Genomic DNA, 54162 nt, shown 5'->3' with positions numbered 1-54162 from the left:
AACCCCCCTATTATTGTTTGTTGCCAGTATGGGTGCAGAAACATATCCACTTCATCTATCAAGGCAATGCCAGGGGTTTCAAGCGCTGCTCGCTCACCGAGGTGTGGGTTGAGTTTGCATGCACGAAACGCGAGATCGGCAACCATGGCAATTGTGTTGCGCAGTCCATCGCTGAGCATGTCTACGGACAACACTCCATGCTCGGGGTGGTGCATGACCAATTGCTGGTGATGACTCTCACTGTACTCAAGGCTGTGCCAACCAGTCGGCGCCTTTATTAGTAGATCAATGGCATGTTTGATGGCCGTGATGACCCGCTCGAAGCGTTGTCCTGTATCGGACAATTTCGTACTGCGCTCCAGAGCAATTAGTTGTGCCTCACGATAGCTGCGATAGATCCAGCCGTACCAAGCGGTGAAGGTTTTGAAGCTGGACGAATAGGATAGGCAATTCAGGTATCCGGACGTTCGGGAGTACTCGCTTCTGTCGAGAGTGGTTTGGGCCGCAACAGAGGTGAAGCGGCCCTCGAACCAGAGTCGGGAAGTCCCTAAGTAGGTAACCATTGGCAGCGTTACATTGGTATCACCACGCACCTGTTCTTGCAGAGACTTACCATAGGACGTAAGGGCCTTGCTCCCTGTATCGCCGATGGTATTGGTACCCTTTTTCAGTCTCACGCGCTGCTGTAACCAATTGTTCGGCTCATTCATGTCCGCCCATGCTCCATAGGCTTCAATAGTGCTCGGCGTTTGAGGCTCCATGTTGCCAGTACTGAACTGAGTGAGACGCACATCTTCTATCTGAATAGTGGCAGATTTTCCAGTCTGACTGCCCAGGTCGAAGCCTTTGATGAATGGCCATAGTGCGACTCGGGCAGCATCTAGAATGGTAGTTTTACCGCCACCGTTGGAAGCAATTAGGATGGTCAGATGCGGATCGAAGTCGATCTCGAACTGTTCGAAGCAGCGATAGTTTTTTACTCGCAACTTGTCGAGCCTCACAGTATTTTCTCCGATTTCGTTATCTGGCCAAGCATAGGGAGTTCACCTTCGCGTTGCGGTTGGAGCAGCATACTAAAAGCGAGTCGCGAAACGCTAAACAAAGCTAGTGACAAAGGGTTAAGTTACCTTTTCGGCCAACAGCTCCACCTGCTCCTGGCGCTCGGCCTGGCTCAACTTGCCATGGGGATTGAGTGACGACCATTGCGGGTGCGCCCGAGCCTTGCTCAGGGCTTCGGGCAGCTTACCTTCGCGCCAGTCTTTATCCTGCGGCGTATCCACCTTGATGCTGTCCATCGCGGCATGCCCGCGCTGGTCGAGGGCCAGCACCAGTTGGCGCTGGCGCAGTGCCAATAGGCGCAACACGCTGTCATCGACGGTCAATTCGCGTTGTCCCTTGATCTTGCCCAGCAAACGACTGCCATAACTGCGTGCGGTTTGCAGGGCGCCGCCGGCAATGGCGCCGGCCAGCGCGGCTGCGCCGAGGGTCAGGCCGCCCACCAGCAGGTCGACGCCTGCCCCGGCCGCCGCTCCTGCAGCGATCCCGCTACCGACCCGCACACCCAGTTGCTTGAGGGTTTCGGGGTTGAACAAATCATCGCCCCAGCGTCCGTCCAGCAGCGGCAAATCGCTGGCGGCGGCGTCCTGCGGGCGGAAGGCGTAGAGTTTGAGCAGCGCCTCGACGCAGCGCTGTTCGCGCTGGCGTACGGCTTTGCGCAGGTCGCTGATGGCCTGCTGTTCCTGCCCGGCGTCACTGGCCACGCTGCGGCGGCAGGCGGCGCAGTCGATCAGCAGTTCGGCGATCAAGCGGGCGGCGCTTTGCTGGCGCGCCAGGCGTTGCGCCTGCTGGTCGGCGATCAGGCGCTCGAGTTGCCCGCGCGAGTTCTCCAGCATCAGCGCCAGGCTTTCATACAACCGGCGTTCGCCGTCTTCCGGCGGCGCGACACTGTCAAAGCGCACCAGCGCATGCAGCCCCAGGCGCGCCAGGGCTTCACGCCATTCCGGTTCGCGATGGTCGGCGCTGCTGACGAAATTCAGCACCGGCAGCAGCGGCTTGCCGCAGCTGGCCAGCACCTGCAGTTCGTCGCGGTACTTGGCCAGCACCGGTTCGCGGGCATCGATCACATACAGCCCGGCGTCGGATGCCAGCAGTTGGCGCAGCACCTTGGCTTCCTGCTCAAAGCGCTGGCGCGCCTCGCTGCCGTCGAGGAAACGCGCCAGGCGCTCAGGGCCGTCGAGGCGTTCGCCGGGGCGTTCCAGGTGTTCGAGGTAGTCGAGCAGGGCGATCGCGTCTTCCAGGCCTGGCGTGTCGTAGAGCTCCAGCAGGGCCTGGCCATCGACCGACAAACGCGCGCCTTCGACATGCCGGGTGGTGCTGGGGCGATGGGACACTTCGCCAAAGCCGACATCCCGGGTCAGGGTGCGCAACAAGGAGGTTTTGCCGACGTTGGTGTGGCCGACTACGGCGAGCTTCAGCGGTTTTGGTTGAGCATCAGTCATGACCCGACTCCAGCCAGTTCATCGGTGCGCAATCGGCGAAGGGCAAGCCCAATTGCTGCAGGGCGGCATGCCAGTCCCCCAGGCGGTCGGCGTCCAACGCCTGGCCGGGCGGTGCCTGCAGCAGCCAGACACGGGTGGCGCTGGCGCTCTGGGCCAGTTCGGCGATCAGCGCCAGGCTGCCGCGATCCGGAGAGCGCCGGGGGTCGCACGCGATCAGCAGGCGGGCCGGCGGGAAGCGGGTCAGTTGTTCGAGAAGCTTTTGCCGCGACTCGCGGCTGTCGAGGATCCCGGCATCCTTGACGTTCTTCGCCAGGGCCGGCGGCCACGGGCGCTGGTCGTCCAGCTCGATGGCTACCAACAGCGCGCCGTCACTGTGCAGGGCGCTGCTCGCGCTTTCGACCTGATGCAGGCGCTCTGGCGCGGCATCGCTGACACCAAGGCGCTCGCTGCTGGGCATCAGGCGTTCACGCAATTGGGCGTAGCCGGGCAATTTCAGGTCCAGTTGCAAGCCCGCGCGGCCACGGTTCCAGCGCCACAGGCACAGCAGGGTCAGCAGCAGGCGCGGTAATGCACCGTACACCAGCACCACGCCGACCAGCCAGCCGGCCCAGGCTTGGCGGGCGCTTTCAAGGTTCAGGGCGGCGTCACCGCTGGCGCGGATCATTTCTTCGGTAGGCACGCTGAACCCCAGCAGCGCAGGCAGGGCACCGAGGGCCTGGGTCAGGGCGACGAAGGTTTCGCCGCTGAGGATGGTGGTCTCCCAGACAAACCCATAGCGCCGGGTCGCCATCAGCGTCAGGACCATGACCAGCGCACTGAGCATCACCACCAGCCACAGGCCATTGACCAGCAGGCCCAGCAACCAGCGATTGAGTTTGTGCCGTTGTAGCAACAGCAGCAGTGCCGGCGCCAGGTGGGCGGCCTTGGCATCGCGGGCGAGTTTTTCACTGAGCCACAGCCACAGGCGCCCGAGGGTGGCGCCGTAGTCGGCGGCGAGGATCAGCCCCGAGGCCCAACTGAGCAGCAGAATCAGGTTCAGCCCGAGCAGGCTGCCCAGGGCCCAGAACACATTGACCGGAGCCTGGCCATCGCCCAGGGCGGCAAATGCCAGGCCGGCGCCACTGAGGATCGCCAGCACGGCCAGGACCAGCAGTGCCAGGCGCGCGCCTTGTAGCCAATGGCGCAGGGCCGCGGTCAGGCCATCGCGTTCGGCCAGCCAACTGGCACGGGCCTGGATGCGGCTGGGCAGGTCGCCACCGGCATTGCGGGCCAGACGGTTGGCTTGCGAATCCTCCAGGGCGCCGGCGTGTTCCTCGCGCAGACGGATGGTTTCGGTTAGCCAGAGTGTGTGCAGATCAGTCACGCGTCATCCCGTCGCTTAAGTGAGTGCTGAGCATAACCGCTGTGGCGCTTATCGGGGAAAGCGAGGCTCTGGTATCCTCCTCGCCATGAAAAAAACACTCCCCCTCAGCCTGATCGCAGCCCTCGGTGAAAACCGCGTGATCGGCGTCGACAACAGCATGCCCTGGCACTTGCCGGGGGATTTCAAATACTTCAAGGCCACTACCCTGGGCAAGCCGATCATCATGGGTCGCAAGACCTGGGATTCCCTCGGTCGCCCACTGCCGGGGCGGTTGAACATCGTGGTCAGTCGCCAGGCCGACTTGCAGCTGGAGGGTGCCGAGGTCTATCCGTCGCTGGAAGCCGCCGTCGAGCGAGCGCAGGAATGGGCGCTGGAACAAGGTGTCGATGAGCTGATGCTGATTGGCGGTGCGCAACTGTATGCGCAAGGATTGGCCCAGGCCGATCGGCTGTACCTGACCCGCGTGGCGCTGAGCCCCGAGGGTGATGCGTGGTTTCCGGAGTTTGAGTTGAACCAGTGGAAACTGGTGTCGAATGCGCTGAATCCGGCCGAAGGCGACAAACCGGCGTACAGCTTCGAAATCTGGGAGAAAGCCTAAAAGCATCGCGGGCAAGCCCGCTCCCACAGGGATCTGCGGTGAACACATATTTGTGTTCGACCAAGACCCATGTGGGAGCGGGCTTGCCCGCGATGAGGCCCGCTCAGCCGCTCAAAGACTCAAGCGTGCGCCAACTCCTCATGCTCATCAGCCAGCAGCACGTCTTTATCCGTCTGTTGCATGATCTGGCTGGTAATCGCCCCGGCTGTCATCGAACCACTGACGTTCAGCGCCGTGCGGCCCATGTCGATCAGCGGCTCGACGGAAATCAGCAACGCCACCAAAGACACCGGCAAACCCATGGCCGGCAACACGATCAGCGCGGCGAAGGTTGCACCACCGCCGACCCCGGCCACCCCGGCTGAACTCAACGTCACAATCGCCACCAATGTCGCGATCCACAGCGGGTCGAGCGGGTTGATGCCCACGGTCGGGGCGACCATCACCGCCAACATCGCCGGATAGAGACCAGCGCAGCCGTTCTGGCCAATGGTGGCGCCAAACGAAGCGGCGAAGCTGGCGATCGACTGCGGAATCCCCAGGCGGCGGGTTTGCGCTTCGATGCTCAGCGGGATGCTCGCGGCGCTGGAGCGGCTGGTGAAGGCGAAGGTCAGTACCGGCCAGACCTTGCGGAAAAAGCGCAGCGGGTTGATCCCGGCCAGCGCCACCAGCAGGCCGTGGACTACAAACATCAGGCCCAGGCCCAGGTACGACACCACCACAAAACTGCCGAGCTTGATGATGTCCTGCAGGTTGGAACCGGCGACCACTTTGGTCATCAGCGCCAGCACACCGTAGGGGGTCAACTTCATCACCAGGCGTACCAGGCGCATCACCCAGGCTTGCAGGGTGTCGATGGCGTTGATCACTTTCTGACCTTTTTCCACGTCATCCTTGAGCAGTTGCAGGGCTGCAATACCGAGGAAGGCGGCAAAAATCACCACGCTGATGATCGACGTCGGCTTGGCCCGGGCCAGGTCGGCGAACGGGTTCTGCGGGATGAACGACAGCAGCAACTGCGGCACATTCAGGTCGGCAACCTTGCCCGCGTAGTCGCTCTGGATGGTTTGCAGGCGTGCCATTTCCTGGGTGCCGGCCACCAGGCCTTCGGCGGTCAGGCCGAACAGGTTGGTCAGGCCGATGCCGATCAGCGCCGCGATAGCGGTGGTGAACAGCAGGGTGCCGATGGTCAGGAAGCTGATCTTGCCCAGGGAGGACGCGTTGTGCAGCCTGGCAACAGCACTGAGGATCGAAGCAAATACCAGGGGGATCACGATCATTTGCAGCAATTGCACGTAACCGTTACCCACCAGGTCGAACCAGCTGATGGAGGCTTTGAGCACTGGATTGCCGGCACCGTAAATCGTGTGCAAGGCCACGCCAAACGCCACGCCCATGACCAGCGCCAGCAGCACTTTCTTGGCCAGGCTCCAGGTGGTGTGGCGGGTTTGTGCCAGGCCAAACAGCAAGGCCAGGAACACCAGCAGATTGAGGATCAGCGGCAGATTCATCGAGACTCCAAAAAAGACTTGTGCCAATCGCCTCGCGGGGCAATTGCGAACCGGCAAGCCTAACAGCTTGATATCTATAAAATTAATACCAAAAACGCATGGTGACTGTCGTTTTTGGAATAAGGAGCTGACGCTGTCGGTTATGCCGGTGACGGAATCAGCACGCAAGCGGTCGTGCTCAGACGAGGACTGTCATGCAGATTTGTTAGCGTCGATGGCTTTCATTCAGGGAGAAATGCACATGAAAGTCGCTACGCAAGTGTTAGCCGTCGCCATGTGCCTGGGCCTTGCCGGCCAGGTTTTCGCCACCGATCTCAAACATTGGCCCGAGGCACAGGCCAAGCAACTGGACGCGATGATCGCGGCCAACGCCAACAAGGGTAACTACGCGGTGTTCGACATGGACAACACCAGCTACCGCTACGACCTGGAAGAGTCGCTGTTGCCGTTCATGGAAAACAAAGGCCTGATCACCCGCGAGAAGCTGGACCCCTCCCTGAAACTGATTCCGTTCAAGGACACCGCCGAGCACCAGGAAAGCCTGTTCAGTTACTACTACCGGCTGTGCGAGCTCGATGACATGGTCTGCTACCCATGGGTCGCCCAGGTCTTTTCCGGTTTCACCCTCAAGGAACTCAAGGGCTACGTCGACGAGTTGATGGCCTCCGGCAAGCCGGTGCCTAGCACCTATTACGAAGGCGACGTGGTCAAGACCATCGAGGTCAACCCGCCGAAGATCTTCACCGGGCAAGCCGAGCTGTACAACAAGCTGATGGAAAACGGCATCGAGGTCTACGTGATGACCGCCGCCTCGGAAGAGCTGGTACGCATGGTCGCCTCCGATCCCAAGTATGGCTACAACGTCAAACCGCAAAACGTGATCGGCGTGACAATGCTGCTCAAGGACCGCAAAAGCGGCGAGCTGACCACCGCGCGCAAGCAGATCACCGCCGGCAAGTATGACGAGAAGGCCAACCTGGGCCTGGAGCTGACCCCATACCTGTGGACCCCAGCGACCTGGATGGCTGGCAAGCAGGCCGCCATCCTGATCTACATCGACGAGTGGAAAAAACCAGTGCTGGTGGGCGGCGACACTCCGACCAGCGACGGCTACATGCTGTTTCACAGTGTCGACGTGGCCAAGGGCGGCATCCACCTGTGGGTCAACCGCAAGGACAAATACATGGCCCAGATCAACGGCATGATGGCCAAGCACGCTGCGGCCCAGGCCAAAGAAGGGCTGCCGGTGACGGCGGACAAGAACTGGGTGATCGTCAAGCCGGAGGAAATCCAGTAAGGATTTGCTTCACTGTAGGAGCGAGCCTGCTCGCAATGGTCGTCAACGATAACGCTGGAAGCCTGATACCCCGCGGTGCTCTCAGGTTTTTCGCGAGCAGGCTCGCTCCTACAGCTGACCGGATGTTGTCCAAAAAAATACCCCGCACTTGGCGGGGTATTTTTTTGTTCGACGGTTAAGCCTTACAGCCCGTCGAGCATCGCCTTGTTACGCACGGCACCCTTGTCGGCGCTGGTGGCCAGCAGGGCGTAGGCTTTCAGTGCAGTGGTCACTTTGCGTGGGCGCACTTCAACCGGCTTCCAGCCTTTCTTGTCCTGCTCGACGCGGCGTGCCGCCAGTTCTTCATCGCTGACCAACAGGTTGATCGAGCGGTTGGGAATGTCGATCAACACTTTGTCGCCATCCTGCACCAGGCCAATCGCACCGCCGGCAGCGGCTTCTGGCGAAGCGTGGCCGATGGACAGGCCCGAGGTGCCGCCGGAGAAGCGACCGTCGGTGAGCAGGGCGCAGGCTTTGCCCAGGCCCTTGGACTTGAGGTAGGAGGTCGGATAGAGCATTTCCTGCATGCCCGGGCCGCCTTTCGGGCCTTCGTAACGGATGATCACGATGTCGCCTTCTTTGACTTCGTCGGCGAGGATGCCGCGCACCGAGCTGTCCTGGCTTTCGTAGATTTTGGCGCGACCCTCGAACACGTGGATCGACTCGTCGACACCGGCGGTTTTCACCACGCAGCCGTCCAGGGCGATGTTGCCGTACAGCACGGCCAGGCCGCCTTCTTGCGAATAGGCATGCTCGACACTGCGGATGCAGCCGTTTTCACGGTCGTCGTCCAGGGTTTCCCAGCGGGTCGACTGGCTGAATGCGGTCTGGGTCGGGATGCCCGCCGGGCCGGCCTTGAAGAAGTGGTGCACGGCTTCGTCGGTGGTCTGGGTGATGTCCCACTTGGCGATGCCTTCGGCCATGGTCTTGCTGTGCACGGTCGGCAGCTCGGTGTGCAGCAGGCCGCCACGGGCCAGCGAGCCTAAGATCGAGAAGATCCCGCCGGCGCGGTGCACGTCTTCCATGTGGTACTTCTGGATGTTCGGCGCGACCTTGCACAGTTGCGGTACGTGGCGCGACAGGCGGTCGATGTCCTTCAGGTCGAAGTCGATCTCGGCTTCCTGGGCTGCGGCCAGCAAGTGCAGGATGGTGTTGGTGGAACCGCCCATGGCGATGTCCAGCGTCATGGCGTTTTCGAACGCCTTGAAGTTGGCGATATTGCGCGGCAGTACCGAGTCGTCGTTGTCACCGTAGTAGCGTTTGCACAGTTCGACGATGGTGCGCCCGGCTTGCAGGAACAGCTGTTCGCGGTCGCTGTGGGTGGCCAGGGTCGAGCCGTTGCCCGGCAGCGCGAGGCCGAGGGCTTCAACCAGGCAGTTCATCGAGTTGGCGGTGAACATGCCGGAGCACGAGCCGCACGTCGGGCAGGCGCTGCGCTCGTACTCAGCGACTTTCTCGTCAGAAGCGCTGGAGTCGGCGGCGATGACCATGGCGTCAACCAGGTCCAGGCCGTGGGAGGCGAGCTTGGTCTTGCCGGCTTCCATCGGACCGCCGGAAACGAAGATCACCGGGATGTTCAGGCGCAAGGCGGCCATCAGCATGCCGGGGGTTATCTTGTCGCAGTTGGAGATGCAGACGATCGCGTCGGCGCAGTGGGCGTTGACCATGTACTCGACGGAGTCGGCGATGATCTCGCGGCTCGGCAGCGAATAGAGCATGCCGTCGTGACCCATGGCGATGCCGTCATCGACTGCAATGGTGTTGAATTCCTTGGCCACACCGCCAGCGCGCTCGATCTCGCGGGCAACCAGTTGACCCAGGTCCTTGAGGTGCACGTGGCCCGGGACGAATTGGGTAAAGGAGTTGGCAATGGCGATGATCGGCTTTTTGAAGTCGTCATCTTTCATCCCCGTGGCGCGCCACAGAGCGCGAGCACCGGCCATGTTGCGACCGTGGGTGGATGTTTTCGAGCGGTAATCTGGCATGAAGCACTCCGGGCGGCTAATCAGGTATCAAAAGGGAAGTGAGCTTCTATTGACGTCTGGAACACTCAGAAATAGCCGGGTGTCCGGAAGTTGCCGAGAACTTTGCGGGATCGCCGCGCGCTTCAGCTTGAGCTCATAAACCCGCCGGGGGATGACTGGCGATGAATCGTTCGATTCTACACCGCTGGCGGCTGGAGGGAATGGCTGCAAGCATTCACAGGACGTTTGGCGACCACCCCCGTAGGAGCGAGCTCGCTCGCGATGAACCCGAGAACGCCGCGGGGTGTCAGGTTCCCCGCGTTATCGTTGACCACCATCGCGAGCGAGCTCGCTCCTACAGTATTAAATCCACATGGCATCCCACAGGGGGTAGTCTCCAACTCGAGTCACAAGCCCGGCGCGCAAAGGGTTGGCGATGATGTATCGGGCGATGGCTTTCAGGTCTTCCTCGCGACGCAAGGCCCGATCGAAGTAACCCTTTTGCCATAGTGTTTCGTGGCGACCTCTTTGCTGGTTGATGGCGCGAGCACTTCTGGATTTGGCCGCCTGCATCAGTCTCGGCAAATCACCGTTGTGCAATTCAACCAGCCAATGAAAGTGATCCGGCATGATGACCCAGGCTATCGACGTGGCATAGCCGGCTTCCTGAGCCCTTCTGAACTCGTGCACCAAAAAGCGGCCAGTGTGCCAATCCTGGAAGAATGGTTGTCGTTCATGGGTGACAGCGGTCAGGTGATAGATACGACCGGATTGCGAGTGCCGACCTGTGCGTAATCGATGGGCTTTTGGCGTGTTGGACATTCCGTTGTCCTCTTCGGTGATGGGAAGAGAAAACGGTAGGCGTGGGGTGGGAGGTTGTCGCTTCGGTAGTGGATCAGAATGTGTCCTGCACCTGGAGCGAGCCCGCTCGCGATGAGTTCAATGACACCGCGGAGTATCAGGTTCCCCGCGTTATCGTTAACCTCCATCGCGAGCAAGCCGCAAGCGAGCAAGCCGCAAGCGGGCGCCGCAAGCGGGCGCTCGCTCCTACATAGGTTTTGCGTTATCAGCTGTTGGGCAACAGCCGGCAGGTGATGCTCTTGATGTAGCGCGTTTCGGCGATGGCCGGGTGTACCGGGTGGTCCGGGCCCTGGCCGCCGCGTTCCAGCAGCTGGATGTTGCGGTCCAGGTGGCGGGCGCTGGTCAGCAGGATGTTCTGCAGATCATCTTCGGGCAGGTGCATCGAGCACGAGGCGCTGACCAGGATGCCGTCCTTGTTGAGCAGGCGCATGGCTTGCTCGTTCAGGCGACGGTAGGCGCCTTCGCCGTTCTTCATGTCTTTCTTGCGTTTGATGAACGCCGGCGGGTCGGCCACGATCACGTCGAAACGTTCTTCGCTGGCTTTCAACTCTTTCAGGGCTTCGAACACGTCGCCTTCGATGCAGGTCATCTTGTCGGCAAAGCCGTTCAGCGCAGCGTTGCGCTCAACGCCGTCGAGGGCGAAGGCCGAGGCGTCGACGCAGAACACTTCGCTGGCGCCGAATGCGGCAGCCTGCACGCCCCAGCCACCGATGTAGCTGTACAGGTCCAGTACACGCTTGCCTTTGGCGTACGGGGCCAGGCGGGCGCGGTTCATGCGGTGGTCGTAGAACCAGCCGGTTTTCTGGCCCTGAATGACCGGCGCTTCGAATTTCACCCCGTTCTCTTCCAGGGCGACCCACTCCGGCACCAGGCCGAACACGGTGTCGACGTAGCGCTCGAGGCCTTCGGCGTCGCGCGCGGCGGAGTCATTCTTGAACAGAATGCCGCTCGGCTTGAGCACTTGGGTCAACGCGGCGATCACGTCGTCTTTATGGGTTTCCATGGTCGCCGAGGCGATCTGCACCACCAGGATGTCGCCGAAACGGTCGACTACCAAGCCCGGCAGCAGGTCGGAATCGCCGTAGACCAGGCGGTAGAACGGCTTGTCGAACAGGCGCTCGCGCAGCGACAGGGCGACGTTCAGGCGGTGCACCAGCAGCGACTTGTCCAGTGGCAGCTTGATGTCGCGCGACAGCAGGCGGGCGCAGATCAGGTTGTTCGGGCTCATGGCGACGATGCCCAGCGGCTTGCCACCGGCGGCTTCCAGGATCGCCTGGTCGCCGGCCTTGAAGCCGTGCAGCGGGGTGGCGGCTACGTCGATTTCGTTACTGTAGACCCACAGGTGGCCGGCGCGCAGGCGACGGTCGGCATTGGCTTTGAGGCGCAAGCTTGGCAGGGACATGACGTCGCTCCAGAAAAAAGAGCGGGAGTATACCCTGTTGCGCAGCCGTTGGCGGGCTCACCGGATGGACTGCGGGAGCGGTTTGAGGTGTCGGCAACCTGCGCTTAAGGGGTAGAATCGCCGCCTGCCCAGAGTGAGTACTTATGTCCCAAGAGCTATCTTCCGAACAGATTCAGCAGGCCCTGCAAGGCATCAGCGTTCCGCCTCAACCGCAAATCATGGTGGATTTGCAGATGGAACAGTACATGCCGGACCCGGACCTTGAAGTGATCGCGAAGCTGATCTCCCAGGACCCGGGTCTCTCCGGCGCGTTGTTGAAAATCGTCAACTCGCCGTATTTCGGCCTGAGCAACAAGATTGCCTCGATCCAGCGGGCGGTGAACCTGTTGGGCAGCCGCTCGGTGATCAACATGATCAACGCGCAGTCGATCAAGGGTGAGATGAATGACGACACCATCGTCACCCTCAACCGTTTCTGGGACACGGCGCAGGACGTGGCGATGACCAGCCTCAGCCTGGCCAAGCGCATCGGCTCGCAAGCGGTGGACGAAGCCTATGCCCTGGGGCTGTTCCACGACTGTGGCGTGCCGCTGATGCTCAAGCGCTTCCCCAACTATATGGCAGTGCTGGAACAGGCCTATGCCAACGCCGGCGTCGATTGCCGGGTGGTGGACACGGAAAACCATGCGTTCAACACCAACCATGCGGTGGTCGGCTACTACACGGCAAAGTCCTGGCGCCTGCCGGAACATGTCAGCCACGCTATCGCCAATCATCACAATGCCCTGGCGATCTTCAGCGATGAGTCCTCGCGCAACAGTCAGTTGAAGAACCTGCTGGCGATCCTCAAGATGGCGGAACACATCTGTGCCTCGTACCGGGTCCTGGGCAACCAGACCGAAGATCATGAGTGGGACAGCATCGGTCACCTGGTACTCGACTATGTCGGCCTCTCGGACTACGACTTCGAGAACCTCAAACAGACGATCCGTGAACTCGGCGCGCACCATTGAGCGCCGGACCTTTCCTGAGCCGAGTACGCCATGCCTGAATTGCCGGAAGTCGAAACCACCCGCCGCGGGATTGCGCCCTACCTGGAAGGCCAGCGCGTCAGCCGGGTGGTGGTGCGTGAGCGGCGCCTGCGCTGGCCGATCCCCGAGGACCTCGATGTGCGCCTGTCCGGGCAGCGCATTGTGCTGGTGGAGCGGCGTGCCAAGTATTTGCTGATCAACGCCGAGGTCGGCACCTTGATCAGTCACCTGGGCATGTCGGGGAATCTACGCCTGGTGGAAATCGGCCTGCCGGCGGCCAAGCATGAGCATGTGGACATCGAGCTGGAGTCCGGCCTGGCCCTGCGCTACACCGACCCGCGCCGTTTCGGGGCGATGCTCTGGAGCCTTGACCCGCTCAACCACGAACTGCTGCTGCGCCTGGGGCCGGAGCCGCTGACGGACCTGTTCGACGGCGATCGCCTGTTTCAACTGTCACGTGGGCGTTCGATGGCGGTCAAGCCGTTCATCATGGACAACGCGGTGGTGGTGGGGGTCGGCAATATTTACGCGACCGAAGCGCTGTTCGCCGCCGGGATCGACCCGCGCCGCGAGGCCAAGGGCATCTCCCGGGCGCGTTACCTGAAGCTGGCGATCGAGATCAAGCGCATCCTGGCCGCCGCCATCGAGCGCGGCGGCACCACTTTGCGCGACTTTGTCGGCGGCGACGGCCAGCCGGGCTATTTCCAGCAGGAGCTGTTCGTCTATGGCCGCGGCGGCGAGGGCTGCAAGGTCTGCGGGACAGAACTTCGCGAGGTGAAGCTGGGGCAGCGGGCGAGTGTGTTTTGCCCCAGGTGCCAGCGCTGATCCAGATGTGGCGGTGAGGTTGCTTATGGCCTCATCGCGAGCAGGCTCGCGATTCCTTACGCCTTGCCGGTAATGATCCGGTACTTTTCCATCAACTGCTCTTCAGTTTCCGGATGGGCTTCGTCCAGCGGAATGCAATCGACCGGGCAGACCTGCTGGCATTGCGGCTCGTCATAGTGGCCGACGCACTGGGTGCACAGGTTCGGGTCGATCACGTAGATCTCTTCGCCCTGGGAGATGGCGGCGTTCGGGCACTCGGGTTCGCAGACGTCGCAGTTAATGCAATCGTCGGTGATGATCAGGGACATTGGGGACTCCAGCCAGGGTCGTCGGCCCGGGCATCTGAAAACTAATGCGCACAATTGTGCCGCATTGACGCTGTAGGAGCGAGCTTGCTCGCGAAAAACGTCAGGGCGCTGTGTACTTTCTGATAGCACTGCGTAATCGTTGACGTTTTTCGCTGGCAAGCCAGCTCCTACAGTCGGGGTCTATTTCTTGAACCGGAGTGTAAGAGCATCGGCCACGGCCGGGTGGACGAATTTAGTGATATCGCCGCCCAGGGCTGCAATTTCACGGACCAGCGTCGAAGAAATAAACGAATAGCGCTCGGACGGCGTCAGGAACAGGCTTTCCACGTCCGGGGCCAACTGGCGGTTCATATTGGCCAGCTGGAATTCGTACTCGAAATCCGACACCGCACGCAAACCACGCAGGAATACATTGGCATTCTGCTCTTTGGCGAAGTGCGCCAACAGCGTCGAAAAGCCGACGACTTCGACGTTCGGCAGATGTTTGGTGACCTCGCGGGCCAGCTCCACACGCTGTTCCAGGGGGAATAGCGGGTTTTTCTTGGGGCTGGCGGCGACAGCAATGATCACATGATCGAACAGGCGCGCGGCGCGTTCGACCAGATCGCCATGGCCCTTGGTAATAGGGTCGAAGGTACCTGGGTACAACACTCGGTTCATCGCGTCGTCCTGGCGGGAATCCGTTGGGGAGTCGGATGGTATCGCAGCCTTCCCGGTCGGCCAAGTCGCCATTGGGCTAAGAACGCACTATAGACCAGGCGAATATGCAGTTTTTTCATGGATTTCGCAGGCGTTCGGCCAGTGCGCTGGCCAATTGCGCGGTCAGCCCGTAGACCGATAGTTGCGGGTTGGCGCCAATGCTGGTGGGGAACAGCGAGCCGTCATGCACCGACAGATTGCGCAGTTGATGATGTCGTCCGAGGCTGTCGGTCACGGCGTGGGTCGGGTCTTCGCCCATGGCGCAACCGCCCATGACGTGGGCGCTGCCCAGGCGGGTGCGATACAGCTCCAGGCTCAGGCCGTCGATCAACGTGCGGGCTTTGGTGAGACTGTTGACGTAGCGCGCATCGGCGTGCATCGGCATGACGGCCTTGGCGCCACCGGCGAACTGGATCTCGGCCATGCTGTGAAAGGCCCGACGTAGGCCGTCCCAGGCGTAGTCGGAAACCTGATAGTCGAGCACCGGCGTGCCGTCGCCGCGCAACTCGACGCTGCCGCCGCTGCTGTCCGGGTGGAAACCGTCACGCAGCAGGGCGAGCATGGCGTGGGTATGGGGCAGTTGCTGCATGTGCGCGGCGTTCTCGGCGCCGAAGCCGCCGAGCAGGGTCGCGGCCAGCGCCGGGTGCAGCGGCGGCACTTCGAGCTTGTAGGACATTTTGCCGGTGGCGCCGTCCTGCCATTGAAAGTGGTCGGAGTAAATCGACTGCGGCGCGCCGTAGAACGGGTTGATGACTTCATCGAACAGCCCGGCAGACATGTTCACCAGGTGCAGGAAGGTGCGTTTGCCGAGGCGCTCGTGAGGGTCGGGTGCCTTGGAACGCAGCAACAGCGCCGGGCTGTTGATCCCGCCACCGGCCAGCACGTAGTGCCGTGCCTTGACGGTAATGGTGCGACCAGTGGGCGCCACGCAGCGTTCATCCATGGCCACGCACAGCAGGCCGGTGACCTGGTCGTCCTTGATCAACAGCTGTTCGGCGCGAGCCAGGTACAGCAGCTCGCCGCCTTTTTCCAGGGTCGCGGGAATGGTGGTGACCATCATCGACTGTTTGGCGTTGGTCGGGCAGCCCATGCCGCAATAACCGAGGTTCCAGCACCCACGCACGTTGCGCGGAATCACGTGCCAGCTGTAGCCGAGTTGCTCGCAGCCTTTCTTGATCACTTCGTTGTTGGCATTGGGTGGCACCAGCCAGGGTGCGACGCCGAGGCGTTGTTCCATTTTTTCGAACCAGGGCGCCATGTCCGCCGGGCTATGGCCCTTGACGGCATGCTCCCTGGCCCAGTGTTCGAGGGTCGGCTCGGGGGTGCGAAAGCTCGAGGTCCAGTTGATCAGCGTCGTGCCACCTACCGCGCGGCCCTGCAGGATGGTGATCGCACCGTCCTTGCTCATGCGGCCGATGCCCTCCTGGTAGAGGTTGGCGTAGGCCTGGTCTTCGAGCATCTTGAAGTCGCTGCTGGTCTTGAGCTGGCCTTCTTCGATCAGCAGCACCTTGTAGCCGGCCGCACTGAGGATCTCGGCCGTGGTGCCACCGCCCGCGCCGCTGCCAATGATGGCGATGTCGGCTTCCAGGGTCAGGTCATTGGCCAGTTGTGAGCCGTTGTAGGTTTTCCAGCCGCGGGCCATGCCTTCGCGAAACGGATCGGGTACGGGCATCTGGGGCTCTCTTATATTTATCAGGTGGTGAAGGTGCCTGGATCTCAGACTTTCGGTGGCCCGGGATAGCCGCAATGGGCCCACGATTCGGCGCGGCTGTACCAGGCCATCATCACCAGTTGCAGGATCGAACTGTGGCCCATGCGCAGCAGGCTTAACGAGCTGTTCTGCCAGCGTTGCAGGAAGTGGCGGATGGCCTCGCTGCTGGCATTTTCCCAACTGCCCCAGATTCCGGTCAGTGGCCCGCGGGTGACCGCCATGCCCAGCACGTCGAACAGTTGCTGGGTCAGCTTGAGCATTTCTGGCGACAAGTGATCGAGGCCGTGGTCCAGGCTGCGCAGGGTTTGTTCGGTAGCGGCGGGGAGTTTTTCGGCCACCACGGCGCCCTCGAGCATCACCGGCAACAGCGCCCGCAAAAAACTCAGGTCAGTGTCGCGGATAATCGCAAACCCGTTGGCCGGGCTGCTGGCCGAGCAACCGCTGAGGCTGGCGCCCAGGCCTGCGGTGGCGAGGAAGGCGCTGGCGCCGAGACTGAATTTGAGCAGGCCGCGCCGTGACAGCGCGGGGGCATCGCAAAAGCGTGGGTTCATTATTGTTTTTACCCGGCAGTGAAGGGTCAGCGGATGAACAGTTTCTGGATCAGCTTCTGGATCGACTTGCCATAGGGTGGGTAGATCAACTTGGCCGCGTTGAAGCGCTGCTTGATCAGCACGCCCTTGGCTTTGCTGAATGTCAGGAAACCTTCCCTGCCGTGGTAATGGCCCATGCCGGAAGCGCCGATACCGCCAAACGGCATGTCGTCCTGGGCAACGTGCAGCAGGGTGTCGTTGAGGCAGACCCCGCCGGAATGGGTTTCCTGGAGTACGCGATTCTGTTCGGCCTTGTTGTAGCCAAAGTAGTAAAGCGCCAGTGGACGTGGTCGTTGATTGATGTAGGCAAATGCCTGGTCCAGGGTCGTGTAGGGCACCACTGGCAGCAGCGGGCCGAAGATTTCGTCCTGCATCACGATCATCTCGTCGCTGACATTCAGCAGCACGCTGTGGCCCATGCGCCGGTCCTGGTCTTGCTCGAACAGCGGGATCAACTGTGCGCCCTTGGCGCTCGCGTCACTCAGGTAGCTGTGCAGTCGCGCCAGTTGGCGTGGGTTGATGATGGCGGTGTAGTCGGGGTTGTCCGCCAAGGTCGGGTAGAAGCCACGTACCGCCTGGCGATAGGCCTCGACGAAGGATTCAACCCGGTCCTGCGGCACCAGCACATAGTCCGGAGCGACACAGGTTTGCCCGGCGTTCAGGGTTTTGCCGAAGGCGATGCGTTCGGCGGCATCCTTGAGCGGCACGTCGTGGGAGACGATGGCCGGGGATTTGCCACCCAGTTCCAGGGTCACCGGTGTCAGGTTCTCGGCCGCCGCGCGCATCACGTGTTTGCCGATGCTGGTGGCGCCAGTGAACAGCAGGTGGTCGAACGGCAGTTGGGAAAACGCCACGCCCACATCGGCCTCGCCCAGCACCACGGTCACCAGGTCCTGAGGGAAGATCTTGGCCAGCAGGAATTTAAGCAGCTCGCCGGTGGCCGGCGTGGATTCGCTGAGCTTGAGCATCACTCGGTTGCCCGCAGACAGGGCGCCGACCAGCGGGCCGATGGCCAGGTAGAGCGGGTAGTTCCACGGCACGATGACCCCGACGACCCCCAGCGGTTGGTAGACCACCTTGGCCTTGGCCGGCTGGAACGCCACGCCTACTTTGCGTGGCGAGGCTTTCATCCAGCCCTTGAGGTGTTTGCTGGCGTAATGAATGCAGTGCAGGCTCGGCATCAGTTCGGCGAGCAGGGTTTCATCGGCGCTGCGGTTGCTGAAGTCTGCGCTGATCGCTTCGATCAAGGCCTGGCGCTGGTCACTCAGGACGTCGCTCAAGACCTTGAGCCACTGCTGGCGCTGGGCCGCAGGCGGCATAGGGTTGGCCGCATACGCCTGGCGCTGGGCGGTAAACAGGTCGTGAAGCTCACTCAATGGCTGCTGGGAGTCTTGCAGGTAGGCAATTTCGGCGGGCATGGTAGCTCCAGGTTTTTTTATAATGGAGAAGTTTTTAGAGTCTATGCTCTAAAAAGTCAAATGACTTCCTCGGGATGTGATGATTTATCCGCCGACGGATAGGTCGTAAGATGCCCGCAACGCACAGCAGAATTAAAGCTCAAGCCATGGCCCCACGAATAAAAACCAGCGAGCGCATCGTGCAGAACAGCCTGGAGCTGTTCAACCAGCAGGGTGAACGCAGTATCAGCACCAACCATATCGCCGCGCACATGGAGATATCCCCGGGCAACCTGTACTACCACTTCCCCAACAAGCAGGCGATCATCGCCGTGTTGTTCAGTGAGTACGAGGCCCTGGTGGAAAGCTTCCTGCGCCCGCCGCAAGGGCGCGCCGCCACGGTTGAAGACAAGCGTTACTACCTGCAGGAACTGCTGGACGCGATGTGGCGCTACCGGTTTTTGCACCGCGACCTGGAGCACCTGCTGGATAATGATCCGGAGTTGGCGGCCCGTTATCGACGGTTTTCCCAGCGCTGCCTGATCCAGGGCACGGCGATCTACGCCGGTTTTGTCGCCGCCGGCATCCTCGCCATGGACAAGGTGCAGATCGAATCCCTGACGCTCAACGCCTGGATCATCCTGACCTCCTGGGTGCGCTTTTTGTGTACCACCCGAGAAAACTCCAGCCACCTCAGTGAACAGGCCATTAAACGCGGCGTGTACCAGGTGCTGGTGCTGGAAGCCGGGTTTGTCACCGAACAATCGCGCGAGGAAATCGACGCCTTGTTCGAGGAGTATTACGTGCCGCTGGGCCAGGCCCTCGAAGAAGTGCAGTAGGATCGCGCCAAGACTTACCTCACAGGAGCCCGCTATGCCCATCGCGCAACTGATCAGCCCCCTTGCCCTGGACCAGAAAAAGGAGCAGGCCGCCCTGGTGATCCTGGATTGTCGCTTTGCCCTCGAAGATCCGGATTATGGCCAGCGCAGCTATGCCGAAGGGCATATTGCCGGCGCCTCGTTTGCCGATCTGGAGCGTGACCTCAGCGGGCCGGTGATCAAGGGTGTCACCGGCCGGCACCCACTGCCGGACCCGCAGGCCCTGATCGAGCGCCTGCAAGCCTGGGGCATCGACAATGACAGCCAGGTGGTGCTGTATGACGACGGTCCAGGGGCGTATGCAGCCCGGGCCTGGTGGTTGCTGGCGTGGCTGGGCAAGCGTGACGGGGTGTTTATCCTCGACGGTGGCCTCAAGGCCTGGCACGCCGCCGGCCTGCCGCTGAGCCTGGATGCGCCGGGCAATACCCGTGGCACGTTCAGCGGTACCCCGGACGCGGCCATGGTCTTGAGCGCCGACCAATTGCAGCAACGCCTCACTCGGCCGGAGCTGACCCTGCTCGATGCCCGTGGGCTGCCGCGGTTTCGCGGCGAGGTCGAACCGATCGATCCGGTGGCCGGGCATATCCCCGGCGCGTCATGTGCGGCCTTCACCGATAACCTGGGGCCGGACGGACGCTTTCTGCCGGCTGCGCAACTCCAGCAGCGGTTTGCCGAGAAGCTGGCGCAGCGCTCGCCGAGTGAACTGGTGGCGTACTGCGGTTCGGGCGTGACAGCCTGCCACAACCTGTTTGCCCTGTGCCTCGCCGGCTACCCGTTGGGGGCACTGTACGCCGGCTCGTGGAGCGAATGGATCACCGATCCGCAGCGGGCGATTGCCACCGGCGACTGAGCCTTAAAGCGGTAACTGCCCCAGCAGCCAGCGCAAGCCAAAGAACACCAGCATGCCGCCACCGATGGTCGCCAACAGGTGGCGGGTGGTGGCTGCGATGGCGATGGCTGCCAACCCAGCCAGCAGGTAGGCATTGTTCAGGGTCAGCGCCCAATGCTGGCCATCGGGCAACAACATGCCTGGCACCACGATGGCTGTCAGTACCGCCGTCGGTACGTAGTGCAGCCCCTGGCGTACCAGTGGCGGGAACTTCAGGTTGGGCCAGGCGAACAGGCTGTAGCGCAGGGCAAAGGTGATCGCCATCATTCCCAGAATCAGCCAGCCGTAACTCATGAGCGCAGCTCCCTGGTGTGATGTTGCTGCAGTTGGCGGCGCTCCAGCAGCACACCCACGGCGATCCCGCTGAACGCCGCGGCCATCAGGCCCAGTTTGTAGGGCCAGTGCAGGGTGGCCAGGGCCACGGCGCCGGCGGCCAGGGCCGCGGCAATTTGCGGCTGGTTGCGCAGCAGCGGCACCACAATCCCGATAAAGGTCGCCAGCATCGCGAACTCCAGGCCCCAGCTCGCCAGGTCCGGCACTGCCTGGCCAAACAGCACGCCGGCCAGCGAACTGCCCACCCAGCAGGCATACAGCGAGCTGGCGACGCCCAGCCAGTACCACTGCGCCAGGGGCTTGTCGCCGTGCAGCAGGTAAAACCGCTGGACCACGGCAAAGGTTTCATCGGTCAGCCAGAAGGCCAGGAGTAGCCGCCAGTGCTGCGGCAGACGGCCGACATGGGGCTGCAGGGTGGCGCTGTAGAGCACATGACGCAGGTTGACGATGAAGGTGGTCAACAGGATCACCAGCACACTGGCGCCGGTGCCCACCAGGCTGAGGGCGATCAGTTGTGCGGAGCCGGCATACACCAGCAGTGACATGCCGACCGCCTGCCACAGCGTCAGGCCCGCCGCGCCGGCCAGGGTGCCGAAGATCAGGCCGAACGGCAGGATGCCCACCGCCATGGCGAAACTGTCGCGGATACCACGGGAAAAAAGTTGCTGACGGGTCATGGAGACTCTCCTTGTGCCGGCATCTTGCGCGACGGGGCAAAGAGTTGTCTTGAATGATCTTGCAGATTTCCTACGGGGTCATTCTGGCGGTGCGGTAGGCGCCGGGGCCGACGCCGTAGACCTTCTTGAATTGCCGGCTTAAATGGCTCTGGTCGGCAAACCCCAGTTGTGTAGCGACCGCCAGCGGCAGGCAGCCTTCGCGCAGTAACGCCCGGGCCTGGGCGATGCGCTGTTGCATCAGCCAGGTGTGCGGTGGCATGCCGGTGGCGTGGCGGAACACTCGGGCGAAGTGGAAGGGCGACAGGTTGACCGCCGCCGCAAGCGCTTCCAGGGATGGCGGTGCGGCCAGTTGCGCATGCAGCAATTCCTTGGCCCTGGCGATCGCGCGGTGCTCTCGGCCCGGCTGCCCAGGCGTGGCCACGGCGGCATGGCGTTGCAGCAGCGAGAGCATCGTTTCCCGCCACAGGGTTTGTTGTTGCAGGGCGCTGGCCGGGCTTTCCAGCAAACGGTGCAACTGACAGAAACCACTGACCAGGTCCGGGTCGCGATACAGCGTGGCGCCGAAAGCCGGCAAGCTGCGGGAGGGCAATTCGAGTTCGGCCAGCAGCCCGAGGATCTGCCCGTTGTCCGGGTAGAACGCGCGGTACAGCCAGCCATCCTCGGTGCCCTTGTGCCCGGTGTGTAGTTCGTCCGGATTGATCACCACCAGGGTGCCGCTGCCGGCCAGGTGCTCGGCACCGCGATAACGGTAGCGCTGGGCGCCCGCCATGATCATGCCGATCACAAAGCCATCGTGCACATGGGGCACGAAGCGTTGCTCGATGTAGCGCGCCGACAGCAGTTCGACCCCGGCCAAGGGGGCGGTGTGCCAGAAACGGATCGACTCGCCCGATTGACTGTCCATGGTCCTAGTCGCGACCCGGCTGGGCCAGCCACTGGGGGATGCGCCGTTCCAGGTAATAACCCGGGGTGCGCAAGGTGCCGTCGACAAAACCGACGTGCCCACCCTTGGCCTGCAGCTCGAAGCGGGTGCAGGTCGACAGTTCGCCGGGTTCAGGCAGGCTGTGGGGGTAGACGAAGGGATCGTCGGCGGCCTGGATGATCAGGGTCGGGGTGCGGATTTCACCGAGGAAGTAGCGGCTGGAAGCGCGTCGGTAGTAGTCCTGGGCATCGGCGTAGCCATGCAGCGGCGCGGTGACCCGACCGTCGAAGTCCCAGAAGGTACGCATCTTGTCCAGCGAGCCGAGGCTGGCCAGGGTCGCCAGGCCTTCGTGGCGTCCGTCCTGGAGAAACTGGCGCTGCTTGTTCTTGATGTACGCGAGCATTTCGCGCATGAAGTGCGCCTGGTAGACCTTGGAAAAGCCCTGGCCGATGCGGTCGGCGCACTGATCCAGGCGAAAGGGCACCGAAACCGCCACCGCGCCTTGTAGCTGGCTGGCGCTGCCGGTTTCGCCCAGGTGTTTGAGCAGGATGTTGCCCCCCAGGGAATAGCCGACCGCATACAGCGGGGCCAGGGGCCGCGTTGCCCGCAGGTGGTTGATCGCCGCGGCGAGGTCCTCGCTGGCGCCGGAGTGGTAACTGCGTGGCAGCAGATTTGGTTCGCCCGAGCAGCCGCGCCAGTTCAGCGCGACGCTGGCCCAGCCTTGTGCGGCGAGGGCACGTTGCAGGCCAGCGACATAGGGCGAATTGGAGGAGCCGGTCAGCCCGTGCAACACCAGTACGAGGGGCGTGTCGACGCTGTGCGGGCCGTGCCAGTCGAGATCGAGGAAGTCGCCGTCATCGAGCCACAGGCGTTCGCGCTGCCGCTCCAGGTGGGTGGTCTTGCGCCACAGCGGCCCCCACAGGGTTTGCAAGTGCGGGTTGCCGAGGCCAAATGCCGGGGTGAAGGGGCTTGCCGGTGCTGGGGAGGGTTGGGGCACGACGATCTCGTTGCTGCGGATGGACAAGGTGGCAGAACGAAGTGCTCGTTCTGCCGGTGCAACTGGAAAACTAACTTGCCACAATCTGCTCCTCAGCGCGACACATGCCCAGGCCGGCTCGATCGACGGGTTCTGGCAGGGCTTGCTGGGTCGTGGTCGGCCCCAGCGTGACCACGCTCCAGTGATCAGCGTTGTAGTGCCGGTTGAGTGCCGCCTTGATTTGCTCGACCGTCAACGATTGGGCTTGATGCGCGGAAAAATCCAGGTCGAAGGGCAAATCATGACGGCTGATCTCCGACAGTCCGGAGAGTATCTGCGCATTGCTGGCACTGGCCAGTGCGGTACTGCCGAGGATCAGGCGCTTGGCGTCGTCCAGTTCCCGCGAGGTCGGCCCGGTGTGCAGGTAATCGCGGAACAGGCTTTTGATCAGGGTTAGCGTGCCTTCGCTGAATTGCGGTTGGGTTTGCACATAGATCACAGTGGGGTTGGCCCATTGTTTGTCGGCAGTGTCCATGGACACGCTGTAAGTCAGGCCGCGTTTCTCGCGCAGTTCTTGCATCAGCCGCGATCCCGAGCTGCCACCGGCGAATATCAGGTTGGCCACCCTGAGTGCCACATAGTCGGGGTGCTTACGGCTGACACCGGGTTGCGCCAGCATCAGGTGGGTCTGGTTCTGGGCTTGTTCAATATGCCGCGAGGTTCTGGTGGGCGGCGTGACCGGGATATCCGCCACGGCCAGCGCAGTAGGCTTGACGGGCAAGCTGTTACTGATCTGCACGCTAAGGGCCTGCGCTTGATCCAGGGTCAGGTCCCCGACCAGGGTGATCTGGGTGTTGCCGGCGTGGTAATTGGCTTTGTGGAAGGCCTGGACCTGTTCACGGGTGAGGGTTGCCAGGTCCTGCGTCGTCCCATAGACCGACTGGGCATAGGGGTGGTCGTTGAAAAGCAGTCCGCTCATGCCCCGGACCACCTGAGTCAGCGGGTCTTGCTGCTGGCTCTCAATAATCTGCAGCAGCTCGCTCTTGACTCGCAGCAAAGCGTCATCGGCCAGCAGCGGCTGGCCAAGCATCTGCGCGAACAATTGCAGGGCCGGTTCACGCTTTTGCGGCGCACTGAGGCTGCGCAACGAGAACCAGGTGCGATCATGGTTGATGCCCATGCCCCAGCGGGCCCCAAGACCGTCAAAGGTTTCTTTGATCTGCGCCAGGCTCTTGCCTTGGATGCGTTCGTTCAACAGGCTGAACGTGGCGGCGGCCAGGGCCGGGTGTTGCGGATCCCGTGCACTGCCTGCGGCGAAGCTGACGAGCACGTCGAACATCGGCAGTTCCGACGTCTGGATAAACAGCACCTTGGTTCCTGTCACGGTTTTCCAGGCCTGGATCTGCAGCGCGCGGGGGGCGGATGGCGCCGCCGGCGACTGAGTCAGTGATTGCAGTTTCGACCCGGCAGGGGGCGATGGGGTGGGTGTCTGGGCCTGGGCCTGGGCTGACAGGCAGCAGCAAAACACCAGGCTGAGCAGCGGTTGCACATGACGCGAAGCTACGAACTTATTCATGGCTGTTCTCCGGCAGCAGATGCGCCACGCTCATGCGTTGGCGAGTCAGATAGGTCACGGCCGCCTGCTGGATATCCTTGGCACTCACCTGGTTCAGTGTCTCGATGTCTTCTTCCATGAGGCGCCATGACAGGCCAATGCTTTCCAGCGTGCCCATGCGCGTGGCTTGCTCGGTGATCGAGTCTTGCTGGTACACCTGGCTGGCAATCAGCAAGGTGCGCGCGCGCTCCAGTTCTTGCGGGTCTATAGGCGTGGTTTTCAGTTGTTCAATCACCTGCCAGATACGCGCCTGAGCCTGGTCCAGGGTGATCTGCTGGTGGCTGTTGAGTTGAGCGCTGAGTAACAGCAGGCTGTCGCCACGGTTGAACGGGTCGTACCCGGAAGATATCTGGGAGAACAGGACTTCATTAAATTGCAGGTGCTTTTTCAAGCGAGCACTGTTGGACCCGGCTAGCAGTATGTCTAGCAACCGCAAGGCCTGCACCGTACGCCGGTCGGGCGCAGTGGTCAGGCTGGGCAGGTTGAAACTCATGAGCAATTGCGGCGCATGAATGGCTTGGCTCAAGGTGATTTTGCGCTCGCCGGGCTCGGCCAGTTCCAGAGGGGCGTACACCTCGGGCAGGGTCTTGCGGGGAATGTCGCCGAAATAGCGTTCGACCAAGGGTTTTATCTGGCCCAGGCTGACATCACCGACGATGACCAGGGTCGCGTTGTTGGGGGCGTACCAGCGTTGGTACCACTCGCGTAGCTGGGTCGCGCTCATCCGTTGCAGGTCGTGCATCCAGCCGATGGTCGGCGTGGCATGGGCGCTGGAGGGGAAGGCAATGGCCTGCAGCCGCTCCATGGCCAGGCCTTGGGGCGCGTCATCGGTGCGTTCGCGGCGCTCCTGCTTGATCACTTCGATTTCAGTGGCAAACGATTCGGTGCGCAGGTGCGCGGTGGTCATCAGGTCGGCCATCAGTTCAAACGCCACGCCCAGATGATCGGGTGCCAGGGTTTGGTAGTAGGCAGTGTAGTCGTTGCTGGTGAAGGCGTTTTCCGCGGCGCCGAGCCGCTCCAGGATGGCCGAGGCTTCACCGGCGCAGGTTTTGCTGCTGCCCTGGTAAAGCATGTGTTCGAGTGCATGGGACAGCCCGGACTGGCCCGGCGGTTCCTGGCTGGAACCGACTTTGATCCACAGCTGGGAGGTGGCCACGGGCGCGCGGTGGTCCTCGCGAACTACGACTTTCAGGCCGTTGTCCAGGCTGAACTCATGGGTGGTTGACGCGCTGGCCGTGAACGCCATCATGGGCATCAGCCCACTCAGGAGCAGCAGGGCGCTGCAGTAGATGTTCATTGGATGTGCATCCTCATTGATTGATGTGAAAAACGCTCAATCAATGTCGGCGATGCGTAGAGGGGGCTGGTGTTAACTATGTATCTGGAGTGAAGCCAGTGCCTGGGCAGCCAGGTTTGGCTGCCCAGGCATGGTATCAAGCGGATTGTTCCACGAGGCGATGCCACAGCGCGTAGTACACCCGACCGGATTTCTGCTCCCGGTGCAGGCGCCAGGCGCCCGGCAGGCCGAGGGTCGATGGTGCGTTCTCGCTTTCGGTGTAGATCCAGGCGTCGTCGGCCAGCCACTGGCGTTCTTCCAGCAGCGAGCACACTGCAGGCAGCAGGTTCTGGTTGAACGGCGGGTCAAGGAAGACCAGGTCGTAGGCGCTCGCTGGCTGGGTTTCCAGGTAGCGCAGGGCATCGGCGGTCTGCACCTGGCCGACGGTGCAGCGCAGGGTGCCCAGGTGTTCCTTCAGGCTCGACACCGCGAGGCTGCTGGCATCCAGCGCCTGGCCCATGGCGGCGCCACGGGACAGCGCCTCGAGGAACAGCGCGCCGCTGCCGGCGAACGGGTCGAGTACCTTGGCCCCGGCGACATAGGGCGCGAGCCAGTTGAACAGGGTCTCACGCACGCGGTCCGGCGTCGGGCGCAAGCCCGGGGCGTCGGGGAAGCTCAGGCGACGGCTGCGCCATTCACCACCGATGATGCGTAGTTGGTTCACACCGTTGTGGACGTTGTGCACGGGTTTTTTAGGGCGAGTGGCCATTAATGCTCCGGAACCCCGAGCGGCTGCTCGGAAGGTTTGTCAGTAGGGGCCGGTAACGGCTTTTGCGGCACGGTAGGACCGACGGTAACGATCACCATTTTATCCATGCTCAAGTGTTTGTTCATGGCCGCGGTAACTTGCTCGACAGTCAGGTTCTGCGACTGCTGCATGAAGTCTTCGAGGTAGCTCAGCGGCAAGTTGTAGAAACCCATGGCGCCCAGTTGGCCGACGATGTCGGCATTGCTGGCCGTCGACAGCGGGAAGCTGCCCGCCAGTTCGCGCTTGGCGTCGTCGAGTTCTTTCTGGGTCGGCCCGGTTTTAAGGTAGTCGGCCATGACGTCCTGCACCAGCTTGAGCGTGCCTTCGCTCATTTCGGCACGGGTTTGCAGGTTGATCAGGAACGGGCCGCGGGCCTGCATCGGCGAAAAGCCCGAGTACACACCATAGGTCAGGCCACGTTTCTCCCGCACTTCGCTCATCAACCGGGTACCGAAACCGCCGCCACCAAGAATCTGGTTGCCCATGGAGACGGCGGCGTAGTCCGGATCGTCACGGTCGATGCCCAATTGCGCGAGCATCAGGTTGGTCTGCTTGGCCGGGAACTCGACGCGGCTGATGCCAGGCTTGGGTTCCTCAGGCTGGGCGATTTTCGCCAGCGCCGGGCCCTTGGGCAGGGCGGCGGACACCTGGGCGGCAATCGCCTCGGCGTCACTGCGCGACAGGTCGCCGACCAGTGCGATCACCACGTTGCCCGCCGTGTAGGCCTTGGCGTGGAAGGCCTTGAGTTGCGCCAGGGTGATGTCCGGGATGCTCAGCGCGTTACCGTCGCTGGCGTGGGCGTAGGGGTGTTGGCCATACAGGCGACGCATCAGCTCCAGGCTGGCCACCTTGGCCGAGTTCTGCTTCTGGTATTCAAAGCCGGCGAGCATCTGGTTCTTGATCCGGGCCAGGGAATCGGCCGGGAAGGTCGGTTTGCCCACCACTTCGGCGAACAGCTTGAGGGCCGGCTCGCGTTTGTCCACGGCACTCAGGCTGCGCAGCGAGGCAATGGCCATGTCCTTGTAGGCGCCATTGCCGAAGTCGGCCCCCAATCCTTCGAAGCCCTGGGCGATCTGGCTGACGTCCTGGCCGGCCACGCCTTCGTTGAGCATGGCGTTGGTCAGCATCGCCAGGCCCGGTCTGGCGCCATCCTGGCTGCTGCCGGCGGCGAAAATCAGGCGCAGGTCGAACATCGGCAACTCAGGCGCGGCGACGAACAGCACCTTGGCCCCTTCGGCGGTGTTCCAGGTCTGCACGTCGAGGGTGCGTCGGCTCGGCGCCTTGCCGTCGAGCTCGGCCAGCGATTGCAGCTTCTGGCTCGATTTGGCCTTGTCGAGGGCTTCGCTGGCGTTGATCTCGCCTGGGCGGATCACGTAGAACACCGCCGAAGCGGCAAGCGCGACGACGGCCAGGGCGACCAGGGCCACCCGTGACTTGTTGATCTCACTCATGCGCGTTCTCCTGGGGCAGTGGCAGTACATGCGCAACGCTCAGACGTTCGCGGGTGAAATAGGTGCGGGCAGCGTTCTGGATGTCTTGCGGGGTCACGCTTTCCAGCTCGGCCAGTTCGGTGTCCATCAGTTTCCAGGACAGGCCGACGGTTTCCAGCTGGCCGATGGCGGTGGCCTGGCTGGTGATCGAGTCACGCTCGTAGACCAGGCCGGCAATCACTTGTGCTCGCACACGTTCCAGTTCTTCGGCGGAAGGTGCGGTGGTTTTAAGCTGTTCAAGCAGTTTCCACAGGCCGGCTTGCGCCTGGGCCATGGTTTTCTGCTTCTGGGTGTTGGGGGTTGCCGACAGGGTGAACAGGCTGTCGCCACGGGTGTAGGCGTCGTAACTCGACGAACCGCCGGAGACCAGCTCTTCACCGCGCTCCAACTGGGTCGGGATGCGCCCACTGTAGCCGCCATCGAGCAAGGCGGAAATCAGGCGCAAGGCGTTGACCGAGCGTTTGTCCTGGGTGGTGGCAATGCTCGGAACGTTAAAGGCCAGCATCAGGGCCGGCAGTTGGGTCTGCACGTGCAGGGTGATCTGCCGCTCGCCGGGCTCGGACAGCTCCAGGGGGATTTTCGCCGGTGGCACGGCGCGCTTGGCGATTGGACCGAAGTAGCGTTGGGCCAGGTTTTTGACTTCTTCCGGGGTCACGTCGCCGACCACCACCAGGGTCGCGTTGTTCGGTGCGTACCAGGATTCGTACCAGTGGCGCAGTTCCTCGACCTTCATGCGATCGAGATCGGCCATCCAGCCGATGGTCGGCGTGTGGTAGCCGCTGGCCGGGTAGGCCATGGCCTTGAAGCGCTCATAGGCCTTGGACATTGGTTTGTCGTCGGTGCGCAGGCGGCGCTCTTCCTTGATTACCTCGATCTCGCGGCTGAACTCGTCGGCCGGCAGGCGCAGGGTGGCCATGCGGTCGGCTTCAAGTTCGAAGGCCACGGCCAGGCGGTCACGGGCCAGCACCTGGTAGTAGGCGGTGAAGTCGTCGCTGGTGAAAGCGTTCTCCTCGGCGCCAAGGTCGCGCAGGATCAGCGACGCTTCGCCAGGGCCGACTTTCTCGCTGCCCTTGAACATCATGTGCTCCAGGGCGTGGGACAAACCGGTCTGGCCTGGGGTTTCGTAGCTGGAGCCAACCTTGTACCAGACCTGGGAAACCACTACGGGCGCACGGTGATCTTCACGCACGATGACCTTCAGGCCATTGTCGAGGGTGAATTCGTGGGTCGGTTGAGGGTCGGCAGCCAGGGCTGCGAGGGGCAGACAAACTGTGCTGAGCAGCAGGCCAGCAGCGCGGCGGGCTAGAGCATTCATTCGTTTTTTAACCTGTTGGGCTGCCCGCTTGGTCTTAGCGTCGGCGGGCGAGGAGGTGCTAGGATACTGATCCGTTTTACTGGCGGCCACGCCTATGAGGCCATTGATCGGTCAGTAGGCTGTATAGGTTTGCGCAAGAAGCTTTGGGTTTGTCAGCTAAACTCTGCGTTTTCGCCGAAGATACCGTTTTAGTCCTTGGTGTTAGTCGAGCTTTGAGGTGCCGTTGAGCACCTCGACAAAATGTTGCGCGTGAACAAGCTGAGTGAAACACAGTCTGTTCTGCATCGAATATTCAATTGCCGAGGCGCCATTGGCGCGTCGCTACCGTGAGATAGCCGTCCTCCATGTTTGGTTCCAACGACGACAAGAAGAACCCAGCTGCGGCTGGCGAGAAAAAAAGCCTGTTCGGGTGGCTGCGCAAAAAACCGCAGGAACCCGTCGTCGAACAGCCACAGCCACTGCCTGAGGTGGCGCCAGAGCCGGTAATAGAAGCCGCTCCGGTGGTCGAAACCGTAGCCCCTGTCGTATTGCCATTGGCCGAGCCGGTGTTGCAGCCGGTGGTCGAGCTCGCGTCTGCGCCAGCCCCTACACCAGAACCTGTTCCTGAGCCGGTGCACACGCCGTGGCTGACCCTGCCGGTCCCTGAAGAGCCGGTGGCCTTGGTTGCAGACGAACAGGCGCCGCACATTACCCCGCCGATTCCCGCGCCTACCGTGGTTCAGCAAGCAGTCGAACTGTTGGTGGTCGACACCAAGCCGTTGGTCGAGCCGCAGGTCATTGACGAGCCGGACCTGCCGCAACCGGTCATTGCCGCGTTCGTCGCGCCAGAGCCAGTGCCGCAGCCGACTCTAGAGCCGGTCCCGGTCCCGGCACCGGTGGCCGCTCCCGTTGTAGTCGCGCCCGCTCCCGTTGCCCCGATTGTTCCAGAGCCGGTGGCCGCAGAGTCTGCGCGCAGCGAAGAAACCAAGACCGGCTTTTTCGCCCGCCTCAAGCAAGGCCTGTCGAAAACCAGCGCCAGCATCGGCGAGGGCATGGCCAGCCTGTTCCTGGGCAAGAAGATCATCGATGACGAACTGCTCGAAGACATCGAAACCCGTCTGCTGACCGCCGATGTTGGCGTCGAGGCCACGTCGGTGATCATTCAGCGCCTGACCCAGAAGGTGGCGCGGAAGGAATTGGCTGACGCCGATGCCCTGTACAAATCCCTGCAGGCGGAACTGGCGGCGATGCTCAAGCCTGTCGAGCAGCCGCTGAAAATCACCTCGCAGAACAAGCCATTCGTGATCCTGGTGGTGGGCGTCAACGGCGCCGGCAAGACCACCACCATCGGCAAGTTGGCCAAGAAGCTGCAACTCGAAGGCAAGAAAGTCATGCTGGCGGCGGGTGACACCTTCCGCGCGGCCGCAGTCGAGCAGTTGCAGGTCTGGGGTGAGCGCAACAACATTGCGGTGATCGCCCAGCACACCGGTGCCGACTCTGCGTCGGTGATCTTCGATGCGGTGCAGGCAGCCAAGGCGCGCAATATCGATGTGTTGATTGCCGATACCGCGGGTCGCCTGCACACCAAAGACAACCTGATGGAAGAGTTGAAGAAGGTTCGCCGGGTCATCGGCAAGCTCGACGCCGAGGCTCCGCACGAGGTGCTGCTGGTGCTCGACGCCGGCACCGGGCAGAACGCCATCAACCAGGCCAAGCAATTCAACCAGACGGTCGCCCTGACCGGCCTGGCCCTGACCAAGCTCGATGGTACGGCCAAGGGCGGGGTGATCTTCGCCCTGGCCAAGCAGTTTGGTTTGCCAATTCGCTACATCGGTGTCGGTGAAGGCATCGATGACTTGCGTACCTTTGAAGCAGAACCCTTTGTCCAGGCACTGTTTGCCGAGCGGGAGCGTTCATGATTCGTTTCGAACAGGTCGGTAAGCGCTATCCGAACGGTCACGTCGGCTTGCATGAGCTGAGCTTTCGAGTCCGTCGGGGCGAGTTCTTGTTTGTCACCGGGCACTCGGGTGCCGGTAAAAGTACCCTGCTGCGCTTATTGCTGGCGATGGAGCGTCCCACCACCGGCAAGTTGCTGCTGGCCGGTCAGGACCTGGCGACCATCAGCAATGCACAGATCCCGTTCCTGCGCCGACAGATCGGCGTGGTGTTCCAGAACCACCAGTTGCTGTTCGATCGCACGGTGTTCAACAACGTCGCGCTGCCGCTGCAGATCCTTGGCCTGTCCAAGGCCGAGATCGTCAAGCGCGTGGATTCGGCCCTGGAGCGGGTGGCGCTCTCGGACAAGACCGACCTGTACCCGGGCGACTTGTCTACCGGCCAGCAACAGCGCGTCGGCATTGCCCGCGCCATCGTCCATCGCCCGGCCTTGCTGCTGGCGGACGAACCGACCGGTAACCTCGACCCGCGCCTGGCGGCAGAAATCATGGGCGTGTTCGAAGACATCAACCGCTTGGGCACCAGCGTGCTGATCGCCAGTCACGACCTGGCGCTGATTGCCCGCATGCGTCACCGCATGCTGACCCTGCAACGTGGCCGATTGATCGGCGACGGGGAGGCCGGGGTATGAGTGCGACGCGCAGCCCTAAGGTTTCCGAGCGCGTGGCCCCCAAGGCCGCCGATCCGCAACCGCAGAAGAAAAAACGCGATGAAGACGATGGCCCGGATTTCCGCACCCTGTTGCGCGCCTGGATCGAAAGCCATCGCGCCAGCCTGCTCGACAGCCTGCGTCGCCTGGGCAAGCAGCCGATCGGCAGCTTTTTTACCTGCCTGGTAATGGCCGTTGCCCTGAGTTTGCCGATGGGGCTGTCACTTTTGCTGAGTAACGTCGAGCGCCTGGGCGGCTCCTGGCAGCGTGCGGCGCAGATTTCCCTGTATCTGCAACTGGATGCGAGTGCCAGCGAAGGCGAGCAGCTGCGTGAGCAGATCAAGGCCATGCCGGGCGTCGCCGAGGCCGAGTACATCAGCCGTGAGCAGGCGCTGCAGGAGTTCCAGCAGCAGTCCGGCCTGGGCGAAGCGCTCAAGGAGTTGCCGGAAAACCCGCTGCCGGGCGTAGTGCTGGTGACCCCCAAGGAAGTCGACAAGGCGACCCTGGAAGGTTTGCGTCAGCGCCTGGCCGAGTTGCCGAAGGTGCAGCAGGCGCAACTTGACCTGGTCTGGGTCGAGCGCCTGGCAGCGATTCTCAAGCTGGGCGAGCGGTTTGTCTTCGGCCTGACGGTGTTGCTGGTTTCTGCATTACTTTTGGTGATAGGCAATACCATTCGTCTTCATATTGAAAACCGCCGCACCGAGATAGAAGTGATTAAACTGGTCGGCGGCACTGATAGCTATGTGCGTAGACCTTTTCTCTATATGGGCGCGCTTTATGGCTTTGGCGCCGGGGTTCTTTCCTGGGGTGTCCTGGCGTTTGGCCTGAACTGGCTGAATGATGCGGTCACCGGGCTGGCCGGTCTGTATGGCAGTAATTTTGCCTTGGCAGGTGTGCCAGTAGCCGATGGTCTGTCGCTCTTGCTTGGTGCGGTGTTGTTGGGTTATATCGGTGCGTGGATTGCGGTAGCACGCCATTTGAGAGAGCTTGCACCGAAATAGTGTCTTTTTGCTTGTATATCCTTTCAGCGTGTAGGGGAACTTGTCCTTCGGTTTCCGGTCAATTTTCGCAGTGCTGAACTGCACGAGTTATGTGAGTCGGAGGTTTTTTCGTATGACCACTTCTTTGCAACCTGCTTATGCTCTAGTTCCAGGCGCAAACCTGGAGGCCTATGTGCACACGGTCAACAGCATTCCATTGCTGACGCCAGAGCAGGAGCGTGAACTGGCCGAGAGTCTCTACTATGAGCAGGATTTGGGGGCGGCTCGGCAGATGGTGCTCGCCCACCTGCGTTTTGTTGTACATATCGCCCGTAGCTATAGCGGCTACGGCCTGGCCCAGGCTGACCTGATCCAGGAAGGCAACGTTGGCCTGATGAAAGCGGTCAAGCGCTTCAACCCGGAGATGGGTGTACGCCTGGTGTCCTTTGCCGTGCACTGGATCAAGGCGGAAATCCACGAGTTCATCCTGCGCAACTGGCGCATTGTCAAAGTGGCGACCACCAAGGCCCAGCGCAAGCTGTTCTTCAACCTGCGCAGCCAGAAAAAACGCCTGGCGTGGCTGAACAATGAAGAAGTCCATCGTGTGGCTGAAAGCCTCGGTGTAGAGCCGCGCGAAGTGCGCGAGATGGAAAGCCGCCTGACCGGCCATGACATGGCTTTCGACCCGGCCGCTGAAGCGGACGACGACAGCGCCTTCCAGTCGCCAGCCAACTACCTGGAAGACCACCGGTACGACCCGGCCCGTCAACTGGAGGATGCGGACTGGAGCGACAACTCCACCAACAACCTGCACGAGGCGTTGGATGTACTGGACGACCGCAGCCGTGACATTCTCTACCAGCGCTGGCTGGCAGAAGAAAAAGCCACGCTGCACGACCTGGCACAGAAGTACAACGTGTCGGCCGAGCGGATCCGTCAGCTCGAGAAGAGCGCGATGAACAAGCTCAAGTTGTCGATCGCCGCCTAACCTGCGGCACAAACAAAAACGCCCCGATCATTGATCGGGGCGTTTTTGTTTGTGCCCATTTTCCTGATTCATCTTGGCCCTTGTGGGGGCAGTGTCTGGAAGAATGCGTTCGGCTACTGCGCCCAAGGCGCCCGACGTGAATCGTTGAGGCCGATCAGGTAGCTGTCGCCGCCCAACTGGCTCATCTGCTGGCGAATCCAGCCTGCACGCCGGGCCACGTAGGCGCTCGGATGGCTGGCGCTATACACCCGCGGATTCGGCAGCACGGCCGCCAGCAGGCTGGCCTGCTGACGGCTCAATGAGCGGGCGCTGACGCCGAAGTGATGGCGCGCTGCAGCCTCGGCGCCAAACACACCGGCATCCCATTCCACGCTATTGAGGTACACCTCGAGAATCCGCTGCTTGGGCCAGAACACCTCGATCAGCGCAGTAAACCAGGCTTCCAGGCCTTTGCGCAGCCAGCTGCGGCCGGACCAGAGGAACAGGTTTTTCGCTACCTGCTGGCTCAGGGTGCTGGCTCCGCGGATCGAGCCGCCGCGTTCGTTGTGGGCCAGCGCGGCCTGGATCGCGCCGAAGTCAAAACCCCAGTGCTCGGGGAATTTCTGGTCTTCACCGGCCATCACCGCGACTTTCAGGTCGTCGCTGATGTTGTCCCAGGACTGCCAGTCACGCTGCAGGTCGATGGGTTCGCCATCGAACCAGGATTCGATCTTGCGCTCGACCATCAGCGCGGTCCCCGGTGGCGGAATAAAACGCAACAGCAGGACCAGCACTACGCTGCCACCGGCAAACCAGAGCAGGGCTTTCATGAAGCGGCGCACAAATATTGGCAGCATAGAGATGGCTTGGCCGAACCCGTCGAGCGGGCCATTATACAGACCCTGCCCAATGATTCTGACTGGAGTTCCCCATGCTGCGTGGCTTTTTGATGCTGGCCGCTTTTTTCGGTTTTACCGGTGTCGCCCTGGGTGCATTTGCCGCCCATGGCCTCAAGGGCCGCTTGAGCAGCGAATACCTGGCGATTTTTCATACCGGCGTCACTTATCAACTGGTGCATACCCTGGCGTTGCTGGGTGTCGCGCTGCTGGCCACGCAGGTTCCCGGGCGCCTGGTGACCTGGGCAGGGGTTAGTTTTGCCGTGGGCATCCTGCTGTTTTCCGGCAGCCTGTACCTGCTGACGCTGACGGGCATCAGCAAGCTGGGGATCGTCACCCCGTTTGGCGGCCTGGCATTCCTCGTGGGCTGGCTGCTGCTGGGGATTACCGCCTGGCGCTTGCAGATAACCGCCTGACACTTGTAGCTGACCTTTAGGTCATGATCGGGCTAGAATGCTGGCCCCTAAAAATGATGGCGGCATCCGGCATGCGCATTCAGTTGAACGGCGAATCCCTTGAACTGCCCGACGGTGAAACCGTTGCGGCCCTGCTGACCCGTCTGGACCTGACCGGTCGCCGGGTGGCGGTCGAGCTCAACCTGGATATCGTCCCGCGCAGCCAGCACGCTGACACCACCCTCACCGAGGGCGACTCGGTGGAAGTGGTGCACGCCATCGGTGGCGGCTAGTCGCCCGCAGCGACAACCGCGCCCACCCGCATTGTGCAAGACCCTCACCCCACCAGAGGATTTCCGATGAGCAACGTTCGCAGCGATAAGCCTTTCGTCCTGGCCGGTCGTACTTACCAGTCGCGTTTGCTGGTAGGTACCGGCAAGTACCGTGACATGGAAGAAACCCGCCTGGCCATCGAGGCCTCGGGCGCTGAGATCGTCACCTTCGCCGTACGCCGCACCAACCTGGGCCAGAACGAGGGCGAGCCGAACCTGCTCGATGTGCTGTCGCCAGAGCGCTATACCTTCCTGCCGAATACTGCCGGGTGCTACGACGCGATCGAGGCTGTGCGCACCTGTCGCCTGGCCCGTGAGTTGCTCGGTGGGCACAACCTGGTGAAGCTGGAAGTACTGGCCGACCAGAAAACCCTGTTCCCCAACGTGATCGAAACCCTCAAGGCCGCCGAAACGCTGGTCAAGGAAGGCTTCGACGTGATGGTCTACACCAGTGATGACCCGATCATTGCCCGGCAACTGGCGGAGATCGGCTGCATCGCGATCATGCCGCTGGCTGGCCTGATCGGTTCGGGCCTGGGGATCTGCAACCCGTACAACCTGCAGATCATCCTCGAAGAAACCAAAGTGCCCGTGCTGGTGGATGCCGGTGTCGGTACCGCGTCCGACGCCACCATCGCCATGGAGCTGGGCTGCGAGGCGGTGCTGATGAACTCGGCCATTGCCCATGCCCAGCAACCGATCCTGATGGCCGAAGCCATGAAACACGCGATTGTCGCAGGTCGCCTGGCGTACCTCGCTGGCCGCATGCCGAAAAAACTCTATGCCAGCGCCTCCTCGCCGCTGGATGGTCTGATCAAGTAAGAGCCATTGATGACTGAATCGAACGACACGCCTATCCAGACGGAAGAAGGCGAAGAGCGCCAACACCGCCGCATCAAGAGTTTTGTGATGCGCGCCGGGCGCATGACCGAAGGCCAGCAAAAGGGCCTGGAGCAGGGCACGCCGCTGTTCGTCCTGCCATTGGCTGACGCGCCGGTGGACTTCGACCAGGTGTTCGGTCGCTCGGCCCCGCGCTCGCTGGAAATCGGCTTCGGCATGGGCCACTCGCTGCTGGAAATGGCCGCGGCGGCGCCGGAACAGGATTTCATCGGGGTTGAAGTGCACCGTCCAGGTGTGGGCGCGCTGCTCAATGGCGTGCTGACCCAGGGCCTGACTAACCTGCGGGTTTACGATTGTGATGCGATCGAAGTGCTCAACCGCTGCGTGGCGGACAACAGCCTGGATCGCCTGATGCTGTTTTTCCCGGACCCGTGGCACAAGAGCCGCCACCACAAGCGCCGGATCGTCCAGGCGTCCTTCGCTGAGCTGGTACGCAGCAAGTTGAAGGTCGGCGGTGTGTTGCACATGGCTACCGACTGGGAACCGTACGCCGAATACATGCTGGAAGTGATGAACGTCGCGCCGGGTTACCGCAACCTGGCCGAAGACGGCAAGTGCGTGCCGCGCCCGGCCGAGCGCCCGATCACCAAGTTCGAACGCCGCGGCGAACGTCTTGGGCATGGTGTGTGGGACTTGAAGTTCGAGAAGCAGGCTTAAACCTGTAGGAGCCGAGCTTGCTCGCGATGAGGCCCTAACATTCAACATCCAAGTTGACTGTCAGGCCGCCATCGCGAGCAAGCTCGCTCCTACAGTGGATTTGTATAGGGCGCAGGGTCAGCGGCGGTCGGCTACGACGCCGATCAGCACCAATACCACCAGCAACACCGGCGCCAGGCTGTAGTTGTTGAACTGGCTCAGGCCCTTGACGATCCAGGGTGTGGCGTAGATCAGTGACGCACCGCTGCCGATCACGCACAGCAGGGCCATCATCGGCACGCGCAATGCTCCGGCGATGTTGCCCAGGCGTTGCTCGACCCAGCCTTTGAAGTCCGCGCCAAACAACACCAGCAAGCAGCCCACTAATGCCAGGGCGATTTCCGAGAGGTTACTGCGGCTCCAGCGAGAGACGGTGGCGAGCAGGTCGAGTACCAAATCCATTCGTTTTCCCTTAGTTCTGAAAATCAGCTCAGAAAATTCTGCAGCAAGTCATTGAGAAACAGCTGTCCACGCAGCGTCGCCGCAAGGCGTGACGGTTCGACCTGCAACAAACCACTTTGTTCGGCCTCGCGTCGGCCTTCGGCAAGACTTTCCAGGGGCAGCCCGGTACGTTGCGGGTACAACCGCGCCTCGACACCCTCGGTCAGGCGCAAGGCATTCATCAGGAACTCGAACGGCAGCTCGTCATTGCTCAGGGCTTTCTCGCCCGCCTTGAAGCTTTTGGCCGGGTTGAGGTAGTCCTTGGGCAGGCGGGTCTTCCAGGTGCGCACGATGCGCCCGTCCGGATGGCTTAGCTTGCCGTGGGCCCCGGCGCCAATGCCGATGAAGTCGCCAAAGCTCCAGTAGTTGAGGTTATGCCGCGCCGCACGGCCGTCCTGGGCGTAAGCCGAGACTTCGTACTGGGCGTAGCCGTGCTCGGCCAACAATGCCTGGCCGGCCTCCTGGATGTCCCACAGGGTGTCGTCTTCCGGCAGTGTCGGCGGCTGGTTCCAGAACACCGTATTGGGTTCCAGTGTCAGCTGATACCAGGACAGGTGGGTGGGCTTGAGGGCGATGGCCTGGCGCAGGTCGTCCAGGGCGTCGTCCAGGGACTGATCGGGCAAGCCGTGCATCAGGTCCAGGTTGAAGTTGTCGAACCCGGCCTGGCGCGCCATGCCAGCGGCGCGAATCGCTTCGTCACCGTTGTGGATGCGGCCCAGGGCCTGGAGTTTTTCCTGCTGGAAGCTCTGGATACCGATCGACAGGCGATTGATGCCCAACGCCCGGTAGGCGACGAACTTCTCCTGCTCGAAGGTGCCCGGGTTGGCCTCCAGGGTGATTTCGATGTCACTGGCGAACGGGATGCGTTGTTCCACACCCTTGAGCAAGCGGCCCAGGGCCACGGCACTGAACAGGCTCGGGGTGCCGCCGCCAAAGAAGATCGAACTCAGCTCTCGGCCGTAGACTGCGTGCAGGTCCTGATCGAGGTCCGCGAGCAGGGCGTCGACGTACTCTTCTTCCGGCAACACCGGGCTGGCGGTGTGCGAGTTGAAATCGCAATAGGGGCATTTGCGCACACACCACGGGATGTGGATGTACAGCGCCAGGGGCGGCAGCGTAGGCAGGGCGGCCCGTGGCGATGGCGCGGCGCCGCCGAAAATCAGCGGCGACGCAGAGGGCTCGTGGGTCATTTCAGGCCCAGACGCTGGCGCAGCAGATCCATTGCGCGGGCGCGGTGGCTGATGAGGTTCTTGTCGGCCGGGCTCAGTTCGGCGCTCGAACAGTCACGTTCCGGTACCCAGAACAGCGGGTCGTAGCCAAAGCCGTGTTCGCCGCTGGCCTGGGTCAGGATGCGCCCGTGCCACAGCCCTTCGCAGAGAATCGGCAACGGGTCATCGGCGTGGCGCACCAGGGCCAGGACGCAGACGAACTGGGCGCCACGCTCGGCGGCCGGGACGTCCTTGAGCACGTCGAGCAGCTTGGCGTTGTTCGCCGCATCACCCTGGCCGTTGGCGTAGCGCGCCGAGTAGATGCCCGGCGCACCGCCGAGAAAGTCCACCGCCAGCCCCGAGTCGTCGGCCAGCGCCGGCAAGCCGGAGATGCGGGCGGCATTACGGGCCTTGAGAATGGCGTTTTCGACGAACGACAGACCGGTTTCTTCAGGCTCCACGCTGCTGAACTCGCCAATCGAGCGCAGTTGCACCGATTCGCCGAGCATGGCCTGCAGTTCCTTGAGTTTGCCGGCGTTATGGCTGGCCAGTACGAGTTGGGTGAAAGTGATCATTCGCCGGGGAAGAGCTCTTGGTTGAAGTTGATGGTGTTGATCTTGTCGCCGGCCTGGACCTTGATCTCAAAAGTGCGGACTTCTTGCTGGTCCACCGGGTATTGGGCGAGGTAGTAGATCGCCCCTTGTTCGGTGATTTGCTTGAAGTTCAGCGGCACGGTCTTGCTGGTCAGGTCTTTCACGCTGCCGGTGACGCTGGCGACCATGGGCTGGCCGGCCTTGATCACCGAGACGTTGATCACGCCCTGGTTCTTGCTGCGGATCAGTTCGGCGGCCTTGGCGATGTCCGGCTGAATGAAGGTCGAGTTGAAGGTGTTGTAGTGCACCGTCACATCGCCGAAGGTTTCCTGGCGCTCGCCCTTGATGACGTCGGCCGCCATGGCGCTGACGCTCAGGCAGGCAGTTAAGGCAAACAGAGCTAGACGACTCATGATCGTACTCCTTTGAAAAACGGGTTAGACCGCTACCTGGTGATCCTGCAGGCCAGGACTGCTGACACGGTAGATGCCAATCTCACCTAATAGATTAGGCCATAGCTTACTGGCCCACCCATGCCGATGCTGTTGATCCACGGCAAGCCGATCAATGACCTTGGCTTCACGTGCACTGCACAAGGCTTCGAAGTCTTCGAAGGTGCAGAAGTGAATGTTCGGCGTGTTGTACCAGGTGTACGGCAAGAACTCCGAAACCGGCATCCGACCCTTGCTCGCCAGGTACCAGCGGCAGCGCCAGTGCCCGAAGTTGGGGAAGGTGATGATGCACTGGCGACCGACCCGCAGCATTTCGTCGAGGATCTTGTCGGGGTAATGTACGGCCTGCAGGGCCTGGGTCATGACCACGATGTCGAAGCTGTTGCTGGCAAAGTTGCCCAGGCCTTTGTCCAGGTCCTGCTCGATGACGTTGATGCCCTTGGCCACGCACTCGGCAATGTTGTCCGGGTCGTTTTCCAGGCCATAGCCGGTGACTTGCTTGTTGTCGCGCAGCCAGGTCAGCAGCTCGCCATCACCGCAGCCCAGGTCCAGCACGCGGCTGCCGGCGGGGATCCATTCCTGGATGATTTCCAGATCAGCTCTCATGGCTTGTTCACACCGTAATTCGCTTCATGTAATTGCTGAACGCCTGCAGGTAGCGCGGGATCGGAATCAGGAAGGCGTCGTGGCCTTGCGGAGCGTCGATCTCCAGGTAGCAAACGTCTTTCTTGGCGGCCATCAGGGCATCTACCAGCTCGCGGGAGCGGGCCGGGGAGAAGCGCCAGTCGGTGGTGAACGACATCACGCAGAACTTGGCCTTGGCGCCGGCGAAGGTTTTCGCCAGGTTATCGTCGAAGTTCGCCGCCGGATCGAAGTAGTCCAGCGCCTTGGTCATCAGCAGGTAGGTGTTGGCGTCGAACCGTCCGGAGAACTCTTCACCCTGATAACGCAGGTAGCTCTCGACCTGGAACTCGACGCTGTGGAAATCGTAGTTGAGCTTTTCGCTCTTGAGGCCGCGGCCGAATTTCTCACCCATCGAGTCGTCCGACAGGTAAGTGATGTGCCCGACCATGCGCGCCAGCATCAGGCCACGCTTGGGGATCACCCCGGCTTCCTGGAACGAACCGCCATGGAACTCCGGATCGGTGAGGATCGCCTGGCGCGCGACTTCGTTGAAGGCAATGTTCTGTGCCGAGAGTTTGGGTGCCGAGGCAATGGCCAGGCAGTGGCGGATGCGGTCGGGGTAGGTGATGCTCCATTGCATCGCCTGCATGCCACCCAGGCTGCCACCGATCACGGCAGCCCACTGCGTGATGCCGATGCGGTCGGCCAGGCGCGCTTGGCTATGGACCCAGTCTTCGACGGTCAGCACCGGGAACTCGGCGCCGAATGGCTTGCCTGTCTCAGGGTTGGTGCTGCTGGGGCCGGTGGAGCCGTTGCAACCGCCGAGGTTGTTCAGGCTGACGACGAAAAACTTGTCGGTGTCGATCGGCTTGCCGGGGCCGATGCAGCTGTCCCACCAACCGGGCTTGCGGTCGTCGGGGCTGTGGAAGCCGGCCGCGTGATGGTGCCCGGACAAGGCATGGCAGATCAGCACGGCGTTGCTCGCCGTGGCGTTCAGCGTGCCGTAGGTTTCGTAGATCAGGTCATAGGCTGACAAGGAGCGGCCGCAGGCAAGGGCCAGGGGCTCGTTGAAGTGCGCCACTTGGGGCGTCACCAGACCAACAGAATCGGCGGGAAAGGCAGTTGGCATCGACCCTGCTCTCGTTGAAATGAGGCGTAAGTCTAAAGACCGCTGTGGTCAGCGGCAAGCAAAGGGCGGGGATGATTTTTCCTGTCAGACCGAGGCGCGGCCATCGCGGGCAAGCCACGCTCCCACAAGGGGGCGCATTCCCATGTGGGAGCGTGGCTTGCCCGCGATGAACGATGACGCGGTCACCCCGGCTGTCGCACCAGATCCGGCAAGTCCGGGAGCTTCTGTGGTGAGCAGATCCGTACCCGCTTCTGCCGGCTCAGCTCGCCGCTGAGCAGGCTCACCTGGCTCTTGGAGACGCCAAAGGCCTTGGCCAGGAAGGCCATCAGGTAGGCATTGGCCTTGCCTTCGACGGGCGGCGCGGTCAGGCGGATCTTCAGGCGATCACCGTGCAGGCCCGCGAAATCATCGCTGCGGGCCGCCGGTTGCAGGTGACATTCGAGGATCAGGTCCGCGCCGTCCCAGCGGTAATAGCTCATCAGATCAGCAGGCGCAGGATTTCCGGCATCTGCGTCATGGCGGCGAGGTTGTTGATCACCAGCATGTCGATCAGCTTGAGCGCCATGAACGCCAGGATCGGCGAAATATCCAGGCCGCCCAGGTTCGGCAGGATCTTGCGGAATGGCGCCAGGGCCGGCTCGCAGATCTGATTGACCAGTTCGGCACCCGGGTTATGGCTGCCAGGCGCGACCCACGAGAGGATCACGCTGATGATCAGGGCATAGAAGAAGATGTTGAGGAACAGCGCGGTGACCCCGATGAGCGACCAGATCAGCAGTTGCAGCGGGTTGCCGGTGGTGCCGTAAGTCAGCAGCAAGGTCAGGGCCATCAACGCCAGTTGCACCAGGATCGCCAGGACCAGCGACGACATGTCGAGGCCGAACACGCTCGGAATGATCCGGCGCAGTGGCTTGAGCAGGGGTTGAGTGGCCTTCACGGCGAACTGGCACAGTGGGTTGTAGAAGTTGGCGCGTACCAATTGCAGTACAAAACGCAGGAGTACGATCAGCAGGTACAGGCTGCCGAGGGTTTGCAGCACGTACACCGCTGCAGTGTTCAATCCAATCATGTATGGCTCCTTATTGACCCAGTTGCTCAGCCATCTCGGCTGAACGGTGTGCAGCGGCACCCAGTGCGTGTTCCACCAGGGCTTCGAATCCGCCGGCCTGGAAGGCCTTGATCGCAGCTTCGGTGGTGCCGGCAGGTGAAGTGACGCGGCGGCGCAGTTCGGCGGCGTCGACGTCGCTGGCAACTGCCATGTGCGCGGCGCCAAGGGCGGTTTGCAGGGTCAGTTGGGCGGCGGTTTCCCGTGGCAGGCCGAGCTTCTCGCCGGCGGCGGTCATGGCTTCGATCAGCAGGAAGAAATATGCCGGGCCACTGCCAGACACGGCGGTGACCGCATCCAGTTGCTGCTCTTCGTCCAGCCACAGGGCGATGCCCACGGCCGACAACAGGTCTTGCGCTTGCTGGCGTTGATCGGCTGTCACCTGGGTGGTCGCGAACAGGCCGCTCACGCCCTGGCGCAGCAGGGCTGGGGTGTTGGGCATGCAGCGCACGATCGGCTGGGCACCTAGCCAGTTGTTCATGCTGGCGCAGGTGATGCCAGCGGCAATCGAGACCACCAGTTGCTGCGGTTGCAGGCTCGGGCGCAGTGCTTCGCAGACTACTTTCATTGCCTGCGGCTTGACTGCCAGAACCACCACATCGGCGCCGGCGATGGCGTCTGCGTTGTCGGCGAATACTTCGATGCCGTGCTCTGCGGCCACCCGCGCACGGGTCTCGGCGCCCGGATCGCTGGCGCGGATCTGCGCGGCGTCCAGGCCCTTGGCACGCAGGCCGCCGATCAGGCTGGCGGCCATGTTTCCGGCACCGATAAAGGCAATACGCGTCTTGCTCATGTCAGGTCCTTTTAAAGTGGGGTGCCAGCCAGGGTTCATGGCTGGTGATGTTTTTACTGATAGTCGCGTGCACCAAACAGGGCTGTACCGATGCGGACCCAGGTGGCGCCTTGGGCAATGGCCGACTCGAGGTCGTGGCTCATGCCCATGGACAGTGTGTCGAGCGGCAGGTTGAGGCTGTCTTGCAGGCGGGTGTTCAGCTCGCGTACGGCGGCAAAGGCAGCGTCCTGCTCGGCGCGATTGTCGGTGGGCTCGGGAATCGCCATCAATCCGCGCAAGGTCAGGCGCGGCAGGGCCTTGATCGCCGCCGCCAGGGCCGGCAGGTCGGCCGGGGTGCAGCCGGACTTGCTGGCTTCACCGCTGACGTTGACCTGGATGCAGATGTTCAGGGCTGGCAATTCAGCGGGGCGTTGTTCGGACAGGCGTTGTGCGATTTTCAAGCGATCCACGGAGTGCACCCAAGCGAAGTTTTGCGCGATATCTCGCGTCTTGTTCGATTGAATGGGGCCGATGAAGTGCCAACACAAGGGCAGGTCGGTCAATTCCCGTTGTTTGCCCAACGCTTCCTGCAGGTAGTTTTCACCAAAGTCGCGGACCCCGGCAGCGTACGCTTCGCGGACTGCGGCGGCGGGTTTGGTCTTGCTCACGGCCAGCAGCTGGACGCTGTTTGCGGCACGTTGCGCGGCCTGTTCAGCACTGCGGATGCGTGCCGCTACCTGGGAGATGTTGTCTGCTATCGTGGACATTCAAGGGACGCCGGCAGTCTGAGGTTCGCGGCATTCTACTGGAATTGAGGAGTGCTATGGATATCACTGAGCTGCTGGCCTTCAGCGTCAAACAGGGCGCCTGCGACTTGCACTTGTCCACCGGCCTGCCACCGATGATCCGGGTGGATGGCGATGTGCGGCGGATCAACCTGCCGCCACAGGATGCCCGCCAGGTGACGGCGCTGATCCATGGGCTCATGAGCGAACCACAGCAGGTCGAGTTCGCGCAGGCACTGGAGCTCGACTTCTGCTACTCGGCGCCGGGTGTGGCGCGTTTTCGGGTCAATGTCTTCCATCAGCACCGGGGGCCGGGCGCGGTATTACGGATCATCCCGTCGAAGGTGCCGAGCCTGGACGAGCTGGGACTGGGGGATGTGTTTCGTCGTATTGCCGAGCTTCCCCGGGGCCTGGTGCTGGTCACCGGGCCCACGGGCTCCGGCAAGTCGACCACCCTGGCGGCAATGATCGATCACCTCAACAACTACCGGCATCAACACATCCTGACCATTGAAGACCCGATCGAGTTTGTCCACGAGCCGCGCAAGTGCCTGATCAACCAGCGTGAAGTGCACCGCGATAGCCACAGCTTCGCGGCTGCGCTGCGTTCGGCCCTGCGCGAGGACCCGGACGTGATCCTGGTAGGGGAGATGCGAGACCTGGAAACCATTCGCCTGGCCCTCACCGCCGCCGAGACCGGGCACTTGGTGTTCGGCACGTTGCACACCAGTTCGGCGGCGAAAACCGTCGACCGGGTGGTGGACGTGTTTCCCGGTGAAGAGAAAGCCATGGTCCGCTCGATGCTCTCGGAGTCGCTGCAGGCGGTGGTGTCCCAGGCGCTGTTGAAGAAGGTCGGAGGCGGTCGGGTGGCGGCCCACGAGATCATGCTGGGTACCCCGGCAATCCGTAACCTGATCCGTGAGAACAAGGTGGCGCAGATGTATTCGGCGATCCAGACGGGTGGCGCGCTGGGCATGCAGACCCTGGACATGAGCCTGAGGTCGCTGCTGGGCAGGGGGTTGATCAGCCGTGAGCATGCGCGAGAGCGGGCGCGCTCGGCCGAAGGCCTGTAAATACAAAAAATCGCAGCCGGCGGGAATGCCACCGGCTGCGATCTGTTGATCTTGCTTTGACTCAGCTCAACTCAGCGCTGAACAATCCGCATGGTGTTCGGCTCTTTCGGCAGGACCCGCTTGGCAACCACGTAGTGGTTATCCCAGTACGGCTTCTTCAGGGTGTCGATGGAGACCGACTTGCCACGGCGTGGTGCGTGGATGAAGCGGTCGTTGCCCAGGTAGATGGCAACATGATTGACCCTGCGGCTCTTGAGCTTGAAGAAAATCAGGTCGCCGGGTTTCAGGTCCTTGCGATCGACTTTCAGCCCGTGGCCGGAGGCCATGGCATTGGAGGTGCGCGGCAGGTCTACGGCGGCTACGTCATTGAAGGCGTATTTCACCAGGCCGCTGCAATCAAAGCCTTTACTTGGGCTGCTGCCACCCCAACGATAGGGAGTGCCGAGCACATTGACTGCGCGACTCAAGACATCGCTGCTCTGCTTGGTGGCCATTGGCGGCACCAGCGAGCTGTTGGCCTTGCTCAGTTGTGGCGCTTTTACACTGTGTTTGTTTTTGCTGGTAGCAGCAGAAACATGGGATTTAGGGGTGTAACCATTAACGTTTGGAAGACGTTGCTCACGATTGGTGGCGTGGGCGGCCAGTGGCAATAATAGGCAAATGGTTAGCCATGTCTTGAAAAATGGACGCATTAGGCAAGGCTCTATATAAGGAACGCGCAACTTTATAACAGCTTTTTTGTCCTTTTCGGGGCCGTTGGTCGATTCAAACCGGGGCTCAAAACCGTCGAAGCCGCGGCAAATTGGCTCGATTGTCGGACACAAGTCAGGTGGTACAAGGCTTTGCGCGAAGTGCTTGGCTGGCAAACCACTTGTCGGCACGACATAAAAAAGTCACACAAGTCACAAAATTATTTTTCTATCGCGGCATATGAGGGACTACATGAACACCTATCGTCAGGATGTTTCACCCCAGGACACCCACAGCAAGGTGATCGGTTATCTGTTGTGGATTCTCGGCTTTACCGGGGCGCACCGCTTTTATTACGGCAAGCCGGTGACTGGCACGATCTGGTTTTTCACCTTCGGTTTGCTGGGCATCGGCTGGTTGATCGACCTGTTCCTGATCCCGGCCATGGACCGTGAGGCGGATCTGCGTTTTACCGCAGGGCCGATCGAATACAACGTGGCCTGGATTCTGCTGACGTTCCTCGGCGTGTTCGGTGTACACCGCATGTATCAGGGGAAGTGGATCAGCGGTTTGCTGTACCTGGTGACGGGCGGGTTGTTCTTTCTGGGGGTGTTGTATGACTTCTGGACCCTGAATGACCAGGTTTCCGTGCGCAACGCGCAGAATCGCGGCGCTTTCCAGTAAAGCATCGCGGGCAAGCCCGCTCCCACAGGAGCTGCATCAGGCCTGTGGGGCGGGCGGCGCTGCGCCTGCCCGCGATTGGAGCGACACGGTTCAGGCCTGGTGGCTGATCCGTCCATCCACCAGGGTGTAGCGCACCACGCCCGGTAGGCTGTGGCCGAGGAACGGGCAGTTTTCGCCCTTCGACAGCCAGGTCTCGCCGGCGACGGTCGAGGCGGCCGGGTCGAACACCACCAGGTCAGCCGCAGCGCCCACCGCCAGCTTGCCCGCCGGCAGGCGCAGGGCCTCGGCCGGACCGGCGCTGAGGCGTGCCAGCAGGGTCGGCAGATCGAGCAGGCCGTCTTCGACCAGGGTCATGGCCAACGGCAGCAGCAGTTCAACGCTGCTGATCCCGGGTTCGGTGGCGCCGAACGGCGCCAGCTTGGCGTCGCGCTCGTGGGGCTGGTGATGGCTGGAGATGGCTTGCACCACCCCGGACTTCACTGCCTCGCGCAGGCCATCGCGGTCGGCGCGGGTGCGCAGCGGCGGTTGCACGTGGTACAGGCTGTTGAAGTCGATCAACGCCTCATCGGTGAGGATCAACTGATACAGCGCCACGTCGGCCGTGACCTTCAAGCCCCGGGCCTGGGCCTGGGCGATCAAGGCTACGCCGCGGGCACTGGTGAGCTGGCTGAAGTGCGCACGCACCCCGGTTTGCTCCACCAGCAGCAGATCACGGGCCAGGGCCACGGTTTCCGCTGTCTCGGGAATCCCCGGCAGGCCGAGGAAGCTGGCGGTCGGGCCTTCGTGGGCCAGGCCACCTTCGGCCAGGTCATGGTCCTGGGAGTGAAAGATCACCGTCAGGTCGAAGGTCGCCGCGTATTCCAGGGCCCGGCACAGGGTGCGGGTGTTGCGAAAGCTGTCCAGGCCGTTGCCGAAGGCCACGCAACCGGTGTCGCGCAGGGCAATCAGTTCGGCCAGTTGCTCGCCTTCCAGGCCCTTGCTCAGGGCGCCGATCGGGAACACCTTGGCATTGCCGGCTTCACGGGCGCGGTCGAGGATCAGTTCGGCGACGGCCGAGGTGTCCAGCACCGGCTTGGTACGAGGCGGGCAGCACAGGCTGGTGACGCCACCGGCCGCGGCGGCGCGGGTTTCGCTGGCAATCGTGCCTTTGCGGCTGTAACCCGGTTCGCGCAGCGCGACGTTGAGGTCGACCAGCCCGGGCGCGACCACCAGGCCCTGGGCCTCGATGGTTTGCACGGCGACGAAGCCGGCGGGTGCGGCGCCCAGGGCGACGATCTTGCAGGCTTCGATGTGGATATCGGTGACTTGATCCAGGCCACTGCTCGGATCGATGACGCGGGCGCCGAGAATGCTGAGCTTCACTGGGCGTTCTCCTGCTCGAATTGGCGCTGGGCAGTCTGCCCGCTCATGGCCATGGACAACACGGCCATACGAATGGCGATCCCGTAGGTCACCTGATTGAGGATCACCGAGTGCGGACCGTCGGCCACCGCCGACTCGATCTCCACCCCACGGTTGATCGGCCCCGGGTGCATGACGATGCAGTCCGGCTTGGCGCCGGCCAGGCGTGCGGTGGTCAGGCCGAACAGGCGGTAGAACTCGCCTTCGCTCGGCAGCAGGCCGCCGGTCATGCGTTCACGCTGCAGGCGCAGCATGATCACCACGTCGACGTCCTTAAGGCCTTCGGTCATGTCGGTGTAGACCTTCACCCCGTATTGCTCGATGCCGATCGGCAGCAGGGTCTTGGGGGCGATCACGCGGATATCCGGGCAGCCGAGGGTTTTCAGCGCCAGCATGTTCGAGCGTGCGACCCGCGAGTGCAGGATGTCGCCGACGATGGCCACCGAGAGGTTCTCGAAGCTGCCCTTGTGCCGACGAATGGTGAGCATGTCGAGCATGCCTTGGGTCGGGTGGGCGTGCCGGCCGTCACCGCCATTGATGATCGCCACTTGTGGGCAGACGTGTTCGGCAATGAAGTGCGCGGCGCCGGAGTCACCATGGCGCACGACGAACATGTCGGCCGCCATGGCCTCGAGGTTGCGCAGGGTGTCGAGCAGGGTTTCGCCCTTGCTCGCCGACGATGTGGACACATTGAGGGTGATCACGTCCGCCGACAACCGCTGGGCGGCCAGTTCGAAGGTGGTGCGGGTGCGGGTGGAGTTCTCGAAGAACACGTTGCACACGGTCTTGCCGCGCAGCAACGGGACTTTTTTCACCGCCCGGGCGCCGACTTCGAGGAACGAGTCGGCGGTGTCGAGGATTTCCGTCAACAGCTCGCGGCGCAGGCCGTCGAGGGAGAGGAAGTGGCGCAGCTGGCCCTGATCATTGAGCTGCAGCGGGCGCTTGGTATCTAGAGGCGTCATCGCGAGGGGGACTCTCAATAGGGCGGATTAAAGGGCGAGGTCTTGCAGTTCGAGCGCAAGTTCCGGACCGGACAGCTTGACCCGTTCGTGGGCAGCCAGGGACAGGGTCGCGCCGACCACGTTCGGGCGGATCGGCAGCTCGCCGGCGTCCAGGTCCAGCAGGCAGACCAGGGTCACGCTGGCTGGGCGGCCATAGTCGAAAAGTTCGTTCATGGCGGCGCGGATGGTCCGCCCGCTCATCAGCACGTCGTCGATCAGCACCAGGTGCTGGCCTTCGATCTCGAAGGGCAGGGCCGATGGGCGCACTTGCGGGTGCAGGCCATTCTGGCTGAAGTCGTCGCGGTAGAAGGAAACGTCCAGGGTACCCAGTGGCGCGTCGCTGCCCAGTGCTTCGAGCAGGGCCTGAGCGACCCATACGCCGCCGGTGCGAATGCCGATGTAGCGCGGCTCGCTGATGCCGCGTTTGGCCAGGTAGGCGTCAAGCTGGGTCGCCATCTGGCTGATCAGTTCGACGGGATTGGGCAGGCTCATGGTTGCTCCTTCTTGGGCCCGAGCCGGGACTTGCAGGGAGAGGCTCGGGTTGTAGCTAAGAGAGTCGCTTGCTGCGGCTCTTCAGGATTCGAACAGTGCGCTGTTTTCGTCGAGCCAGCCTTGCAGCAGCAGGGCGGCAGCGATGGCGTCGACCGGGTTGTCGCGGTAGCTGCCTTTCTGCCCGCCACGGACCAGGCGTTCGCCTTTGGCCTCGAAAGTGGTCAGGCGTTCATCGTGGGTATAAAAGGGCAGGTTGTAGCGGCCATTGAGGCGCCGGGCGAATTTTTCCGCGCGCAGGCACATGTCGCTGGGCGTGCCGTCCATGTTCAGCGGCAAGCCGACCACCACCGCGTCAGGCTTCCACTCCTTGATCAGGGCTTCGACCTGGTTCCAGTCGGGAATGCCGTTTTGCGCCTTGAGGGTGCACAGCTCGCGGGCCTGGCCGGTAATTACCTGGCCAACGGCCACGCCGATCTGTTTGGTGCCGTAGTCAAAACCGAGGATCAGACGCAGGGCCATCAGGCGTGCCCCGCCTGGCTGGTGAGCAGGCTGAGGTTGACGCCCAGGTGCTTGGCCGCCGCGTCCAGGCGCAGTTCGCTGCTGGTGTTGAACAGGATGTCGGTGTCGAACGGGCAGGTCAGCCAGGCGTTGTCGGCCAGTTCGGCCTCCAGTTGCCCGGCTTCCCAGCCGGCATAGCCGAGGGCGATCAGGCTCTTGGCCGGACCGACGCCGTCGGCAATCGCAAACAGCACGTCCTGGGAAGTGGACAAGGACAGCTCGCCCTCCAGATCAACGGTCGCCTGGAACGTCATGCCCGAGGGGTGCAGCACAAAACCACGGTCGGTCTGCACCGGACCACCGATGAAAATCGGCACATGCTGGCACAACACCGGTGGTTCGACGTCAGGGCGCAACTGCTCAAGGATATCCGCCAGGCTCAGGTCCTGCGGGCGGTTGATCACCAGCCCCATGGCACCTTTGGCCGTGTGCTCGACGATGTAGGTCAAGGTGTGCGCAAAGTTCGGGTCGGCCATGTGGGGCATGGCGATCAGGAAGTGATGCTTGAGGTAGCTGGGAATGACGTTTTTCATGTGCGCTAGTGTGGCGTTGGAGGGGCAAACTGACAAGCTGGGGATGTGCAGGAAATGCCCAGAATATCCGCGAATAACTCAGGCCCCTGTGGGAGCGGGCTTGCCCGCGATGACGGCGGCACATTGATAATTGCCGTGTCAGACCCACCGCTATCGCGGGCAAGCCCGCTCCCACAGGGTTTCCTGCTGTTCAATTGCTGGAAAGCCTGTCCCCGCGGGCAAACCTCCAGGTGCGGATGATCTCCAATCGGTCAATGTCCGACAGGTCTCCGGTAAACGGCGCAAAGGGTGCTGCCAGACGCACGATACGCTGGGCCGCCTGGTCCAGCAGTGGCTGGCCGGAAGACTCCAGGACCAGCACTTCGTACAGCGAGCCGTCGCGGTTGATCGAGACCATCAGGCGCAAATTGCCGTAGATCTGTTTGCGCCGCGCTTCGTCGGGATAGTTCAGGTTGCCGATGCGCTCGACCTTCTTGCGCCATTCATCCTTGTACCAGGCACCCTTGTCGCGCATGGTCGAGGCCGCACTCAGGCGGTGGATGCGCGGGCGCTTGGCATACAGCTGTTGTTCGTTGGCCAGTTCCGCCTCGAGGCTGGCGATGTCGCTGGACAGCTGGGCGCTGTCGAAGGTCGGCGTCACCGGCTTGGGCGTCGGTGCCGATTTCACTTCTTCCTTCTTGGTCGCGGCTTTCTTCGGGGCTGGCGCCACGGTGGTCACGGCGGCCTTGGGAGCGGCGACCGGTACTTGGGGTTTGACCGCGGGCGGTGGCGTGACCTTTTGCACCTTGTTGTCCTGGAACGGCGCGATCTCGGTGGTCTTGGGGATCGCCTTTTTATCCAGGGTGCCGCTGCCTTGCTGATTTTCCTGGGCCAGGAAGTCGGCTTTCTTCGGCTTGGTTTCGCTTTTGAACGTGGCGAGGGTGATTTCCAGGGTTTTACTGATCTGCTTGGGTTCGGCAAAGGTAAACCCCAGGCCGAGGATCAGTGCCAGGTGGATCAGCGCCGCCAGGAACAGGGTAAATCCGAGGCGATCGGCCGGGCGCACGCCGCGGTGGGCGAGTTCAGGGGGCAGATCGGACGGCAGGGTCATGACAAGGAAACCAACATCGCGTTTTGCACAGGCCGCGCATGATAACGCAATGTTGGTCTGCCCTTGGGGGTTCTATATCAACGAGCCTTGAGCTTCTGATCGATGGCTGCCATCAGCATTTCGCCGATGTTCGTGCCAAATGCATTGTCGATCTCGCGAATGCAGGTCGGGCTGGTGACGTTGATTTCGGTCAGGTGCTCACCAATCACGTCGAGGCCGACAAACAGCAGGCCTTTTTCGCGCAGGGTCGGGCCGACCTGGGCAGCGATCCAGCGGTCCTTGTCGGTCAATGGACGGGCTTCGCCACGGCCGCCGGCGGCCAGGTTGCCACGGGTTTCGCCCTGGGCCGGGATGCGCGCCAGGCAGTAGTCCACCGGCTCGCCGTCGATCATCAGGATGCGCTTGTCACCGTCCTTGATTGCCGGCAGGTAAGCCTGGCCCATGATCTGCTGGGTGCCCAGGGCGGTCAGGGTTTCAAGAATCACCGACAGGTTCGGATCGCCCGCGCGGTGACGGAAGATCGAGGTGCCACCCATGCCGTCCAGCGGCTTGAGGATCACATCGCCGTGTTTGGCGGCGAACTCACGCAGCACGTCGGCGCGGCGGCTGACCACGGTCGGCGGGGTGCACTGGGGGAACAGGGTGGCGAACAGCTTTTCATTGCAGTCGCGCAGGCTTTGCGGTTTGTTGACCACCAGGACACCGGCGCGCTCGGCTTGCTCGAGCAGGTAGGTGGAGTAGACGAACTCCATGTCAAAGGGCGGATCCTTGCGCATCAGGATCACATCCAGGTCGCTCAGCAGCGCGTCGGTCTCGGCTTCGAGCTCGAACCATTTCTGCGGGTCGGCGAAGACTTTCAACGGTCGCATGCGGGCCCGCGCCTCGCCTTCGCCCTGGTACAGGTCGCTCTGTTCCATATAGAACAGTTCCCAACCGCGTGCCTGGGCGGCCAGCAGCATGGCCAGCGAGCTATCCTTTTTATAGGAAATGCTGGCGATAGGGTCCATGACAATCCCGACGCGAACGCTCATGGGTGTTTCCTCGAGTTTGAAGGGCTGGGTGTGTCTTGTGCGGGAGCAAGCTCGCTCCTGCAAAAAAACCAGCCGAAGGCCAGAAAAAGTGGCGTCAGAGTGGCGCCCGGTGGGTTCCCGGTCAAGGAAAAACCGCCTCGCGGGTCGGCCGATAGATTGGACATGGAGACTGTGCTAAAAAGGCTGGCATGTCGCGCTGGCCCTTGAACATCAAGGGTTTCGAGCCAACGGGCAGCCGCAAACGGACAAACTGATTCGCCCAGGCGATGGTAGAGCAGATATGGAACAGCATTCCAACGCCTTGAAGGTCATGGTGATCGACGATTCGAAGACCATTCGCCGTACCGCTGAAACCTTGTTACGCAATGCGGGCTGCGAGGTGATCACCGCCATCGATGGTTTTGATGCGCTGGCCAAGATCACCGACAACCATCCGGGGATCATTTTTGTCGACATCATGATGCCGCGTCTGGATGGTTATCAGACCTGCGCTTTAATCAAGAACAACAGCGCGTTCAAGGCCACGCCAGTGATCATGCTGTCGTCCAAGGACGGCTTGTTCGACAAGGCCAAGGGGCGGATTGTCGGTTCCGATCAGTTTTTGACCAAGCCATTCAGCAAGGAAGAACTGTTGAACGCGATTCGCGCTCATGTACCGGGCTTCGCTGCCGATGCGCCGCTGTAAGACACTCACAGTGATGCCCGGCCAACCGGCCTGGCGTCTACAAGAATGGGGAAGACCATGGCACGTATTCTGATCGTCGATGACTCGCCGACCGAAATGTACAAACTCACCGGCATGCTGGAAAAGCACGGCCATGAAGTGTTGAAGGCACAAAACGGTGCCGATGGCGTGGCGCTGGCCCGTCAGGAAAAGCCCGACGCGGTCTTGATGGACATCGTCATGCCCGGCCTCAACGGCTTCCAGGCGACCCGTCAACTGACCAAGGACCCGGAGACCGGCCATATTCCGGTAATCATCATCACCACCAAGGACCAGGATACCGACAAGGTCTGGGGCACTCGCCAGGGCGCCAAGGACTACCTGACCAAGCCGGTGGACGAAGACACCCTGATCAAGACCCTGAACGCTGTGCTGGCAGGCTGACGGCCGCGCCATGGCCGAGTCGCTGAGCGCCTTTGAACTGTTGCTGCAGATCGACCAGCGTTGCCGCTTGCTGGCGGCTGACTTGCCGTCCCAGCCAACCCGCAATCACGGCTGGAGCGGCATTGGCTTTCGCCTGGGCGAACACTGGTACGTGGCGCCCATGGGCGAGGTCAGCGAAGTCCTGCATGAGCCGCGCCTGACCCAGTTGCCCGGGGTCAAGCCGTGGGTTCGGGGGGTGGCCAACCTGCGTGGCCGCTTGCTGCCGGTGATGGACCTGTGCGGCTTCCTGGGCGCCGAGTTGTCGGCTCAGCGCAAGCAGCGCCGGGTCCTGGTGGTCGAGTACAAGGAAACGTTCGTCGGCCTGATGGT

The 54162-nt window shown here is 62.1% G+C and carries 59 protein-coding genes (2 of these 59 cut by a window edge); 19 read left to right on the top strand and 40 right to left on the bottom strand.

The window, feature by feature from the left end:
• The 3 genes from QMK50_RS12530 to QMK50_RS12520 form a co-directional block, all read right to left on the bottom strand.
• Positions 1–1001: the 5' portion of an AAA family ATPase gene (locus tag QMK50_RS12530; RefSeq protein ID WP_159998444.1), read on the bottom strand. It extends 376 nt beyond the left edge of the window; only the first 1001 of its 1377 coding nucleotides appear in the window; its start codon is at positions 999–1001; its stop codon lies beyond the left edge, outside the window.
• A gap of 117 nt (positions 1002–1118) precedes the next feature.
• Entirely contained in the window at positions 1119–2498 is a 1380-nt protein-coding gene (locus tag QMK50_RS12525) for a DUF3482 domain-containing protein (RefSeq protein WP_320333216.1), read from the bottom strand.
• Positions 2491–3861: a DUF2868 domain-containing protein gene (locus tag QMK50_RS12520; RefSeq protein WP_320333215.1), complete on the bottom strand. Its 1371-nt coding sequence runs from the start codon at positions 3859–3861 to the stop codon at positions 2491–2493. Before QMK50_RS12520 ends, QMK50_RS12525 begins: the two co-directional genes overlap by 8 nt.
• Positions 3862–3946: 85 nt before the next feature.
• On the opposite strand from QMK50_RS12520, the gene QMK50_RS12515 reads away from it, so the two are divergent.
• Positions 3947–4459, top strand: coding sequence for a dihydrofolate reductase (locus QMK50_RS12515; RefSeq protein WP_159998438.1), 513 nt, complete (start codon positions 3947–3949; stop codon positions 4457–4459).
• A gap of 119 nt (positions 4460–4578) precedes the next feature.
• Here the strand turns inward: QMK50_RS12515 and QMK50_RS12510 are convergent, their stop codons facing one another.
• The gene (locus QMK50_RS12510) at positions 4579–5970 is read right to left on the bottom strand and encodes an L-cystine transporter (RefSeq protein WP_159998436.1); all 1392 of its coding nucleotides are present in this window, start codon (positions 5968–5970) and stop codon (positions 4579–4581) included.
• A 241-nt stretch (positions 5971–6211) separates the two neighbouring features.
• Here QMK50_RS12510 and QMK50_RS12505 point away from each other — a divergent pair, with 241 nt between their 5' ends.
• Entirely contained in the window at positions 6212–7267 is a 1056-nt protein-coding gene (locus QMK50_RS12505; RefSeq protein ID WP_320333214.1) for a haloacid dehalogenase-like hydrolase, read from the top strand.
• A gap of 182 nt (positions 7268–7449) precedes the next feature.
• On the opposite strand, the gene ilvD is transcribed toward QMK50_RS12505, so the two are convergent.
• The 3 genes from ilvD to QMK50_RS12490 form a co-directional block, all read right to left on the bottom strand.
• The gene (ilvD, locus tag QMK50_RS12500; RefSeq protein WP_320333213.1) at positions 7450–9291 is read right to left on the bottom strand and encodes a dihydroxy-acid dehydratase; all 1842 of its coding nucleotides are present in this window, start codon (positions 9289–9291) and stop codon (positions 7450–7452) included.
• A 342-nt stretch (positions 9292–9633) separates the two neighbouring features.
• Positions 9634–10092: an REP-associated tyrosine transposase gene (locus tag QMK50_RS12495; RefSeq protein WP_320333212.1), complete on the bottom strand. Its 459-nt coding sequence runs from the start codon at positions 10090–10092 to the stop codon at positions 9634–9636.
• 244 nt (positions 10093–10336) lie between these two features.
• Positions 10337–11533 carry a class I SAM-dependent rRNA methyltransferase gene (locus QMK50_RS12490; RefSeq protein WP_095164601.1) on the bottom strand — a complete coding sequence of 399 codons (1197 nt, stop codon included), beginning with the start codon at positions 11531–11533 and terminating at the stop codon, positions 10337–10339.
• Positions 11534–11676: 143 nt separating this feature from the next.
• Between QMK50_RS12490 and QMK50_RS12485 the strand changes: the two genes are divergently transcribed.
• Positions 11677–12546: an HDOD domain-containing protein gene (locus QMK50_RS12485; RefSeq protein WP_095164599.1), complete on the top strand. Its 870-nt coding sequence runs from the start codon at positions 11677–11679 to the stop codon at positions 12544–12546.
• Between the two features lie 30 nt (positions 12547–12576).
• Complete coding sequence (gene mutM, locus QMK50_RS12480) at positions 12577–13389, top strand: bifunctional DNA-formamidopyrimidine glycosylase/DNA-(apurinic or apyrimidinic site) lyase (protein ID WP_095164595.1); 813 nt, start codon at positions 12577–12579, stop codon at positions 13387–13389.
• 56 nt (positions 13390–13445) lie between these two features.
• On the opposite strand, the gene QMK50_RS12475 is transcribed toward mutM, so the two are convergent.
• The 5 genes from QMK50_RS12475 to QMK50_RS12455 form a co-directional block, all read right to left on the bottom strand.
• Complete coding sequence (locus QMK50_RS12475) at positions 13446–13697, bottom strand: YfhL family 4Fe-4S dicluster ferredoxin (RefSeq protein ID WP_038358877.1); 252 nt, start codon at positions 13695–13697, stop codon at positions 13446–13448.
• A 180-nt stretch (positions 13698–13877) separates the two neighbouring features.
• On the bottom strand, positions 13878–14357 hold the full coding sequence (gene coaD, locus QMK50_RS12470; protein ID WP_040071510.1) for a pantetheine-phosphate adenylyltransferase: 480 nt from the start codon (positions 14355–14357) through the stop codon (positions 13878–13880).
• 115 nt (positions 14358–14472) lie between these two features.
• Positions 14473–16068 (bottom strand): GMC family oxidoreductase, encoded by a 1596-nt coding sequence (locus QMK50_RS12465; protein ID WP_320333211.1) that lies wholly within the window; start codon positions 16066–16068, stop codon positions 14473–14475.
• 44 nt (positions 16069–16112) lie between these two features.
• Positions 16113–16658, bottom strand: coding sequence for a twin-arginine translocation pathway signal protein (locus QMK50_RS12460; RefSeq protein WP_159998428.1), 546 nt, complete (start codon positions 16656–16658; stop codon positions 16113–16115).
• A 26-nt stretch (positions 16659–16684) separates the two neighbouring features.
• Positions 16685–18115 carry a coniferyl aldehyde dehydrogenase gene (locus tag QMK50_RS12455; protein WP_159998426.1) on the bottom strand — a complete coding sequence of 477 codons (1431 nt, stop codon included), beginning with the start codon at positions 18113–18115 and terminating at the stop codon, positions 16685–16687.
• 146 nt (positions 18116–18261) lie between these two features.
• Between QMK50_RS12455 and QMK50_RS12450 the strand changes: the two genes are divergently transcribed.
• Both QMK50_RS12450 and QMK50_RS12445 read left to right on the top strand, forming a co-directional pair.
• Positions 18262–18933, top strand: coding sequence for a TetR/AcrR family transcriptional regulator (locus tag QMK50_RS12450; protein ID WP_095164574.1), 672 nt, complete (start codon positions 18262–18264; stop codon positions 18931–18933).
• 34 nt (positions 18934–18967) lie between these two features.
• On the top strand, positions 18968–19822 hold the full coding sequence (locus QMK50_RS12445) for a sulfurtransferase (RefSeq protein WP_320333210.1): 855 nt from the start codon (positions 18968–18970) through the stop codon (positions 19820–19822).
• 3 nt (positions 19823–19825) lie between these two features.
• On the opposite strand, the gene QMK50_RS12440 is transcribed toward QMK50_RS12445, so the two are convergent.
• The 9 genes from QMK50_RS12440 to QMK50_RS12400 form a co-directional block, all read right to left on the bottom strand.
• On the bottom strand, positions 19826–20155 hold the full coding sequence (locus QMK50_RS12440; RefSeq protein WP_320333209.1) for an AzlD domain-containing protein: 330 nt from the start codon (positions 20153–20155) through the stop codon (positions 19826–19828).
• Complete coding sequence (locus tag QMK50_RS12435; RefSeq protein WP_320333208.1) at positions 20152–20871, bottom strand: AzlC family ABC transporter permease; 720 nt, start codon at positions 20869–20871, stop codon at positions 20152–20154. Before QMK50_RS12435 ends, QMK50_RS12440 begins: the two co-directional genes overlap by 4 nt.
• A gap of 70 nt (positions 20872–20941) precedes the next feature.
• Positions 20942–21775, bottom strand: a complete 834-nt coding sequence (locus tag QMK50_RS12430) for an AraC family transcriptional regulator (RefSeq protein WP_320333207.1) — start codon at positions 21773–21775, stop codon at positions 20942–20944.
• Between the two features lie 4 nt (positions 21776–21779).
• Entirely contained in the window at positions 21780–22790 is a 1011-nt protein-coding gene (locus tag QMK50_RS12425; protein WP_320333206.1) for a hydrolase, read from the bottom strand.
• A gap of 70 nt (positions 22791–22860) precedes the next feature.
• Positions 22861–24345, bottom strand: a complete 1485-nt coding sequence (locus QMK50_RS12420; RefSeq protein ID WP_159998416.1) for a M16 family metallopeptidase — start codon at positions 24343–24345, stop codon at positions 22861–22863.
• Complete coding sequence (locus QMK50_RS12415; protein ID WP_320333205.1) at positions 24338–25681, bottom strand: pitrilysin family protein; 1344 nt, start codon at positions 25679–25681, stop codon at positions 24338–24340. The genes QMK50_RS12420 and QMK50_RS12415 overlap by 8 nt, the downstream gene beginning before the upstream one ends.
• A gap of 136 nt (positions 25682–25817) precedes the next feature.
• Positions 25818–26429 carry a 16S rRNA (guanine(966)-N(2))-methyltransferase RsmD gene (gene rsmD, locus QMK50_RS12410; RefSeq protein WP_095164560.1) on the bottom strand — a complete coding sequence of 204 codons (612 nt, stop codon included), beginning with the start codon at positions 26427–26429 and terminating at the stop codon, positions 25818–25820.
• On the bottom strand, positions 26429–27919 hold the full coding sequence (locus QMK50_RS12405; protein WP_320333204.1) for a pitrilysin family protein: 1491 nt from the start codon (positions 27917–27919) through the stop codon (positions 26429–26431). The genes rsmD and QMK50_RS12405 overlap by 1 nt, the downstream gene beginning before the upstream one ends.
• A complete protein-coding gene (locus QMK50_RS12400) occupies positions 27912–29273 on the bottom strand; it encodes a pitrilysin family protein (protein WP_320333203.1) in 1362 nt (453 codons plus the stop codon). Before QMK50_RS12400 ends, QMK50_RS12405 begins: the two co-directional genes overlap by 8 nt.
• 344 nt (positions 29274–29617) lie before the next feature.
• Here QMK50_RS12400 and ftsY point away from each other — a divergent pair, with 344 nt between their 5' ends.
• From ftsY to rpoH, 4 genes are all read left to right on the top strand, one after another.
• Entirely contained in the window at positions 29618–31171 is a 1554-nt protein-coding gene (gene ftsY / locus QMK50_RS12395; protein WP_320333202.1) for a signal recognition particle-docking protein FtsY, read from the top strand.
• Positions 31168–31839 (top strand): cell division ATP-binding protein FtsE, encoded by a 672-nt coding sequence (gene ftsE, locus QMK50_RS12390; RefSeq protein WP_095164552.1) that lies wholly within the window; start codon positions 31168–31170, stop codon positions 31837–31839. Before ftsY ends, ftsE begins: the two co-directional genes overlap by 4 nt.
• Positions 31836–32858 (top strand): permease-like cell division protein FtsX, encoded by a 1023-nt coding sequence (gene ftsX, locus QMK50_RS12385; RefSeq protein ID WP_095164550.1) that lies wholly within the window; start codon positions 31836–31838, stop codon positions 32856–32858. The genes ftsE and ftsX overlap by 4 nt, the downstream gene beginning before the upstream one ends.
• A 112-nt stretch (positions 32859–32970) precedes the next feature.
• Complete coding sequence (rpoH, locus tag QMK50_RS12380) at positions 32971–33825, top strand: RNA polymerase sigma factor RpoH (RefSeq protein ID WP_095164548.1); 855 nt, start codon at positions 32971–32973, stop codon at positions 33823–33825.
• Positions 33826–33938: 113 nt separating this feature from the next.
• Here rpoH and mtgA read toward each other — a convergent pair whose 3' ends face one another.
• A complete protein-coding gene (gene mtgA, locus QMK50_RS12375; RefSeq protein ID WP_159998404.1) occupies positions 33939–34661 on the bottom strand; it encodes a monofunctional biosynthetic peptidoglycan transglycosylase in 723 nt (240 codons plus the stop codon).
• A gap of 74 nt (positions 34662–34735) precedes the next feature.
• On the opposite strand from mtgA, the gene QMK50_RS12370 reads away from it, so the two are divergent.
• From QMK50_RS12370 to trmB, 4 genes are all read left to right on the top strand, one after another.
• A complete protein-coding gene (locus QMK50_RS12370) occupies positions 34736–35116 on the top strand; it encodes a DUF423 domain-containing protein (protein ID WP_095164544.1) in 381 nt (126 codons plus the stop codon).
• A 71-nt stretch (positions 35117–35187) separates the two neighbouring features.
• Positions 35188–35388, top strand: coding sequence for a sulfur carrier protein ThiS (thiS, locus tag QMK50_RS12365; RefSeq protein ID WP_162530216.1), 201 nt, complete (start codon positions 35188–35190; stop codon positions 35386–35388).
• 66 nt (positions 35389–35454) lie between these two features.
• Positions 35455–36249 (top strand): thiazole synthase, encoded by a 795-nt coding sequence (locus QMK50_RS12360; protein WP_095164543.1) that lies wholly within the window; start codon positions 35455–35457, stop codon positions 36247–36249.
• A gap of 9 nt (positions 36250–36258) precedes the next feature.
• Positions 36259–36984: a tRNA (guanosine(46)-N7)-methyltransferase TrmB gene (trmB, locus tag QMK50_RS12355; protein ID WP_159998400.1), complete on the top strand. Its 726-nt coding sequence runs from the start codon at positions 36259–36261 to the stop codon at positions 36982–36984.
• A 117-nt stretch (positions 36985–37101) separates the two neighbouring features.
• Here trmB and QMK50_RS12350 read toward each other — a convergent pair whose 3' ends face one another.
• The 10 genes from QMK50_RS12350 to QMK50_RS12305 form a co-directional block, all read right to left on the bottom strand.
• The gene (locus QMK50_RS12350) at positions 37102–37425 is read right to left on the bottom strand and encodes a DUF3392 domain-containing protein (RefSeq protein ID WP_095164539.1); all 324 of its coding nucleotides are present in this window, start codon (positions 37423–37425) and stop codon (positions 37102–37104) included.
• A 23-nt stretch (positions 37426–37448) separates the two neighbouring features.
• Positions 37449–38654, bottom strand: coding sequence for a radical SAM family heme chaperone HemW (hemW, locus tag QMK50_RS12345; RefSeq protein ID WP_095164537.1), 1206 nt, complete (start codon positions 38652–38654; stop codon positions 37449–37451).
• A complete protein-coding gene (rdgB, locus tag QMK50_RS12340; RefSeq protein ID WP_095164536.1) occupies positions 38651–39247 on the bottom strand; it encodes an RdgB/HAM1 family non-canonical purine NTP pyrophosphatase in 597 nt (198 codons plus the stop codon). Before rdgB ends, hemW begins: the two co-directional genes overlap by 4 nt.
• Positions 39244–39678, bottom strand: coding sequence for a DUF4426 domain-containing protein (locus QMK50_RS12335; RefSeq protein ID WP_159998394.1), 435 nt, complete (start codon positions 39676–39678; stop codon positions 39244–39246). The genes rdgB and QMK50_RS12335 overlap by 4 nt, the downstream gene beginning before the upstream one ends.
• Before the next feature lie 24 nt (positions 39679–39702).
• Positions 39703–40323: a methionine biosynthesis protein MetW gene (gene metW / locus QMK50_RS12330; RefSeq protein WP_095164532.1), complete on the bottom strand. Its 621-nt coding sequence runs from the start codon at positions 40321–40323 to the stop codon at positions 39703–39705.
• Between the two features lie 7 nt (positions 40324–40330).
• Positions 40331–41470: a homoserine O-succinyltransferase MetX gene (gene metX / locus QMK50_RS12325; protein WP_095164530.1), complete on the bottom strand. Its 1140-nt coding sequence runs from the start codon at positions 41468–41470 to the stop codon at positions 40331–40333.
• A gap of 182 nt (positions 41471–41652) precedes the next feature.
• A complete protein-coding gene (locus QMK50_RS12320; RefSeq protein WP_095164528.1) occupies positions 41653–41949 on the bottom strand; it encodes a DUF167 domain-containing protein in 297 nt (98 codons plus the stop codon).
• Positions 41949–42539, bottom strand: a complete 591-nt coding sequence (locus QMK50_RS12315; protein WP_095164526.1) for a YggT family protein — start codon at positions 42537–42539, stop codon at positions 41949–41951. Before QMK50_RS12315 ends, QMK50_RS12320 begins: the two co-directional genes overlap by 1 nt.
• Before the next feature lie 10 nt (positions 42540–42549).
• The gene (gene proC / locus QMK50_RS12310; protein ID WP_320333201.1) at positions 42550–43368 is read right to left on the bottom strand and encodes a pyrroline-5-carboxylate reductase; all 819 of its coding nucleotides are present in this window, start codon (positions 43366–43368) and stop codon (positions 42550–42552) included.
• Positions 43369–43421: 53 nt separating this feature from the next.
• On the bottom strand, positions 43422–44114 hold the full coding sequence (locus QMK50_RS12305) for a YggS family pyridoxal phosphate-dependent enzyme (RefSeq protein ID WP_320333200.1): 693 nt from the start codon (positions 44112–44114) through the stop codon (positions 43422–43424).
• A gap of 56 nt (positions 44115–44170) precedes the next feature.
• Between QMK50_RS12305 and QMK50_RS12300 the strand changes: the two genes are divergently transcribed.
• Complete coding sequence (locus tag QMK50_RS12300; RefSeq protein WP_320333199.1) at positions 44171–45205, top strand: type IV pilus twitching motility protein PilT; 1035 nt, start codon at positions 44171–44173, stop codon at positions 45203–45205.
• Between the two features lie 71 nt (positions 45206–45276).
• On the opposite strand, the gene QMK50_RS12295 is transcribed toward QMK50_RS12300, so the two are convergent.
• Positions 45277–45897, bottom strand: a complete 621-nt coding sequence (locus QMK50_RS12295; RefSeq protein WP_095164518.1) for a C40 family peptidase — start codon at positions 45895–45897, stop codon at positions 45277–45279.
• Positions 45898–46147: 250 nt separating this feature from the next.
• Here QMK50_RS12295 and QMK50_RS12290 point away from each other — a divergent pair, with 250 nt between their 5' ends.
• Complete coding sequence (locus QMK50_RS12290) at positions 46148–46579, top strand: NINE protein (RefSeq protein ID WP_095164516.1); 432 nt, start codon at positions 46148–46150, stop codon at positions 46577–46579.
• Positions 46580–46669: 90 nt separating this feature from the next.
• On the opposite strand, the gene QMK50_RS12285 is transcribed toward QMK50_RS12290, so the two are convergent.
• The 7 genes from QMK50_RS12285 to gshB all read right to left on the bottom strand — a co-directional run bounded on the left by QMK50_RS12285 (position 46670) and on the right by gshB (position 52685).
• Entirely contained in the window at positions 46670–47941 is a 1272-nt protein-coding gene (locus tag QMK50_RS12285) for a dihydroorotase (RefSeq protein ID WP_095164514.1), read from the bottom strand.
• Entirely contained in the window at positions 47938–48942 is a 1005-nt protein-coding gene (locus QMK50_RS12280) for an aspartate carbamoyltransferase catalytic subunit (RefSeq protein WP_095164512.1), read from the bottom strand. The genes QMK50_RS12285 and QMK50_RS12280 overlap by 4 nt, the downstream gene beginning before the upstream one ends.
• Before the next feature lie 27 nt (positions 48943–48969).
• Entirely contained in the window at positions 48970–49473 is a 504-nt protein-coding gene (gene pyrR, locus QMK50_RS12275) for a bifunctional pyr operon transcriptional regulator/uracil phosphoribosyltransferase PyrR (protein ID WP_095164510.1), read from the bottom strand.
• A gap of 81 nt (positions 49474–49554) precedes the next feature.
• On the bottom strand, positions 49555–49992 hold the full coding sequence (gene ruvX, locus QMK50_RS12270) for a Holliday junction resolvase RuvX (RefSeq protein ID WP_008007435.1): 438 nt from the start codon (positions 49990–49992) through the stop codon (positions 49555–49557).
• The gene (locus QMK50_RS12265) at positions 49992–50564 is read right to left on the bottom strand and encodes a YqgE/AlgH family protein (protein ID WP_320333198.1); all 573 of its coding nucleotides are present in this window, start codon (positions 50562–50564) and stop codon (positions 49992–49994) included. The genes ruvX and QMK50_RS12265 overlap by 1 nt, the downstream gene beginning before the upstream one ends.
• A gap of 190 nt (positions 50565–50754) precedes the next feature.
• Positions 50755–51654, bottom strand: a complete 900-nt coding sequence (locus QMK50_RS12260; RefSeq protein ID WP_095164506.1) for an energy transducer TonB — start codon at positions 51652–51654, stop codon at positions 50755–50757.
• 77 nt (positions 51655–51731) lie between these two features.
• Positions 51732–52685, bottom strand: coding sequence for a glutathione synthase (gene gshB, locus QMK50_RS12255; RefSeq protein WP_095164504.1), 954 nt, complete (start codon positions 52683–52685; stop codon positions 51732–51734).
• 280 nt (positions 52686–52965) lie between these two features.
• Between gshB and pilG the strand changes: the two genes are divergently transcribed.
• The 3 genes in view from pilG to QMK50_RS12240 are tightly spaced (at most 57 nt apart) and all read left to right on the top strand, a layout consistent with a single transcriptional unit that may run on beyond the window.
• Positions 52966–53370 (top strand): twitching motility response regulator PilG, encoded by a 405-nt coding sequence (gene pilG, locus QMK50_RS12250; protein ID WP_095164502.1) that lies wholly within the window; start codon positions 52966–52968, stop codon positions 53368–53370.
• A 57-nt stretch (positions 53371–53427) separates the two neighbouring features.
• Complete coding sequence (gene pilH, locus QMK50_RS12245; protein WP_095165186.1) at positions 53428–53793, top strand: twitching motility response regulator PilH; 366 nt, start codon at positions 53428–53430, stop codon at positions 53791–53793.
• Between the two features lie 10 nt (positions 53794–53803).
• Positions 53804–54162, top strand: the 5' portion of a protein-coding gene (locus QMK50_RS12240; protein ID WP_095164500.1) for a chemotaxis protein CheW. Its footprint extends 181 nt past the window's final position; 359 of the gene's 540 nt are visible here — the first part of the coding sequence; the start codon lies at positions 53804–53806; its stop codon lies beyond the right edge, outside the window.

This window comes from Pseudomonas sp. P5_152 (genome assembly GCF_033989915.1).
GTDB lineage: Bacteria > Pseudomonadota > Gammaproteobacteria > Pseudomonadales > Pseudomonadaceae > Aquipseudomonas.
This window is presented reverse-complemented; position numbering and strand designations above follow the sequence as displayed.

Coding starts and splice junctions, on each gene's coding strand:
- QMK50_RS12510 (WP_159998436.1), bottom strand. CDS start 5,970: ATGAATCTGCCGCTGATCCTCAATCTGCTGGTGTTCCTGGCCTTGCTG.
- QMK50_RS12460 (WP_159998428.1), bottom strand. CDS start 16,658: ATGAACCCACGCTTTTGCGATGCCCCCGCGCTGTCACGGCGCGGCCTG.
- QMK50_RS12400 (WP_320333203.1), bottom strand. CDS start 29,273: ATGAATGCTCTAGCCCGCCGCGCTGCTGGCCTGCTGCTCAGCACAGTT.
- QMK50_RS12300 (WP_320333199.1), top strand. CDS start 44,171: ATGGATATCACTGAGCTGCTGGCCTTCAGCGTCAAACAGGGCGCCTGC.
- QMK50_RS12405 (WP_320333204.1), bottom strand. CDS start 27,919: ATGAGTGAGATCAACAAGTCACGGGTGGCCCTGGTCGCCCTGGCCGTC.
- QMK50_RS12350 (WP_095164539.1), bottom strand. CDS start 37,425: ATGGATTTGGTACTCGACCTGCTCGCCACCGTCTCTCGCTGGAGCCGC.
- thiS (WP_162530216.1), top strand. CDS start 35,188: ATGCGCATTCAGTTGAACGGCGAATCCCTTGAACTGCCCGACGGTGAA.
- QMK50_RS12320 (WP_095164528.1), bottom strand. CDS start 41,949: ATGAGCTATTACCGCTGGGACGGCGCGGACCTGATCCTCGAATGTCAC.
- QMK50_RS12435 (WP_320333208.1), bottom strand. CDS start 20,871: ATGACCCGTCAGCAACTTTTTTCCCGTGGTATCCGCGACAGTTTCGCC.
- QMK50_RS12445 (WP_320333210.1), top strand. CDS start 18,968: ATGCCCATCGCGCAACTGATCAGCCCCCTTGCCCTGGACCAGAAAAAG.
- QMK50_RS12295 (WP_095164518.1), bottom strand. CDS start 45,897: ATGCGTCCATTTTTCAAGACATGGCTAACCATTTGCCTATTATTGCCA.
- QMK50_RS12455 (WP_159998426.1), bottom strand. CDS start 18,115: ATGCCCGCCGAAATTGCCTACCTGCAAGACTCCCAGCAGCCATTGAGT.
- rdgB (WP_095164536.1), bottom strand. CDS start 39,247: ATGATCACTTTCACCCAACTCGTACTGGCCAGCCATAACGCCGGCAAA.
- QMK50_RS12415 (WP_320333205.1), bottom strand. CDS start 25,681: ATGAACATCTACTGCAGCGCCCTGCTGCTCCTGAGTGGGCTGATGCCC.
- QMK50_RS12515 (WP_159998438.1), top strand. CDS start 3,947: ATGAAAAAAACACTCCCCCTCAGCCTGATCGCAGCCCTCGGTGAAAAC.
- QMK50_RS12420 (WP_159998416.1), bottom strand. CDS start 24,345: ATGAATAAGTTCGTAGCTTCGCGTCATGTGCAACCGCTGCTCAGCCTG.
- hemW (WP_095164537.1), bottom strand. CDS start 38,654: ATGACCCACGAGCCCTCTGCGTCGCCGCTGATTTTCGGCGGCGCCGCG.
- QMK50_RS12265 (WP_320333198.1), bottom strand. CDS start 50,564: ATGAAAAACGTCATTCCCAGCTACCTCAAGCATCACTTCCTGATCGCC.
- mtgA (WP_159998404.1), bottom strand. CDS start 34,661: ATGCTGCCAATATTTGTGCGCCGCTTCATGAAAGCCCTGCTCTGGTTT.
- QMK50_RS12290 (WP_095164516.1), top strand. CDS start 46,148: ATGAACACCTATCGTCAGGATGTTTCACCCCAGGACACCCACAGCAAG.
- QMK50_RS12305 (WP_320333200.1), bottom strand. CDS start 44,114: ATGTCCACGATAGCAGACAACATCTCCCAGGTAGCGGCACGCATCCGC.
- QMK50_RS12430 (WP_320333207.1), bottom strand. CDS start 21,775: ATGGACAGTCAATCGGGCGAGTCGATCCGTTTCTGGCACACCGCCCCC.
- QMK50_RS12485 (WP_095164599.1), top strand. CDS start 11,677: ATGTCCCAAGAGCTATCTTCCGAACAGATTCAGCAGGCCCTGCAAGGC.
- QMK50_RS12475 (WP_038358877.1), bottom strand. CDS start 13,697: ATGTCCCTGATCATCACCGACGATTGCATTAACTGCGACGTCTGCGAA.
- QMK50_RS12360 (WP_095164543.1), top strand. CDS start 35,455: ATGAGCAACGTTCGCAGCGATAAGCCTTTCGTCCTGGCCGGTCGTACT.
- gshB (WP_095164504.1), bottom strand. CDS start 52,685: ATGAGCGTTCGCGTCGGGATTGTCATGGACCCTATCGCCAGCATTTCC.
- QMK50_RS12440 (WP_320333209.1), bottom strand. CDS start 20,155: ATGAGTTACGGCTGGCTGATTCTGGGAATGATGGCGATCACCTTTGCC.
- rsmD (WP_095164560.1), bottom strand. CDS start 26,429: ATGGCCACTCGCCCTAAAAAACCCGTGCACAACGTCCACAACGGTGTG.
- QMK50_RS12280 (WP_095164512.1), bottom strand. CDS start 48,942: ATGACGCCTCTAGATACCAAGCGCCCGCTGCAGCTCAATGATCAGGGC.
- ftsY (WP_320333202.1), top strand. CDS start 29,618: ATGTTTGGTTCCAACGACGACAAGAAGAACCCAGCTGCGGCTGGCGAG.
- pilH (WP_095165186.1), top strand. CDS start 53,428: ATGGCACGTATTCTGATCGTCGATGACTCGCCGACCGAAATGTACAAA.
- QMK50_RS12495 (WP_320333212.1), bottom strand. CDS start 10,092: ATGTCCAACACGCCAAAAGCCCATCGATTACGCACAGGTCGGCACTCG.
- mutM (WP_095164595.1), top strand. CDS start 12,577: ATGCCTGAATTGCCGGAAGTCGAAACCACCCGCCGCGGGATTGCGCCC.
- metW (WP_095164532.1), bottom strand. CDS start 40,323: ATGAGAGCTGATCTGGAAATCATCCAGGAATGGATCCCCGCCGGCAGC.
- coaD (WP_040071510.1), bottom strand. CDS start 14,357: ATGAACCGAGTGTTGTACCCAGGTACCTTCGACCCTATTACCAAGGGC.
- trmB (WP_159998400.1), top strand. CDS start 36,259: ATGACTGAATCGAACGACACGCCTATCCAGACGGAAGAAGGCGAAGAG.
- proC (WP_320333201.1), bottom strand. CDS start 43,368: ATGAGCAAGACGCGTATTGCCTTTATCGGTGCCGGAAACATGGCCGCC.
- pyrR (WP_095164510.1), bottom strand. CDS start 49,473: ATGAGCCTGCCCAATCCCGTCGAACTGATCAGCCAGATGGCGACCCAG.
- ftsX (WP_095164550.1), top strand. CDS start 31,836: ATGAGTGCGACGCGCAGCCCTAAGGTTTCCGAGCGCGTGGCCCCCAAG.
- QMK50_RS12315 (WP_095164526.1), bottom strand. CDS start 42,539: ATGATTGGATTGAACACTGCAGCGGTGTACGTGCTGCAAACCCTCGGC.
- pilG (WP_095164502.1), top strand. CDS start 52,966: ATGGAACAGCATTCCAACGCCTTGAAGGTCATGGTGATCGACGATTCG.
- QMK50_RS12490 (WP_095164601.1), bottom strand. CDS start 11,533: ATGTCCCTGCCAAGCTTGCGCCTCAAAGCCAATGCCGACCGTCGCCTG.
- QMK50_RS12450 (WP_095164574.1), top strand. CDS start 18,262: ATGGCCCCACGAATAAAAACCAGCGAGCGCATCGTGCAGAACAGCCTG.
- QMK50_RS12465 (WP_320333211.1), bottom strand. CDS start 16,068: ATGCCCGTACCCGATCCGTTTCGCGAAGGCATGGCCCGCGGCTGGAAA.
- QMK50_RS12335 (WP_159998394.1), bottom strand. CDS start 39,678: ATGAGTCGTCTAGCTCTGTTTGCCTTAACTGCCTGCCTGAGCGTCAGC.
- rpoH (WP_095164548.1), top strand. CDS start 32,971: ATGACCACTTCTTTGCAACCTGCTTATGCTCTAGTTCCAGGCGCAAAC.
- QMK50_RS12370 (WP_095164544.1), top strand. CDS start 34,736: ATGCTGCGTGGCTTTTTGATGCTGGCCGCTTTTTTCGGTTTTACCGGT.
- ftsE (WP_095164552.1), top strand. CDS start 31,168: ATGATTCGTTTCGAACAGGTCGGTAAGCGCTATCCGAACGGTCACGTC.
- QMK50_RS12505 (WP_320333214.1), top strand. CDS start 6,212: ATGAAAGTCGCTACGCAAGTGTTAGCCGTCGCCATGTGCCTGGGCCTT.
- QMK50_RS12525 (WP_320333216.1), bottom strand. CDS start 2,498: ATGACTGATGCTCAACCAAAACCGCTGAAGCTCGCCGTAGTCGGCCAC.
- metX (WP_095164530.1), bottom strand. CDS start 41,470: ATGCCAACTGCCTTTCCCGCCGATTCTGTTGGTCTGGTGACGCCCCAA.
- ruvX (WP_008007435.1), bottom strand. CDS start 49,992: ATGGCCCTGCGTCTGATCCTCGGTTTTGACTACGGCACCAAACAGATC.
- QMK50_RS12260 (WP_095164506.1), bottom strand. CDS start 51,654: ATGACCCTGCCGTCCGATCTGCCCCCTGAACTCGCCCACCGCGGCGTG.
- ilvD (WP_320333213.1), bottom strand. CDS start 9,291: ATGCCAGATTACCGCTCGAAAACATCCACCCACGGTCGCAACATGGCC.